The organism is Winkia sp. C0117E2, from assembly GCF_056590455.1.
Window position 1 is genome coordinate 1 of sequence record NZ_JBWPWD010000009.1, and the last position, 50515, is coordinate 50515.

The following is a 50515-nucleotide window of genomic DNA, read 5'->3' on the forward strand; positions in this document are numbered from 1 at the left end:
TATTCTTCTGGTTTAGCCTCCAGGCCTGCTTTTGTTAGTGGGTTTGGGGGCTAGATCTTTATCCCCATTTAACAACACCCGACGGGGCGACTGACGGCCGGGGAGCGAGACTTCACACCATGGAATATTCTTGCGCCAGCTAGTTTCTACTATGCTAGTACCAAATAGCTTTGACGATTTTTAAGGAACACTGTGAACGATCGCTTCTCAAGGGACTGGCACGGCCGCGAACGCTCGCCGAAGTGGCGAGACTCCAATAGAGCTGAGCGCTCAGATCGACCGACCCGCCGGGGCCGGGATAACAACTACTCCCGGGAAGATGGACGCAGGGATTTTTCTAAGTCTCGTTCAGATCGCAGCCGGCGGTATGAGTCCGGTTCCGGATGGTCCGGAGGTGGCCGTAGACGGTCCGGCGGTGACGGAAGAGGCAAGCGCGGCTGGAACTCTGACAACTCCAGAGGAAAAGGAAAATTCTCCGATCGTCGCTCATCGGGCAAACGGTTTAATGACCGGGCCCGCTCTGATCGTCGGGAAGACCGTGGTCCCCGTGACTTCCGCAAGCAGAACAAGTGGGACTCACGGCGAAATGAGCCTGCTATTCCAATGAATGTTAAGGCTGAATCGCTAGATCCCATTGCCCGCAAGGCGCTAAATGGGTTGAACGCAGATAACGCTGAGACTGTAGCGCGCCATTTGGTTATGGCCGGTTCTTTGATCGATATTGATCCCGAAGCGGCATACGCCCACGCGCAGGCAGCAGTGGCCAGAGCCGGTCGAATTGGGCCGGTGCGAGAAGCGGCCGCGCTTGCAGCCTATGCTTGCGAGAAATTCCCTGAAGCCCTCCGCGAGGTTCGCGCGGTGCGCCGACTGACAGGCGAAGATAGCCTGCGCGCAATTGAAGCGGACTGCGAGAGAGGCATTGGCAAGCCGGAGAAGGCTCTGGAGATAATCGGCGACACCTCAACGGCCGGTATGTCGGTTGGGGAACAGGCTGAGTTGGCGTTGGTTGCTTCTGGGGCTCGGGCCGATTTGGGCGAGCCGGAGGCCGGACTTCTTGTTATTGAGGACTTTCTCGATACCCGTAAGGTAGAAGACGACGAGGTACTCTCTCGCCTCCTGCATGTTAAGGTAGACCGTCTGCGTGAACTGGGGCGCGAGGAAGAGGCCGATCAGGTAGAAGCTGAGATTCCGGCGGTTCCTGAGCCTCTGACTATCGTTGATTTTGACGAGGTCGTTGAAGCAGACATGGAATACGTGCCCTCCGATCTTCAAGGGTGCCGGAAGCCACTGTCACAGAACTTTGAGCTCGCCCTCGTGGACCTGGACGGCGTCGCGTACATGGGATCTAGTCCAATTAAGTATGCCGACACCGGACTCATGAGTGCTAAGGAAGGCGGCATGGAGCTCGTCTTCGTAACTAACAACGCCTCACGCACCCGGCAGGAGGTAAAAGACAAGCTAGCCGGTTACGGAATAGAGGTAGATGAAGACAAGATCATGACCTCCGCGATGGACGGCGTAGCTATTTTGAAGGAAATCCTGCCTCCAGGCGCAAAAGTCCTGTCCATCGGTGGCAATGGATTGCGCAAAGCTGTTACTGAAGGTGGCTTCGAACTTGTCGAAAGTGCCGACGATCGTCCAGCTGCTGTGATTCAGGGCTACGATCCGTCCGTAGGTTGGGCGGAACTCTCCGAGGGCGCTTACGCCATCAATCAGGGTGCCGCTTTCGTGGCCACAAACATGGACGCGACGCTACCTACTGAACGAGGCTTTAGCCTTGGAAATGGCTCCCTGGTGCACGCAGTTGAACATGCAACAGGAGTTTCCGCGAAGGCGGGAGGCAAGCCCTTCCCGGGGATTTATCGACACGCTGTCGAACTGGCCGAAGGCTCCAAGGCAATGTGCATTGGCGACCGACTGGATACCGACATTGCGGGAGCTCGTGCCGCTGGTTATCCAGTACTTCACCTCCTTACTGGTGTTGCAAGCGCAAAAGATGTTGCACTGGCTAAGAAGGAAGAACGCCCCACCTATCTAGGTCTTGACATGCGTTCTTTACTTGAGCCTGTTCCTGGTCCAGTAAAGACCGCTAACGGGGATTGGACTTGCGGATCGTCAAGGGCATTCCGGGTAGAACGCGGCACAATTCAGGTTGATGAAGTTCCCCTTGAGGCAGATTCAGTCACGCTGAAACTCGACGACTACCGGGCCTTGGTAGCAGCGGTTTGGGAAGCACGTGACAACCGCGATCGCGTCACGGTTCCCCAGATTGAGGTAACTCGCAATCCTGAGGTCGAGAACGCGGCAGACCAGGAAGCCACTCCTGAGCAAGAAGCGGACGATACCGAAGTAAATGAGTGATGAAGAAAAAGGTTTGCCAGGGCTAACCGATGCTCTGGCAAACCTTGCCGAACTTCCCTTAGAGGAGCAGGTGAATCTTCTAAAGGAAATACAAACGAAGCTGAGCGAAGCTCTGACGACGGTAGGACACTAATGGGCAGACTGAGGCGTATCGATTCTGAGCTAGTGCGCAGGAAATATGCGCCCTCACGAACTAAAGCTGCCCAGATGATTCAGGATGGACTGGTCAAGCTAGATGGTCAGGTCGTGGTCAAACCTGCTCGCCAGGTCGATCCGGCCCAAGCTATAGAGGTTACCGAGTCCGCCCAAGATGGGTATGCCTCCCGCGGAGCATACAAGCTAAGCGGGGCTTTAGATATCTTGGGCGCAAATGCTCCCTCGATAACTAACGTAAGGGCCCTCGATGCGGGAGCATCTACAGGTGGGTTCACCGACGTACTCCTAAGGCGCGGTGCCGCCTCGGTAGTGGCAGTAGATGTGGGCTATGGGCAGATGGCATGGCGACTGCGCACCGATCCTAGAGTAGAGCTGCTTGAACGCACGAACGTACGTACTCTGGAGCCGGAACAGGTAGGGGAGCCGCCATCTTTGGTCGTGGGCGATTTGTCTTTCATCTCCTTGACGCTCGTGATTCCCGCGCTAGCAAAGGTCTCCGCTGCAGACGCCCATTTCCTGCTTATGGTCAAGCCGCAATTTGAGATTGGAAAGGACCGGCTTGGCCACGGGGGAGTCGTCAGGGATCCAGCTCACCGGATTGAAACGGTTCTAAAAGTGGCCAGCTGCGCTGTAGAGAACGGACTGATAGTGCACTCCTGCGCTGCTTCTCCGCTTCCGGGACCGTCCGGAAACGTTGAGTATTTCCTTCACATGTCCAAGACAGGAACCCAGTGCTCGGAGGAGCAACTGACTAAGATGGTTGAAGATGCCGTCGCAGCCGGGCCTCAGGGAGCACATAAATGAGGAAGGTATATGCGCAGCTACACTCAGATCGGGCCTCGGCCAAAGAGGCCTATCTTGAGTTGCGGGCTGGGCTTGAAGACCGAGGTGTAGCACTAGTAGACCACATAGATGATGAGGTAGAGCTCGTCATGGCAGTGGGAGGCGACGGTACCGTCCTTTCGGCGGCCCCATTGGCGAGGGACGCAGGATTGCCTCTATTCGGCATAAATTTAGGGCACATGGGATTTCTTACGGAGGCCGAAAAGGAAGATTTGAAGGTGGTCATCGACCACATTGTGCGTGCAGACTTCCAAGTTGAGGACCGCATGTGCATGAAGATCACCATCCGTCCTCCGCACGCGTGCCCAACCGAGGACTGGGCCTTGAACGAAGCTGCCATATTGCACACAGATGCCGCCCACCCGGCACACTTCGGCCTTGGCATAGACGGACAGGGTGTATCAACTTACGGGGCAGACGGAATTATCCTGGCCACGCCCACGGGCTCTACCGCTTACTCATTCAGTGCAGGCGGACCAGTGGTGTGGCCAGATGTGCAAGCTCTTGTTGTTACCCCGCTTGCTGCGCACGGTCTTTTTACGCGACCTCTGGTTGTATCGCCTACTTCGCTGATCGAGGTCGCAGTTTCTATGGAACAGCGTAGCCACTTGGAGCTGTGGTGTGATGGGCAGCGTTGCTCGCTGCTTGAACCAGGGACCGTCTTAACGATGACTCGATCGGAAAAACCAGTTCGTTTTGCCCGAATTAACAAGGCCCCCTTCTCATCTCGGTTGGTGGCAAAGTTCGATCTTCCGGTACATGGGTGGCGAGATAACTAGTGCTTGAAGAACTAAACATAGAAAACCTTGGGGTTATAGAGAGCGCCCAGCTTTCAGTGGCGAATAACCTGACCGTCTTGACCGGCGAAACTGGTGCTGGCAAGACAATGGTTCTTACCTCCTTGGGACTACTCACCGGCAGCAAGCCGGATCTGGGGAAAGTCCGGGCTGGCAGTGAGCGGGCTCATGTAGAGGGCATATTCACCCTTGCCGAGAATTCAAAAGCGGCGAACATAATCACTGATGCTGGTGGGCTCATCGAGGATTCCACAGTCGTACTGGCTCGCTCCGTCCCAGCGAAGGGACGCTCTCGGGCCTTCGCTGGAGGGCGAAGTGTTCCTGCCGCAATTCTCTCTGAAGCTGGAGAGCAACTTGTAGCAATTCACGGGCAGGCCGACCAGCTGCGGCTACGATCTGCATCTGCGCAGCGAGAGCGTGTAGATCAGGTGGGAGGACGCCCTCTGCAGGCGGTTCTTCGCAGATATCGACAGAAGTATGCGGCATACAAGAATGCCGTTGCAACCCTCGAAGAATGGCGGAAAAACTCTCGCGCTCGTGCAGTAGAAATAGAAATATTGCGTTCGGGAATTCAGCAGATAGATGAGCTTGCTTTGAGCGAGGGCGAGGACGACGAGCTACGCCAGCAAATAGAACGCCTAACTAACGTAGAAGATTTGCGTGAGGCTACTGCTAGGGCACTCAACCACATTTCGAGGGAAGGCGGGATTGCTGACAGCTTGGGCATAGTAATCGAGTCTTTGAATAAGGCAGCTAATTATGATGCCCAGTTGGAAAATAGCGCAGCTGCTGCAAGCTCGATAGAGGCAGAGGTCCAAGACCTCGCGGGTACCTTGGCAAGTTATCTTGAAGACTTGCAAGCCGACCCCGCAGCCTTAGAACATAAGCATGAGCGCTTGGCGAAGATCATCGAGGTTGGGCGAGGACGTGCAGAGTCCGCAACCGCTCTGCTGCGCTGGCGCGAAGAGGCAGGACAGAGGCTTGCCGAGATTGACGGGGGCACCGATCGCGAAGAAGAGCTTGCCGAGCAGGTGGCTGTCTTACGGGAAGAGACTTTGGAGCTAGGCCGACAACTCTCGAAATTGCGCCGCCAAGCCGCCAAGCAGTTGGGCGAATCGACCAGTAAAGAGCTGACGGAACTAGCAATGCCGAACGCAAGAATCCTGGCAGAGATAGATTCATTGGACGAGCCCGCTGAGTTCGGCATGGATAAGGTTTCCCTGAAGCTGCAGTCGCATCCGTCACTGCCACCGGTAGGGCTAGGTGAAGGCGCGTCGGGCGGAGAGCTGTCTAGAATCATGCTCGCCCTCGAATTGAGCAGTCTAGGTGATCACGATGACGCCCCGGTAATGATATTTGACGAGATAGATGCAGGCATCGGAGGGCAAGCAGCGACATCTGTAGGGTTGCGCTTGGCGCGCTTGGCTCAATCGCGACAAGTAATAGTGGTTACCCACCTGGCTCAAGTTGCAGCATATGGCGACAGACATATTGTGGTCGAAAAGCAGGGTGGGAAGGCAACTGTTAGGCAGGTAGAGGGCGAAGATCGCGTTTTGGAACTTGCGCGAATGCTCTCTGGGCACACCGACTCGAAATCAGCTAGAGTGCACGCCGCTGAGCTCCTTGGCGCCTCGCACGTGTAATACTAAGGTTCGTGGCTACGTTGTTCAGAAGGTCTAAAAAACGTGGGCTGTCCCAAGATGAGGGGCCGGCTCAGGTAGATAAACGCACAAAAAATCTGACGCGGCGACTCGAAGAAGGCGCTATTGCGGTAATTAACCATGCCGATATCGATAGGGTGGCCGCCGAGGCTCTTGTGAATGCCCGGCCTGTGGCGGTGTTGAACGCAGCTAAGTCGACTACCGGGCGTTATCCCAATATGGGGCCTGGAATCATCCTTGAGGCAGGGATAACACTAATTGACGATCTCGGTACAGACGTCATGCAGGTCCGGGAGGGGACCGTCCTAACGCTGAAGGATAACGAGGTCTACTCTGGTGGGAAGCTGGTCGCTGCGGGCGTGAAGCAGACTGCCGAGACAAATAAGAATGCCATGGAAGAAGCACGCTCAGGACTGTCCGTGCAGATCGAAGCATTCGCTGCCAACACTATGGAATATCTGCGTCGTGAACGGGAGCTCCTCCTCGACGGGGTAGGTGTGCCAGAGGTCAGGACTAAGCTGGACGGCCGGCAGGTGCTTATCGTGGTGCGCGGTTACAACTACAAAGAAGACTTGCGTTCGCTGAAACCTTATATTCGCGAGTACAAGCCCGTCCTTGTTGGTGTGGACGGAGGTGCCGACGCGATCCGTGAAGAGGGCTACAAGCCAGATATGATCATCGGAGACATGGACTCCGTCAGTGATGAGGCATTGCGCTGTGGTGCCGAGATCGTGGTGCATGCTTACAAGGATGGGCGCGCGCCAGGCACTGAACGTCTAGATCGCCAAGGAATCGATTACATTACCTTCCCTGCCACGGGCACGTCTGAAGACGTAGCGATGCTGCTTGCTGATGACAAGGGAGCCGAACTTATTGTTGCTTTAGGCACCCATGCCACCCTGGTTGAATTCTTGGATAAGGGGCGCGCCGGTATGGCGTCGACGTTCCTTACCAGGCTGCGGGTGGGTTCTAAGTTGGTTGATGCAAAGGGTGTTTCCAAGTTGTATCAGCCGAAAGTCTCGAATAGGCAGGCTATCCTCTTCGCCCTGGTGGGCATAGCATCTGTACTAATTGCTCTAGCTGTAACTCCCGCGGGCCAGACCTTCTACGGGGTAATTGGGCTATACCTATCTCGGCTATGGGCAACTATTACCGGGGCAAATGGCTTCGGACCTATCTATCCGTTCACATAAGAGGTTGAATCTTGATTGATTTTCGCTACCACCTAGTCTCACTGATGGCGGTTCTGATCGCCTTGACCTTAGGCGTGGTCTTGGGGGCAGGTCCACTGCAGGGGCCCCTTTCTTCCGCGCTTACTGGGCAGGTAAACCGCCTCACAGAACAGCAGGCAACACTAAACCAGCAGCTATCTGAGGCTCACACTGCGGTTCGGAACTCCGACGCTTACGTGAACGGCTTAGCTGCAGCGGTGCTGCCCGGATCGTTGAAGGATCAGAAGGTTGGCCTAATCGTTCTTCCCGGCACTGAGGCCGACGACGTTAAGGCAGTTTCTGACAAGCTGGCGCAGTCCGGTGCCAGTGTTGTCGGGCAGCTCTCTCTAGAAGCTGATTGGTTCACCCAGGCCAGGGAGTCCTACAGGAAGTCTTTGGTCTCTTCTATTTCCTCCTATCTGGAGGCTGCTCCTGGTGGGAGCGCAACCACAGGAACGATCATGGGAGCAGGGGCGGTACAGCTACTTACCACTCCGGGCGACAAATCCAGTGCGTTGGCCGAAATTCTGACCTCGAAGTCGGCCCCCTTGGTAACGGTTACTAAGGCCGCTTCGGAGCCGGCGAAATCTGTAGTCGTAATTGGTCCGCGTAGTGACAAGGATGGTTCGAAGGAGCAGAAGAAGGAATCTCAGGGCTACAGTGATGACGCTGTTACGGGGCTTGCACAGTCTGTAGCCAAGGCGCCAGAGGGCGGAGTCCTTACAGGCAGTGCTGAGGCGGAGGAATCATTGATTGCGAAGGTGCGCGCAGGAGGCGTATCCGTTGCGACTGTGGATTCGATCGGCCAGATCAGTGCTGCTGTGTCTACCCCGCTTGCTCTAGCGGCCGCCAAGGCTGGACACCCCGGAGCCTTCGGGTTCCAAACCGGTGCGGATAAGCCTATTCCTGACGTGAAAGCCAAGTGATGAAGCAGAGGCTTCTTGGCTTGGCGCTAGGTGGTGCGGCAGCCTATCTGACACAAAAGTTGCTCCCGGAGTCAGAGTCGTGGATCAGGCAGAATTTTGTCGGTAAGCCCGTCTCACTTAGAGGAGGCGTTGCCAGCGCCATCACGGCTACTGCGTGTTCCGCAGTGACTATCCTTGCCAGTCCTCGTATCGGTCTTGCCGCTACAGCGTTGAGCGCTGTCTCCGCGGGCGCCGGCTATTTCGACGATATGGATCAGGGACGCCACGACGGGGATCATACTGCCAAAGGGCTTGGGGGACACCTCGGAGCCCTGCGTGAAGGGCACGTTAGCAGCGGGCTAATAAAGCTGGGATCTATTGGGGCGGCGTCAGCAGTCGCCGCAACTGTCCTGCCTCATCGCAGGGGGATGCTGGGATGCGCTGACTGGGTTGCAGGTACAGTTCTGCTTGCTGGCGGAACAAACATGATAAACCTGCTGGATCTGCGTCCCGTTCGTGCTCGTAAGGCAGTTCTAGCCACCTCTATCCCCACACTGCTTGCTCGGGGTGACGCGAGCATCATCGGGGCAGCAGCGACTGCTGCAGCTGCCGGAGGGTTTAGCGACGACGGACGAGGTAAGACGATGCTAGGGGACACCGGTGCAAATTCGCTTGGTGCGTTAGCTTCGTTTGGAGTTGGGCTCGCAATGCCGCTTACTGGCCGGTACGCTGCGGCTGCTTTGCTGGTGGCGGCGACTCTCGCTTCGGAGAAAATTAGTTTTTCGGAAGTAATTGCAAACAGTACAATTCTGAGCCGTATCGACGCATGGGGTCGCCCCGATGGGGTTTAGGCGCTCCCTGCCCCAGCTACTTGGGGCTGTGGGCCTCATTTCGGGGCTCACCCTGGTAGCGCGTGTTTTTGGTTTTATCCGTTGGTTCGCCCAGTTTGCCTGGGTAGGACAGGGAGAAACCGCAAACGCATATGCCTCAGCTAATCAGATCCCCAATATCATTTATGAAGTAGCTGCTGGTGGGGCGCTGGCGGGGATAACGATCCCACTGCTAGCAGCGCCGCTCGCAAAGGCAATGAAGGCAGACATAGATCGAATCGCGTCCTCCTTGCTAACCGCCTGTCTGGTCCTACTGATTCCTATCGGCGCATTGATAGCTTTAGGGGCGCCTGCTATCGCGACGTTGTTGCCCGCCCCCGTTGGTAGTAACGCGCATGCCCAGCAGCTGCTGTTGACTCTGTTCCTCAGGGTGTTTGCCGTCCAAATACCGTTGTACGGCATATCGGTCGTATTAACCGGGGTGCTGCAGGCCCACAAGAAATTTTTCTGGCCGGCTTTCGCTCCCCTGCTGTCCTCATTGGTGGTAATAGCCACATACGCCCTGTACGGGGCCAACCAAGGAGCAGCGGATAGCGCGAGCCAGGTAGGGGCAGAAGCCATAAATATTCTTGCCTGGGGGACAACCGCTGGGGTGGCGGCCTTATCGCTGCCTCTATTTATTCCGGTAGCCAAACTCGGAGTGCGGTTGCGCCCACGACTCGCACTCTCCCATGCAGAGGTACATAGGGCGATCGCGCTCGGTTCTGCGGGAGTTGGCGCGCTACTGGCCCAGCAGTTCGCAGCACTCAGCGTGTTATCTCTTGCCAGGGCATACGGAGACGTCGGCACTGTTGCCATCTACCAGTACACGCAAGCAGTTTATATGCTGCCTTATGCCGTTCTTGCGGTTCCGGTGGCGACTGCGGTTTTTCCTGATTTAGCGCGGGCAGCTGCCCGCCCTCACAGGGAGGGCTTCGCAAGTGCGACTAGGAAATCGACATCTACGGTGTGTGCAATAGCAGTTGTCGGCACAGGACTGCTCGTCGCAGGTGCGAAACCGGTGGCGAGGATATTCGAAATTCTAAAGCCTGTGCCTGGAATGTCGCCCTCGCTAGTAGCCCTGGCTCCCGGAATCGTAGGGTTCGCGCTGATTTTCCATCTGAGTAGGGTGTTCTACGCAATTGACAGAGGCAAAATTGCTGTTTCAGCCAGCGCTGCAGGCTGGGTTATAGCTGCCCTAGGCTCGTGGGGATTTTGTGCGCTCTTGGCTCCCGATGGGGCAGATGGTCCTATGACCCTATTGGCGCTGTCCTTGGGGTCTTCGGTGGGCATGAGCGTAGCTGGGGGTGGGCTCCTGTATGGGCTTAGGCAAATCGGGCTAGCTAGCGAGGCAAAACAATCTTTACTTGTCCTAGGAAAATGTGGCGTCGTTGTGGCAGGCGGCTCATGGCTTGCTTGGCTACTGCAGGTGCCGATACTGCGGGTACTTCCAGGTATATCCGGTACGCTGGTTGCGGGCATTGTTGGCCTTGCGGTTATAGCGGTAGCTGCGGTGCCAGCTGTCAGAGTCGTAAAAAGAGGGATGCGCAATGAGGATCTTGCAGCTAATGGCCAGAGCCGGCGGCGGGGTACCGGCGCACGTAAGACAGATTGTTGACCTGCTGACTGATGCAGGCCACAGTGTGCTAGTTGCTGGGCCGGCTGACACTGTTTGTCGATTCCCGGATCGAGCCGAGGTTGAGATCGGCTCTTCTCCCTCTAAATATGACCTGAGGGCAATCCGGAAAATATCCCAGCTAGCAGCTGAATTTGACGTGGTGCACGCCCATGGGTTGCGAGCTGGAGCTCTGGCGTGTCTGGCGGATACCGGCGCCGCGAAAGTGGTTGTAACTCTGCACAACAAGCCGGTTGGGCCAAGGGCCGTCAGCCTTGTAGGAAGTGTTCTGTTACGAATTATTGCTGCCAAAGCAGACACGGTCTTAGGGGTTAGCCCAGATCTTGTCGAGTGGGCTACCTCTGCGCATGCTCAGCGGAGCGAACTTGCTTTAGTGCCTGCGCCATCAAGAGGGATTGGGAAAGCACAGCGGTTCTTGGATGCCACGGGTCTTGGCAACACTCCGATTATTTTGCAGGTGGCTCGCCTTAGCGTGCAGAAGGGGTTGGACTTGTTCCTTGCGGCTTTGCATCGGGTAGATGTGCCGTACCAGGCTGTGATCATTGGCGACGGCCCCGAATACAGTCGGCTTGCAAAGCTTGCCGAAGGTGCAGATGTCCATTTCCTCGGACGGCGGGACGACATCGCCGACGCGCTGGCAGCTGCGAGTGTTTTCGTCTCTACCGCGGTCTGGGAAGGACAACCGGTAGCCATCCAAGAAGCCCTGATTTCGGGCGTGCCCGTAGTGGCAACCGACGTGGGGGGAACCAGTGTGGTGACGGGCAAAGACGGCGCGTTGTTGGTTCCTAGAGATCCTGATCAGATTGCCGATGCGATAACCTCTCTGCTTCAAGATGCTGCCAAGCGAGCGAGCGCTGCCAAACGGGCACGCGCCGCTGCTTCCAGACTGCCCAGTCCTGCCCAAGTTCTCGATTCCCTACTCAGAATTTATAGTCTTAATAGATCTGCCCCAAGACGCGCAGAAAGGTAGAACAGATGCTCAGCGACGCTGCAGAACAAAAGCGGGTACTCGAGTCCTCGCGCCCCTGGCAGGGAGCTGTCTTCGGCATTCGCACCGATTCAGTCGACTTTGGGGATGTGATCGCGAAACGAGACTATCTAGATCACCCGGGAGCTGTTTGCATCGTCGCACTTAGGAATGAGTCAGATCCAGAAATCTGTTTGATAAAACAGTACCGCCACCCGATCCGGGCGACACTTTGGGAAATTCCTGCCGGGCTTACCGACGTGGAGGGGGAGACCTTGCTAGAGGCGGCGAAACGCGAGCTGGCAGAGGAAGTCGGTTTGGCGGCATCGCAATGGGACACCCTTGTGGATCTGTTTTCCTCGCCTGGATGTTCCAATGAGCGGCTTAGAGTGTTTCTTGCTAGAGGCATTAGTTCCTGTCCGGCTCCTGAGGGGTTTGTCAAGGAGGCTGAGGAAGCGGAGCTAGAGCTTCGGTGGGTAAAACTTACCGAGGTGCTCCAGGAGATTTTCAGTGGATCTATTCACAATCCTTCAACTGTGACTGGAGTGCTTGCTGCCTCCGCTGCTGTCGAAGGCGGGTTTCAAAATCTCCGCAGCCCAGATGATAGATGGTGCCTATCAAGAGATTCGCTGCAAGAGTAAATATTAAACGGAAGTGTTGCGAAAATACGATAGGATGGCAGCAAGGAAGTCGGAGGCGATCTTAAGGGGGTGCAGGTAATGACGGACTCACTCAAAGAAGAACCTACCCGACAGGCAGTGCTTGACCTCATAGTCGAGAAGGGGCCCGTTACCGCTACTGTTCTGGCGAAGGTGCTAGACCTGACCACGGCTGCCGTGAGGCGTCACATTGGGGCATTGGAAGATGCTGGGTTAATTGTCGAGTATGACGGATCAAAGCCCGGAAAGCGTGGCAGGGGGAGGCCGGCGCGTTATTACGTTGCCACTCGCAGTGGTCATGACACTCTTCCTGAGGATTACTCCGAACTCGCTTCTAGAGCGCTGAGCTTTATTGAACAGACTTCAGGCGAACAGGCGGTAGCGGACTTTGCTGCTGCCCGGTCGCGTGACATTGAGCGAAAATATGCTCCCGCAGTTCGAGCCGCTCCAGACGACCCCCGGTCTAAGGCTATGGCTTTGGCGGACGCCCTCACTGAGGACGGCTACGCTGCCACAGTGCGCGAGGTCGGTAGTGGAGGGTATGCTGTTCAGCTGTGCCAGGGGCACTGCCCGGTACAGGATGTTGCAGGGCACTTCCCGCAACTTTGCGAGGCCGAAACGCAGGCTTTTGCGCGGTTGTTAGGAGTCCACGTGCAGCGTCTGGCAACCTTGGCTGGTGGGGAGCACGTGTGTACCACGTCGGTCCCCGTCGCTATGCCAAGAATGCGGCCAGGTTTGTCGCAGCAAAGGCATAAGTGAGGGTGCAGGAAATAGGGAAGGAAACTATGACAACGTCACCTCCAGTAGGCTCGTCGGCTGCTAAAGAGGCAGCGGACGAGGCGATCATTAACTCTATTGGGGCTTATGAATACGGCTGGCATGATTCCGACGCCGCCGGATCAGTAGCGAAGCGAGGGCTGAATGCCGACGTGGTTCGCTACATCTCGAAGGCGAAGAACGAGCCAGAGTGGATGTTGAAACGACGTTTGAAGGCATATAAGACTTTCGAACGGAAGCCAATTCCCACTTGGGGTCCGGACCTTTCGAACTTGGACATGGACCAGATCAAGTATTTCGTCCGTTCAACTGAAAAGGTCGCCGAGTCTTGGGAGGACCTGCCCGAGGACATTCGAAACACTTATGACAAGCTTGGGATTCCGGAGGCTGAAAAGCAGCGGTTGGTTTCCGGTGTCGCGGCCCAATACGAGTCTGAGGTGGTCTACCACCAAATTCGCGAGGACTTGGAGCGTCAAGGTGTCATCTTCCTGGACACGGATACTGGGTTGCGCGAACACCCCGAGCTGTTCAAGGAGTATTTCGGCAAGGCAATTCCAGCGGGCGATAACAAGTTTGCAGCCCTGAACACGGCGGTGTGGTCTGGTGGATCCTTCATCTACGTCCCGAAGGGCGTACATGTAGAGATTCCCCTGCAGGCCTATTTCCGTATTAACACCGAGAATATGGGCCAGTTCGAGCGCACCTTGATCATTGCCGATGAGGACTCCTACGTGCACTACGTAGAAGGCTGCACGGCGCCGATCTACAAATCTGATTCTCTGCACTCCGCAATTGTGGAAATTTTCGTGCGGAAGAACGCGCGCGTTCGTTACACGACCATTCAGAACTGGTCCAATAACGTGTACAACTTGGTCACTCAGCGAGCCGTGTGCGAAGAGGGCGCGACCATGGAATGGATCGATGGCAACATCGGTTCGAAGGTCAACATGAAGTACCCATCAGTGTATTTGACGGGTGAGCATGCTAGGGGCGAGGCACTGTCTATCGCATTTGCTGGTGAGGGCCAGCACCAAGATACTGGCGCAAAGATGCTGCACCTAGCTCCACACACTTCCTCGTCTATCGTGTCCAAGTCGATTTCGAGGAACGGTGGGCGATCGTCCTACCGCGGTCTAGTCCAGGTAGACGAGAAGGCTCATGGTTCCAAGTCGTCGGTGGTATGCGATGCGTTGCTTGTTGACCAAATCTCGCGCTCTGACACCTATCCTTATGTTGACGTTCGTAACGACGAAGTCGAGATGGGGCACGAGGCGACTGTCTCTAAGGTGAGCGCTGATCAGCTCTTCTATTTGATGAGTCGTGGACTCACTGAAACTGAAGCGATGTCGCTGATTGTGCGCGGGTTTGTTGAACCTATTGCGCGTGAACTGCCTATGGAGTACGCGCTAGAACTTAATCGTCTAATTGAACTTCAGATGGAAGGGTCGGTGGGTTAACCGAAATGAAGACCGATCATTCTAAAGCAGTGTTGGCTTCAGAAGGAATTAGCCAGCAGCAGTCTAAGGTCGCTTCGTCTAGGGCGGACCGCGAATCTTCATTCGAGGTAGCAGATTTTCCTGTGCCAACTGGGCGGGAAGAGGACTGGCGTTTCACTCCGCTAGACCTGGTTTCGGAATTGTTTGATGAGAATATCAGCGGCCCGGCACCAAAGGTCTCGATCTCCGAGGGTGATGAAGGACAGATAAAGCTCACGCACGTAGATGCGGACAAGCATCAGCCACTCGTGGGTAAGCCAGGGGATCGAACTGCAGTCGTAGCGTGGAACGCCTCCAGGGAAGTATCGACCCTTGAGGTCGCGGAAGGTTCCGAGGCCTCTACACCTATCGTGGCTGAAGTCGAGGGCGATTCGCTGAGCCCAGCTGCATCGCACTTGGTAATCAAGGCAGGGAAGAACTCCAGCTCGACTATGGTGCTTCGGCATTCTGGTTCAGCCTGCGTAACACAGACTGTTGAAGTTGACGTCGCTGATGGCGCGAATCTGACCTTGGTCTCGGTGCAGGAATGGGACGAGAAGTCTACTCATGCTTCGAACCACCGCATCAGGATTGGCCGTGACGCTTCCTTGAAACACGTTGTCATTACCTTGGGTGGTAAGACGGTGCGTATCTGCTCCGATGTCGAGTACGCGGCTCCGGGTGGCGAGGTCAATATGTTGGGTGTTTATTACACGGATGCTCACCAGCATCATGAACACCGCCTATTCGTTGATCACGGACCAAAGAATTGCTACTCGCGGGTTGCCTACAAGGGCGCTCTGCAGGGTAAAGGTGCGCACTCGGTGTGGATCGGCGACGTGCTTATCGGTGCTGAGGCGTTTGGTACGGACTCTTACGAGCTAAACCGCAACTTGGTCCTGTCCAAGGGGGCTATGGCCGACTCTGTTCCTAATCTCGAGATCGAAAATGGCGAGATCGAGGGTGCTGGGCATGCTTCGACAACTGGTCGTTTTGATGATGAGCATCTTTTCTACCTGATGAGTCGCGGCATTGACGAGGATACTGCTCGCAGGCTTGTAGTCCGAGGGTTCTTCGCGGAACTGATCAAACAGATCGGAGTACCTTCGATTGAAGAACACCTGATGGAGAAGATTGAAGAAGAACTAAATCAGGGGGAGGCACTGTAGTGGCTTTGCAATTCGCATGCAAAGTTTCCGATCTGGATGCCGGTGAAGCTACCTGCGTGACCTTGCCAGATGGTGACGGGAAGGCTATCAAAGTTGCTGTCGTTCGCGATAGCGACGGTATCTTTCACGCCATTGGTGATACCTGCTCCCACGGCGACGTACCTTTGTCCGAGGGTGACGTCGAGGATGGCACCATCGAGTGCTGGGGGCATGGCGCACAGTTTGATCTGGAAACTGGGCAGCCGACTTTGCCTGCCACTGAGCCTGTACCCGTGTACGAACTAACTCTTGACGGCGACGATGTTCTTGTCGACGTCGATGCCAGCAAGTAAAGGAAGAAAAATGTCGACTCTTGAAATCAAAGGCCTGAAGGTTTCTGTCGAGACCAACGAGGGTCCGAAGCAAATTCTCCACGGGGTGGATTTGACGATCAATTCCGGTGAGGTGCACGCCATCATGGGCCCGAATGGGTCTGGCAAGTCCACCTTGGCTTACTCGATCGCTGGCCATCCCGGATACACGATCAATGATGGCGAAGTGTTGCTCGACGGTCACAACATTCTGGAAGGCACTGCTGATGATCGTGCTCGCGCTGGGCTCTTCTTGGCAATGCAGTATCCGGTCGAGGTTCCCGGTGTATCGGTGTCCAACTTCTTGCGGACTGCGCGCACAGCAGTTGATGGGAAGCCGCCGGCACTGCGTACCTGGACCAAGGAACTGGAGCAGGCAATGGAGGACCTTCGTATTGATCCGGAATTCGCCAACCGTGACTTGAACGCAGGTTTCTCGGGCGGCGAGAAGAAGCGCCATGAGATCTTGCAGATGCGCATTCTTCGTCCCAAGTTTGCTGTACTTGACGAGACTGACTCCGGCCTCGACGTGGATGCGCTGCGTATCGTGTCTGAGGGCGTAAACCACGTCCATGACGAAGTCGGCAGCGGTATTTTGTTGATCACTCACTACACCAGAATTCTGCGTTACATCAAACCGCAGTTTGTACACGTGTTTGTGAATGGCCACGTCGTAGAGCAGGGCGGACCTGAGCTTGCAGACCGTCTAGAAGAAGAAGGCTACGATCGGTTCACCGGTAAATAATGACTACTTCGGAAAAAAGGGTGGATTTTACTGCCGAAGAGCTGGCTGGCCTGCGTAAAGATTTCCCGATCACTGCCCGTATCGGGCGGGGCGGCCAGCCCTTGGCATACCTTGACTCTTCTGCAACTGCACAAAAACCTATCTGGGTGATGGACGCTGTTTCAGAGTTTTACTCCCGCCACAATGGGGCAGTAAATCGCGGCACTCATCTACTCGCAGACGAGTCGACAACTGCTTACGAAAAGGGACGAGACGCAGTAGCGAAGTTTATCGACGCGTCTTCGTCTGAGGAGGTCGTGTGGACGCGCAACGCCACAGAGGGCGTGAACCTTCTGGCCTACTCTATGCTGAATGCTTCGCTTGGGGCTGGAGGAGCGGAGGCCGAACAGTTCAAGATTGGTCCCGCAGACCGAATCGTGGTGACTCGGGCAGAGCATCACGCGAACCTCGTTCCGTGGCAGCAGCTGGCGGAACGTACTGGCGCAGAATTTGCTTGGTTGGATCTAACCAGCGACGGATGCATCGATCTGGACACGCTGAACGTCATCACTCCAAATACGAAAGTGGTTGCGTTTACGCATGTTTCTAACGTAACGGGTGCTATCAGCCCCGTTGAGGCGATTGTGGCGGCAGCTAGGAAAGTTGGCGCGCTGGTTGTGCTGGACACTACGCAGTCTGCCGCACACATGCCAATTTCCGTGCGTGAATTAGGAGCCGATTTCGCTGTACTGTCGGGGCATAAGCTCTGTGGTCCTACCGGTATTGGCGTTCTGTGGGGCCGCAAGGAGCTACTGGATGCACTGCCTCCATTCATGACCGGCGGGTCCATGATTACTGATGTGCAGATGGAGAAGACCTCTTTCCATGCTGCTCCAGCTCGTTTTGAGGCTGGCACGCAGGCGGTTGGACAGATCGTTGGTTTCAAGGCTGCACTTGACTACCTATCCGAGGTGTCAATGGAGCGTGTTGCCGCTCATGAGGCGGCGATTACCCGCCAGCTTCTGGAAGGGATCAAGCAGATAGATGGGGTGCATGTGCTGGGGCCTAAAGAGGCGGATAACCGCGTTGCGGTTGTTTCGTTCGTCGTGGATGGTGTTCATCCGCATGACGTGGGCCAAATTCTGGACTCGCACTCGATCGCGATTAGGGTTGGCCATCACTGTGCTATCCCGTTGCACAAGCATTTTGGTGTTCGAGCCTCTGCAAGGGCATCGGCCTCTCTGATAACCTCCGCTGAGGAAATTGACCGATTCCTGGACGCGCTTGGACAAGTCCGCAAATTCTTTGGAGTGTGAATGTCAGATCTGGAACAGATGTACCAGCAGGTGATTCTGGACCATGCCCGCCTGCGTTACGGCAGTGGCGGTTCAGATGGGGATGGCGTTTCTCATCAGGTCAACCCCACATGCGGTGATGAGGTCACTCTGGGGTTGTCCCTATCAGACGAGAACAAGATTGCTGAACTGTCCTGGGATGGGAGCGGTTGCTCAATTTCTCAAGCTTCCCTGTCGATTATGTCCTCGATGGTGGAAGGCCAATCAGTGGATTATGCAAGGGAGCTATACGAGGCATTCCTGCGAATGATGCACGGTCAAGGAACTTCTCCCAGCGAGGAGGATCTTGACTTGCTAGAAGATCTGGCTGCTTTTGAGGGCACAGCGAAATTCCCCGCTCGCATCAAATGCGCTTTACTGGGATGGATGGCTCTTATCGACTCCATTTCGAAAGCCCAGGCAGGTGGCAAAGGCGAAGCGAGTGGAAGTGCCCCGCACGCTGGATGTGAACCACAAAGGAGCTCAAATGACTAACCCTATGGCTAACCCTGATCCGGTGCCAGAACGCTTTACAGAGCCTGGACCAGCCTCTCTAGCCGATGCCCATCAGGCTAGTCACGATCATGCACCGCAACAGAGTTTTCGTGAGGTGACCAACGAAGTAGCTGAGGGCGCTACTATTACGGAAGAGGACGTCCTAGAGGCAATGCGAGACGTGATCGATCCGGAGCTTGGGATCAACGTCGTTGACCTTGGTCTTGTTTACGGGGTCCATATTGACGAAAATAATGCAGTTGTAATGGATATGACGCTGACCTCTGCGGCTTGCCCGCTCACTGATGTGATTCAGGACCAGGCTGCTACGGTGCTAGCTTCGATGGTGTCCGCTGTTGCAATCAATTGGGTGTGGATGCCGCCATGGGGACCGGACTGCATCACTGAGGAGGGGCGCGAGCAGTTGCGCGCTCTTGGATTCAACGTTTAGATCCTGTACTTAAAAGTAAATGGTGCCGCTCTTGCGGCACCATTTACTTTTAATTTCCGTAAAAACGGCCTAGGGTCTCTGTCTTGAAGTCCTCGTAGTATCCCTCTTCAATTGACTTCCTAATATTTGCCACCAGTTGAACAGTGAAGTGTTCGTTGTGAATAGTGGCCAGGGTAGCCGAGAGCATCTCCTTGGCCTTGAATAGATGATGCAGATAGGCGCGGGAGTAGTGAGTGCATGTATAACAGGTGCAATTGTCATCCAGAGGACGGAAATCCCGCTTGAATTCGGCTCGGGTGATGTTGACTCTGCCAGTAGGCATGTAGATCGCTGCATTCCTAGCCACCCGGGAGGGGTTCACACAGTCGAAGGTATCCGCACCGTTTTCTATTGCAGTGAAGAAATCATCAGGTTCAGAAATGCCCAGAAGGTGGCGGGCTTTGTCTTCTGGAAGTTCTTCACATACCCAGCCGACAATGGTGCCGAGGTTTTCCTTCTCGAGCGCGCCCCCAATACCAAAACCATCAAATGTGGTCCCGTCGATTTCCATCGAACCTAGATCGCGAGCTGCCTTGCGGCGGAGGTCCTCGTACTGGGCACCTTGCAGAACCCCAAATAGTTGCTGATGGGGCTTGTCAGCTCTCTCTTCGGTGAGCTTGGCATGGGCACTTAGACAGCGCTCCGCCCACCTGCGAGTCCTCTCTAGGGACGTGACCTGATAGTCGTATGGGTGTACCAGCGAGGTGAGCTCGTCGAAAGCAAACATAATGTCTGCTCCCAACTGATGCTGTATACGCATAGACACTTCTGGATTGAAGCGATGCTTGGAACCGTCTAGATGGGAACGAAAAACTACCCCGTCCTCGTCTACCTTCGCCCTATTTTTTAGCTGCGGTTGCGACACCGGGGCAGTAGTTTTCCCTGAAAACTCTTGCGACAGTACCTTCTTGTAGCCAGCTCCCAGACTAAGAACTTGGAAGCCGCCAGAATCTGTATAGGTGGGGCCGTCCCAGTTCATGAATTTGGACAGCCCCCCGGCCTCATCGACTATCTCAGGGCCGGGCTGGAGGTATAGGTGGTATGCGTTAGCAAGTAGGGCATTGGCACCTAGCGACCTCATTGATTCCGGAAGCACCGCTTTTACAGTGGCTTTAGTTCCTACTGGAATAAAGGCAGGCGTGGGAATATCACCGTGGGGAGTATGAATAATCCCCGTGCGTCCTAATTTCCCATCGAGCCGTGCACCGATATCGAAACTTGTCACTTATTTAGCCTCCAGGTACTCTGTCTCAGCCTTTTTCAGTAGGTGAATGACTGTGTACGTAACTGGTAGCAGTACAACTTCGAGTAAGCATTTATAAACGTACCCAGTCAGTACATAGTTTAGGAACTGGGCACCGGTAATGATCCCATAAAACGCTATTGTGCAGAAGATAGTTGTGTCAGCCAGCTCACCGACGAGTGTTGACGAGATCAGGCGCACCCACAAGTGGTTTTCGCCGAAGCGGTTTTTGATTGCTACCAGGACTTTTGAATTGAGTAGTTGCCCCACCAAGTATCCGCAGACTGAGGCAGCGACGATTCGCGGTACAAAGCCGAGCACGGCTTCAAAAGCTGCCTGGTTTTCGTATCCGGGGCCAACTGGAGCAACTTGGACTAGATAGAAGATTGCTGAGGCCAGGATGGACATAGCGAATCCCACGATGATCGTTCGTTTCGCTGCCCGGTAGCCGTATATTTCAGAGAGCACGTCTGCCAGGATGTAAGTGAATGGGAATAGAATTGCGCCCCCGTCGAAGATCAGTGAAAATCCTGCAATGGGGGTGTCGACCGAGATCAATTTGGTTGCCGCGATATTCGAGAGCAGCAGAAAAGATACGAAAAAAATCGCGATCAGATCGTAGAAGCGGGAGGAATTTCTGGGTTGGTATCGCACTGAGGCCATGTAGGCGATTTTATTACCTTTCTGATAGTGCTCGCAGCGAAAACCACAGCTGTGCACGTGCAGCCGGGTCATCAAGATTGATAGCTAACGCACGTCCGGCAGCTCCAAGTTTTGCCCGCACAGTGTTGCGATGCATTCCGGTTTCCTTTGCCACCTGCGCGATGTTGCCATTTGTGGAGATGAAGGCGTCTAGTAGCGAGAGCATCTCATCATTTCCATTCGCCGCCGCAAGGAAGTCCTTGGCCCACAGTCGCGCATCTTTGGCGCCCACCAATGCCATCATGGCGTTACCTGAGATCTCATCCCAGGTAACCTGCTTGCGGGTGGGAGAAGTTTTCTTTAGGGCAAGCTCAGCGGTTTGCGCGGAATCGTCGGCCTCTTTTTGGCGACGCACAGCCCCGATGCCAGCTTGTAGGTCAAAATCTGCCAATTTCGACAGCAAAAGTGGCATACCGTCGGAGGGGACCAATATTTGCAGTCGATTCTTGGTCAGTTTGAGTGGAACGGAAAAGTGTGAATCTATTTGTTTGTGTGCCCGGGCTAACTCAGATCGATCTCCTTTTGCCGCAACAAATGCCAATTTAGGGGCGAGTCGATTGGCGCGTGGGTATGCGAGCGAATAGATTTCACGGGCAGTATGCCTGTCACCTGATAGGAAGAGTTCTAAACATCGTGCTGACAATGCTAGGCGACTCTCTGCCAACCTTTCGGTAATGGTCAGTGAAGTCTGAAGTAGTAGCGCACTCGTGGAAATAGCGTTTCGCATCCAACTGAGCAGAGGGCGTTGGGTTTGCAATACCAGATATGCATCGTGGCCTTTGAAACTTGCTGTGGGAAGAACGATGGTATCGCCGGTTGGGCTTTGCTCAGTAATAGCTGCGGCCTGACAGTTTTGCACCGTCTCCAATAATATACGTTTGCTCGGTGAGGGATTGCCTGCTGCGCTTATGACCTCTTCGGCAGTGACAAGTGCCGTGTTGGCGCGCGTTATTCGTGCTAATCGGTCGATGATCGTCGCAAGGGGATTTTGTGATGACGCGGCTTGGATCAAGCTTTGCTGAGCTTTCCCAAGAAGTCGAGCAGAAGCAACTGCTTCGGCCTCTAGGAGGTCTGCGACCAAGCGTGAGATCCGCACAAAGTTAGTCGCTTCTGGCACCTCGATAAGATTTAGTCCGTGCTCGCGAGCGGCGGTTAAAAGTTCCCTGGGGACTTGCCTCTGCCAGGGACCAACACCGAAGGCGAGGGCGGATACGTGTGCTTTGTTTAGTCGCTCTACATACTCCTCCCATTGGTGCTCAGTTTTTGGGGATCCGCAGGAAGTAGTGAGCACTAGTTCTCCGCCCTCTAAAAAAGGGGTGGGATTGAGGTGTTCTGTTACTGCTACCCACCTTATTGAGGCGTGAGGGTGCGGACACCAGAGCGATACCAGTTTGATACTTGGGTGGTGGATAACGTCTGAAATGCTCGCCATGTATCAATTGTGCACAAAAGTATTTAAAAATATGTGCACTTTGACAGTAGCGGGAATGTGAGTGGGACCATAGTCTCATGTCTGACAGCATTACTAAATGTTGGAGGACGAAGATGTCGAAACTACCATTCCCACAGGTACGTAACATTGTTACTGACCTGCCGGGACCTAAATCGGAAGCATTTGCAAAACGGAAGCAAGATGCTGTCTCGGCCTGTGTTGCTACGCAAAATCCTATTTATGCGCAGTATGCAGGGGGAGGCGTCATTGTTGACCTAGATGGAAACAGCTTTATCGACATGGGGTCAGGCATCGCGGTTACTACCGTCGGTGCTAGCAACGAACGAGTCGCTAAAGCAATTAAGGAACAGGCTGACAAGTTCACGCACACCTGTTTTATGACTACTCCATATGAGGGGTATGTCGAGGTATGCGAGTTCTTGAATCAGGCGACTCCGGGTGATTTCCCTAAACGGTCGGTACTGCTCAACTCTGGCTCAGAGGCGGTCGAAAACGCCGTCAAGGTCGCTAGGCGTTTCACTGGCAAGCCCGCTGTTGCCGCCTTCGAACACGCCTACCACGGACGCACGAATTTGACTATGGCAATGACGGCGAAGGTAGATCCTTATAAGTCAGGCTATGGCCCATTTGCCCCGGAAATCTATCGCATGCCAATGTCTAATCCCTATCGTGACGGGCTAGATGGTGATCAGGCAGCCAAACGCACTATCAATTGGCTCGAGAAAATGATTGGGGCTAAGAGCTTAGCTTGCATAGTGATAGAGCCGTTGCAAGGGGAGGGCGGATTTATCGTTCCAGCTCCCGGCTTCTTGCAGAATCTGGCTAAGTGGGCAAAGGAAAATGACGTTGTCTTTGTAGCTGACGAAGTGCAGTGTGGATACGGCAGAACTGGCAAGATGTTCGACTCAGAATGGGAAGGCATTGAACCGGACGTCATCTGCACTGCGAAGGGAATTGCCGGGGGCATGCCGCTGTCAGCAATTACCGGTCGCGAGGAGATAATGAATGCGGGCGTTCCGGGTGGCCTCGGCGGTACCTACGGAGGAAACCCGGTATCTTGTGCGGCAGCGCTCGCAGTAGCTGAATCGATAAAGAACGATGGGCTGCTCGAGGTTGCTCAGAAATTCGAGCAAATTATTTCTAAACGCATGGGCGATTTGGCTGCTAGGGACAATCGCATAGGCGATGTGCGTGGACGCGGCGCAATGATGGCAATCGAGCTCGTCGATGAAGCTGGAGCTCCGGACGCCGCCCTCGCAAAAGAGATCCAGAAGCGTGCATACCAGGCAGGAGTAATCCTGCTTTCTTGTGGTACCGAAGGCAACGTCATTCGAATGTTGCCTCCGCTTTCAATGCCCGAAGAGCTACTTGAAGAGGCTTTGGGCGTTATCGAAGAAATTCTAAAGGAGATATAACATGACTCAGAAGGCACAGGGGCCTTATGAGGATGCGAAGAATCAGCTTAAGAAGGCTCAGGAGATCCTTGGGTTTTCAGATGCTGACTACGACCTCTTGGCCATTCCGCGGCGTGAGATGAGCGTTGCGATCCCCGTAAAACGCGACGATGGTACTCGGGAAGTACTTCACGGCTACCGAGTGCAGCACAATTTGTCTCGCGGTCCTGCCAAAGGCGGCATTCGATTCGCAAAGCAAGTTGACATCGACGAAGTCCGGGCACTGGCAATGTGGATGAGCTGGAAGTGCGCACTGCTGTCACTTCCGTATGGCGGCGCTAAAGGTGGCGTCCGAATCGATCCTAGCCAATACTCTCAGGCGGAATTGGAACGGGTTACTCGTCGGTTCACCGCGGAAATTTTGCCGATCATAGGTCCAGAAAAAGATGTTCCTGCGCCAGACGTAGGAACCAACGAACAGACAATGGCGTGGCTGATGGATACCTATTCACAGTCTGTCGGATACACGGTTCCCGGCGCGTGCACCGGTAAGCCGGTAGAGCTGGGAGGCTCGCTCGGCAGAGCAGAATCCACCTCCTTGGGCGTGTTCCTCATGGTCAAAGCTGCCCTGCAGAAGTTGGGCGTGAATATTGAGGGCGCTACTGCAACGGTGCAGGGATTTGGCAAGGTAGGTCGCGGCGCCGCGAAATTTATGGAGCAAGCCGGCATTAAGGTAGTTGCCATTTCTGACGTATATGGCGCTATTCGCAATGACGAAGGAATCGATGTCAAGGCGCTGGGCGAACATGTTGACGCGACCGGAAAGGTGGTTGACTTCCCGGGAGCATCGGCAATGGATCCCGAAGACGTCTTGATGCTGGATGTAGACGTGGTGGTTCCCGCAGCAATTGAAGGTGTGATTCGCGAAGATAACGCGAAGAACATCAAGGCTCCGATTATCGTCGAAGCTGCAAACGGTCCCACAACTTCTGATGCAGATGAGATCCTGAATAAGGAAGGCAAACTCATCGTTCCAGATATTCTTGCTAACTCCGGTGGCGTACTAGTTTCGTACTACGAATGGGTGCAGTCCAGGGATAACTTCTTCTGGGACATCGAGCGAGTGCAGAACGAACAATCTCGGCGCATGTTGGCTGCCTGGGAAGAGGTCGATGAGTATGCGACTGAAAAGGATGTGACTCTGCGAGTAGCTGCCACGGCGTTGGCTGTGGATCGTGTCTTGCATGCTCACAAACTACGCGGGCTATACCCGTGATCGAGAGGTTATAGAGATGTCTGTAGAGATACCAAGTTCGTTGCAGGCGTTTGTCCGGGGTCTTAATCCTGAAGAAGGTGTATGGATTGCCGGCAAAGCCAGGGCGGCGAGCGATGGCAAGACCTTCCCTGTCTATGATCCGGCTACCACTGAGGTCATAGCGTCGGTTTCCTCCGGCACTAGGCAGGACGCTTCTGCGGCGGTGGATGCAGCAGAAGCTGCTTTCGAGGGATGGGCAGATACCTCTCCGCGTGAGCGAGCCGAGATTCTTCGCAAGGCCTTCACACTCATGCTCGAGCAGGCTGAACCGTTGGCTGGGCTAATGGCCTGGGAGAACGGCAAAGCTATGTCCGATGCGAAGGGCGAAGTAACCTATGCGGCGGAATTTTTCAGGTGGTATTCCGAGGAAGCCGTCCGGTCAGATGGGGACTATGCGGTTCCGCCGGCTGGCGGAACCCGTCTTATGGTGACGCATAAACCGATCGGAATAGCTGCACTGATCACCCCGTGGAACTTCCCGGCAGCCATGGCGACCAGGAAGATCGCACCAGCTCTTGCAGCAGGTTGCACAGTGGTGTTAAAGATGGCCTCTGAAACACCACTTACCGCGTTGGCGGTCATGCGGATATTGAAGGAAGCCGGGGTGCCAGATGGTGTTGTCAACATGGTGCCATCGCAAAGCTCGGCTGACATATCCGAGACCTGGTTGGCTGATCCTAGAGTCCGTATTATCTCGTTTACAGGCTCCACAGCAGTAGGATCCTTGCTTATGCAGCAGGCTGCGAAGCGAATCGTCAATTCGTCTATGGAACTTGGTGGCAATGCATCCTTCATCGTAGGCGCTAATGCAGATGTTGACGCCGCGGTGGAGGGCACGATGGTCGCCAAATTCCGTAATGGGGGACAGGCTTGTACGGCAGCAAACCGGCTGTACGTTAATGCCTCCGTAGCCCAGGAATTCAAGGAAAAACTGTGCGCGAAGGTGAAAGATCTGAAGGTTGGGTCTGCGTTTACCGAGGGTGTCGAAATCGGCCCGTTGGTGAATCGCAAGGCGTTAGATGGGTTGCATCAGCTTTTACGCGATGCTGAATCTGAAGGTGCTGAAGTGCTTGCTTCGGCTGAGCTTCCAGATCTCGAGGGATATTTCCTACCTCCTCAGGTAATTGAGGTAAAGGATAATTCCTCCTCGTTATTCCAAAACGAGATTTTCGGTCCTATTGCGCCAATATTGGTGTGGTCGGATGAAGAACAGATGCTGAAGGATGTAAATTCTACCGAGATGGGGCTGGCCTCCTATATATACGGAGACTTGCAATGGGCATTGAGGACTGCCGAGAAGATTGACGCTGGCATGGTTGGCGTCAATCGAGGGCTAGTTTCCGATCCTGCGGCTCCGTTTGGTGGAGTAAAGCAATCTGGAATAGGGCGCGAGGGCGGCCGTGAGGGAGTCCGCGAATTCCAAGAGACGCAGTACTTTAGCGTAGCTTGGTAGCCCTGGATTAGGCAGTTGTGGTCCAACTATATGAGGGCCACAACTGCCTAACTATTTGCGATCATGGTTGGAGGTTCCTCCTGGCCTGTCACAGGGGCCACCGATTTGTGTAAGGGCGATTTCCCTGCAAAGAAATCGGGGTATCTGAACCGACAGATGAGCATTAGAACAACCCCGAGGCCTAGAAGAAACAGCATAAGGATGAAGACTAATCCTATGCCGCCTATCTCGGAACCGGATCCGAAATTTGGGTCGAACGAATCATAGGTAGTGATTGCTAATAGGCCAAATAGCATGACTGCGCCTAGGCCCGGAAATAGGAATGTCATCAGGAAGCTTCCAAGGGACGTGAACCACCGTTTCCTGAAATAGACCACGCAAGCTAGGGCAGTGAGGCCATAGTAAAAGCAAATCATCGCACCTAAAGTTGCTACCGTGTCCCACAGTACTTTCTCCGAGAGGAACCTCATTACAGTGTAGAAAGTGCCAGCTGCAACGGCTGCAACAACTGTGGAAAATCCGGGCGTGAAGTATTTTGGATGAATTGATGCAAGCTTTTCGGGAGCTGCACCGTAATATGCCATAGAGAGCATTGTTCTAGCCGGAGATACCGCGGTGGACTGTAGGGAAGCCATTGTAGAGACTAGGACCGCTAGCGAGATTAGGATGGCACCGGAGCCTAAGACGGGGGTAGCGAGGGCGAAGAAAGCATTGTTAGCAATTTTTGGGTTTCCCAGTCCGAGAGCGTCTGCTGGGTCTACGCCTGCGTAAGACATGGCCCCCAAGGACACGAACATGTAAATTACGACCACTATTGTCACGGTAAGAGTTGCAGCTCTACCAGGAGTGGAAGCGGAACCTTTGGTTTCCTCGGACATGGTTAGGGTTACGTCCCATCCCCAGTAGATGAATAAGGCTACCGACACGCCTGCGGCTAGCTGGGCCATTGAACCGAGCTCAAATGGGTTAAACCAGGAGAGCTGAATCTGGTTGAAATGATAGGCCTGGCCCGAGTAGGCAAGATAGAACATGACAGCACCAAACCCGATGAAGATGAGAAGTTCAAAGCCAACGAGGACGTATTGAACTACTTGAGCTGTCTGCATGTCGCGATAGGAGATCCAGGTTGCCACTGCCATGAAAACGAGGCAGGTAAGGATGTTTATCCCGATATTTTGTGAAAGCTGGGCGATTTCAGGTCTACCAGTAATTTGGGAAACGGCTAAATAGAAGAAATCCACTGCTATACCGGCAAGATTCGACAGTACGACCGTAGTAGCAATGATAAGTCCCCACCCGTTCATCCATCCCAGATAGGGGCCGAAAGCTCGCACTCCCCAAGTGAATGATGTGCCTGCGTCTGGAATAGCTGAGTTAAGCTCCCTGTAGCCGAAGGCGGTCAGCAACATCGGGACGAATCCAATCAGTAGGATCGCGGGTAGCTGATGTCCGACTGCCGCGGCAGTCGGGCCGATTGCGCCGGTCAGAGTATATGGGGGAGCGATACAGGAAAGGCCGATAACGATAGCGCCGACAAGGCCAACGGAATCTGCCGATAGTCCTTTCGCGGACGGTGTCTTTGCCTCATTCGCCATGGGTATCACCTAGAACAGAGATTGGATCTGCCCCATCGCGGGGGACAACTACCAATGGCACGGGGATGGCGCGCATTATCTTAGATGCGACCGAGGACATGAAAAGCTTACGAGGCTGTGCCAGTTGTGAAGAACCTAAGACTGCTAGTCCAGATTCACGCCAATCTGTATTAGTAGCGGCCTCTTCGATGGAATTTCCTTCGGTCAGTTCGAGCTCTATCGGGTAATCAGCTCCTAGGAGGATTTCTGCCTGTTCTCGGACATCTTGAATGTGCTGCTCTGCCTTTTCTTGTACGCGGCTGTGCGAGGGCACATCTGGAAGGTCTTGAGTAGCTACCCAGGAGACTATTCGGAGGGGAACTTCACTCCTCTTGGCTACTGAACAGGCGTAAGCCAACAGATCTTTGTTGCCTGGGCGGTTGTCTGCGCCCACGGTTACACGTGTCAGTGCCTTTATCTTTAGATCACGCATTCCGCGGGGAGCTAATGCTAGAGGAACAGGGCAGGTGGCCATGAGAGCTTGACCGACTGATCCCAAAGAGAGCCGCCCGAGCATACTTCGTTTCGACCCGGATATCACTAGCATGGTTGGTTTTAGTTCTACTACGGCATCGAGGAGCCCTTCCTCGGCGCTGTCGGCGTATCGTATATGGGTTCTGATTGTTAGGTTTGATCCCTCGATAGCTTCTTCCATCCATGCCTGCGCCTGTTCCTCGACCATCATATCGTAGGAAGCATCAGGCATGACCACGCTTGCCCGCTCGCGCAAAATGATCATCACAATATCGACTTTTGCATCAAAAGATCGAGCAAATATGCAGCCAAGTTTCAGGGCATCTTTTCCTCTTGGCTCGCTGGTATATCCAACTAGTACGGACATGCGTCTTAGCTCCTTCCGCCTGGTGCTGGCCTGGATAGGCAGCGAAACTGGTGGGGTTCACGCTACCCCATAACCCCACAGTGGGCCACCGAGGGGAGGGGGCGGAACAAGGGTAACTTAGAATGTTTGTTATGAAATAGTGCACAAATCTTCTAAATTGTGTAAAGTATGTACCACACAACTAGTGTAGGCCGTAAGTCCCATAAGTGTGGCAGGTTTTAGAAACCTTCAGTGTTTACGAACGCTTTATAAGGGTTTATTGGCTATGGCAGCCAAAACGGAGGAGTAAATGACTGTACAGCTCGATGAAAATAAAATTCAAAAACTCATTGAGGAACAGGAAAAGATTCTCAATGACAACACTCAAAAGTCCAAGCAGATGTTCGAGTCTGCGGACCATCTATCAAACGGGGTAGCATCTGCGTACCAGGCGCGTGATCCGTGGCCAATCTATATTGATCGTGGTTCTGGCGCGAAAATCTGGGACGTAGATGGAAATGAGTACTATGATTTCCATAACGGCTACGGCTCGATGGTGCAGGGGCATGGTCACCCGGCTATCGGAAAGGCACTAGCTGAACGGTGGCCAAAAGGCTCTCACTTTGGTGCAGCTACGGAAGACGACATCGTGGTCTCTAATATTCTGGCCGAACGTTTTGGGCTCGAGAAATGGCGTTTTACTAACTCGGGATCCGAGGCAACCATGGATGCAATTCGGATTGCCAGGGCTTATACCGGCCGAGACACGATAATGAAAATATTCGGCTCATACCATGGTCATCATGACGCGGTAATGGTATCGATCGGGGTGGCTTGGGACGATATTGGTCCGCGCGATCACTATAAGCAACTGCCGTATGGTGGCGGCATCCCGGAGTCGACCGTAGAGCTGACTATTCCAGTGCCGTTCAATGATGCGGAAGCTATGGAGGCGCGCATTATTGAACTCGACAAGGAAGGGCGCAAACCCGCGTGTGTAATCATGGAAGCGGCCATGATGAACCTCGGTGTGGTGCTTCCTGAGCCGGGGTATCTAGAGGCAGTACGTGAAATTACCAAGAAACATGGGGTAGTGCTGATCTTTGACGAAGTTAAGACCGGGCTGTGCGTAGCCGCTGGCGGGGCAACTGAACGCTTTGGCGTAACTCCAGACATGGTTACGTTAGCGAAGGCCCTAGGCGGCGGCCTACCAGCAGGTGGTATCGGCGGCACCGCTGAGGTTATGAGTGTTGTTGAGGATCACACCGTAAACCAGGTGGGCACCTACTCTGGAAACCCGCTGTCGATGGCTGCTGCGCGCGCGTCGCTCGAGCAGGTACTAACGCCGGATGCATACAAACACCTCGACCACCTAAATGATCGAATTCTGAAGGGCTGTAGCGAAGTCATAGCTAAATACGACATTGCGGCCTACACCGTCGGAATTGGTTCTAAAGGATGCGTGACATTCTCTGATGCGAAGATCGTCGACTATGAGTCCTATGCTGAGCACCAGTCTGGTGGAATCACTGATCTGGCATGGCTGTGGAATATGAACCACGGTATTTTCATGACTCCGGGTCGTGAGGAAGAGTGGACGCTGTCAGTTGTGCATGATGATGCCGCGATTGACGCGTATGTAAACGCTCTCGACTCGCTACTGGCCGAGGTTACAAAGTAGAACCTCATTATTAAATAGGTGTGGCCGGCTTATCGCCGGCCACACCTATTTAATTTAATTTGTTGAGCTTACAGAGAGTCGGCGCTAAAGGTATCGCAGGCCTTCATGGATCCCTGCTCAATGCCGGTCTTAAACCACCTGGTGCGTTGTTCGGAGGAACCGTGGGTCCAGGAATCTGGATTAACTCCACCTTGGCTTTGCTCCTGTAAATGATCGTCTCCGATAGCTGCTGCTACGCCAAGTGCGTCAGCAATTTGAGTATCGCTGGGTTTCTTCAGGAAAGCTTCTCCGCTATTTTTGTCAACAGTTTGGGAGGCATGGTTAACCCATATCCCCGCGTAGCAGTCAGCCTGCAGCTCCATGCGTACTGCGGCGGAGCCGTCCCCCTGCTGGCGGGTGTCATGAGCATTGAACTGTCCGGTTAGGTTCTGAATATGGTGGCCGAACTCATGGGCAACGATATATTCCTGTGCCAGCGGCCCGTTCTTTGCGCCGAATTGGCTTAGCTGGTTGAAGAAACTTAGATCAAGATACACAGTGCTGTCGCCGGGGCAGTAGAACGGTCCCACATTCGCTGAAGCAGCACCGCATTGAGTGTTGACAGAATCCTGGAATATCTGGAAGCCAGGCTTCTTATAATCCGCGTCGGCTTGCTCGGGCAACTGTTCTGCCCACATCGCGTCTAGAGACTGTGCAGTTGCAACCATTCGGCACTCGTCTTTTTCATTTGCTGCCTTACCAGTGGTGCAGTGCGACAAGTCAATTCCTGGCTGCGCGGATTGGCTTTGCTGTTGTTGCTGGCCGCCGCCGGTCAAGCCACCAATTAGATCTACCCCTGTGAGTTGGGAGATGACCACTAGGGCGATTACGACAAAAAGGGAGCCGCCGCCACCAATAGCTAGTCCGCGTCCGCCCCTTCCGCCTTTGGAGGTACTGACTCGCCCGGGATCTAACTGGATATTGTCATTGAAGCTCATATACAAATGGTAAATTACCTCACCGGTTTTGGCTTCTTTTTAGCCTCTGCAGCGCGGCTGTTTTAGGATGGGGCAGTGATTACTGCGCAGGATTTGTCGATCTCTATCGGTGATAGGCAGCTGGTTAGCGGTGCCAACTTTTCCATTCGGAAAGGCGACCGCATTGGTCTTGTGGGGCGGAACGGTGCCGGCAAGACCACGACTATGACCCTTCTAGCAGGTTTGGCTGAGCAAGAAGGCACCATTGCCTACTCCGGTCAGGTATCTAACTCCGGTACCGTCGGTTACTTGTCTCAGGATCCCAAGGTGGGTGACCCCGAGCAAAGTGGCATGGAACGGGTCCTGCAGGCACGTGATTTGGCGCGAATGCTGCACAAAATTGCGGTTGCGGAAAAACAGATGGCTGAACTGACTGGGGAACGCCAGCAGAAGGCCATGAATCGCTATGTGCGTTTAGACCACGAGTTCACTATCTCAGGTGGTTATGCGGCAAGAGCGGAAGCTGCGCAGATTGCCGCCAATTTAGGACTTAGCGAAGAGGTTATGAAGCAGCCTCTTCACACGCTTTCTGGCGGTCAGCGACGCCGGGTTGAGCTCGCTAGGGTGCTGTTTTCAAAAGCTGACATTTTGCTCTTGGACGAGCCGACCAACCACCTTGATCATGATTCTATTATTTGGCTTCGCGACTATCTGCGATCCTATGCGGGCGGGTTCATGGTAATAACCCACTCAGTCCAATTGCTGAAGGACACCGTGAATCAGGTGTTTTACATGGACGCAGCTAGGGGAGTCATAGATATATACCAGACTGATTGGGATACCTACTTGCGCCAGCGCAGTGATGACGAAAAACGTCGCGCTCGAATGAGGGCAAATGCGATGAAGAAGGCGGAAGCACTGCGCGCCCAAGGCGAAAAGATGCGCTACAAGGCGACTAAGGCTGTCGCGGCACAGCAGATGCTCAGGCGTGCTGATGAACTGTTGGCTTCTGTCGGTGCTGTTGGGCAAGAGGAAAAAGTGGCCAGGTTACGGTTCCCTGAACCCGCTTCCTGCGGCAAAGTACCACTGCGTGGCGAAGACCTTACCAAGACCTATGGCTCGCTGGAGGTATTCATGGGGGTGAACCTTGCGATTGATCGCGGCTCGCGAGTTGTAGTTCTTGGCTTCAACGGTGCCGGTAAGACAACCCTTTTGCGCCTCCTTGCGCACCTTGAGGAACCTGACATGGGTGAGGTAGTGGACGGGCACGGACTGAAACTTGGCTATTATGCCCAGGAGCACGAGACCTTGGACATGGAAGCGACTGTGCTCGAAAATATGACTCATGCCGCCCCGGACCTGGATGACACCCATGTTCGCAATGTGCTGGGACAATTTCTTTTTAGCGGAGACGACGTATATAAGCCGACCAAAGTTCTCTCTGGCGGCGAGAAGACCCGGCTTGCCCTGGCAACTCTGGTGGTATCTGCAGCGAATGTTCTGCTCTTGGATGAGCCCACTAATAACCTGGATCCAGCCTCTCGCGAAGAAATCCTGAATGCCCTTGGAAACTATGAAGGGGCAGTCGTCCTGGTAACGCACGATGCGGGCGCTGTTCGGGCTCTGGAACCAGATAGAGTGATTCTGCTTCCCGATGGCGACGAGGATTTGTGGGACGAATCCTATATGGATCTAGTAGAACTTAAGTAGCTATTCTTCTGTTTTTAGATACTCTTCAACTGTGATTGCGCGGACTGGGAAGTCCCGGAGTTTTACATACTCAACAAGGAAATCACGATGTCCTTCGCAGGCTAACCAGACTTTCTCGCGTCCGTAGTGCAATTTCGGATTTCTCCAGCACACGGCGTATGCTGCAGGCTCAGTGCACTGTCTGGCTGAACATTTCATTTCCTATGAACCCCCAAACCGATCCAAGGTTTCGCCACGGCATTACTGTGTCAGCTACTCTAGCAAGCGCGGGCTTTGGACAAAACGCTACGCCGAAATTGGCAGCGGAAAGCATAGGAATATCATTTGCACCATCTCCGATAGCAACTACCGGGGTAGTACTAGAAGCTTTCCAGCTAGCAATTGCCCACACCTTCTGGTTTGGGCCGACTACCTCAGAGGCAAGCTTACCGGTAAGCACTCCACCGCTAACTTCTAGCCTGTTGGCGAGCACGTAATCCACTCCCAGCCCGCTTGCTATTGGATCAACAACCTCGACAAAGCCGCCAGAGACGACAGCGAACTTCCCTCCAGCCTGGTGAGTTCGGTTTATGAGTGAGTTAGTTCCTGTGCTGACCCTCATTCGAGCGCGGACTCTTGCGAAGGCCTCCTCGTCAAGCCCCTCTAGCGTAGCTACCCGTCGATGCAAGGACTCGGCAAAATCCATGCGGCCGTTCATGGCTTCGGCAGTGATCGCGGCTACCTCTTGCAGCGTGCCCGCTTCGAAGGCAAGCTCTTCAATGACCTCTTGTTCAAACAAGGTGCCGTCGGCATCGGATACTACAAGAGGTTGCCGGTTCAGACCCGCAGGTACTTCAGCCCAAGATGCAGTAGCCGTGCATGGGCAAGGCTCCATCGATTGACGTTCCCAGGAAGCAACCGCGAAGTCTGCCTCCGTTGCTATTGCGCGGGGAGTTGGAACCTCCGCGAGTGCGATGCCTAGCGATGCTGAATCTGGGCAGACGAGCCGGACGAACCTCGTCACTGGGGGATTACCAAACCCTTCGGAGCGACGGCGATGCCAGATTCAGTCACTGAAAGACCGCGAGCGCGATCGTGCTCGTGATCGAATCCAATTTTGGCGCCGGGCTCAACCACGACGTTCTTGTCTAGGATGGCTCGCTGGACCTGGGCATGTCTACCTATCCGGCAGTTGTGCATCACCACGGAGTCGTCGACACGGGAGTAGGAGTGCACATACACGCCCGGAGAGAGTACGGATCCTTCGACGTGCCCGCCAGAGATGGTGACTCCCGGAGAAACCAGTGAATCCACAGCTAGACCGCGACGTCCCTCGTCGTCAAAGACGAACTTTGCAGGCGGAGTCGATCCCTCAATCTGCGTGTAAGTAGGCCACTCCTGGTTGTAAAGGTTGAAGATCGGGTGGACAGATATCAGATCCATATTGGCGTCATAATAAGCGTCCAAGGTACCGACGTCACGCCAGTAATCGCGATCTCGATCGGTAGATCCGGGGACGTTATTGTCGATGAAGTCGTAGAAGCCTGCTTCGCCTCGATCAACGAAGTATGGAACCGCGTCTCCGCCCATGTCGTGCTCGGATTTCTTATCTAGAGAATCCTGTTCGAGGAAGTTGACGAAGGCATCCGTGGTGACAACATAGTTACCCATTGAAGCAAGTACCTTGCTGGGATCATCCGGAAGCCCCGGAGTGGAAGAAGGCTTCTCTACAAACGCAGAGATCTTGTCGCCGTCTGTTTCTAGGATACCGAATTGATCTGCAAGTTCGATCGGCTGGCGAATACCCGCTACTGTGAGCGCAGCCCCGGTTTCGATATGCTTCTGGACCATCTGGGAGAAGTCCATACGATAAATATTGTCGGCGCCGACTATCACTAGGTAATCCGGCTTTTCGTCTCGGACGATGTTGAGAGTTTGATATACGGCATCGGCCGAGCCTAGGTACCAGTGGGCACCTTTGCGCTGCTGGGCGGGCACAGGTGTTACGTAAGAGCCTAACAGGGTTGACATTCGCCAGGTCTTGGAGATGTGGCGGTCCAGAGAGTGGGATTTGTATTGGGTGAGCACCACTACCTTGGTGTAGGAGGAATTCACCATGTTGGAAAGGGCGAAGTCAATCAGCCGAAAATGTCCTCCGAAAGGGACCGCTGGCTTGGCGCGGTCAGCAGTAAGAGGCATAAGGCGTTTTCCTTCGCCGCCGGCAAGGACGAAAGCTAATACGCGTGGTGTGGACATGCTTCAACTTTAGCGGGCAAGTAACACCCCGCGCACGGGTTTGGAATTCGATAAAGTAATGGTGTTCACAATTGAGATGATCGGATTAGGAGCCTCCCATGCGCGTTGATCTGCTTAGCCGCGAATACCCCCCTCACGTCTACGGTGGTGCTGGCGTGCATGTCGAAGAATTAGCCAAGGTGTTGAGGCGGAGCATAGATCTTAGAGTGCATGCCTTTGATGGGCCTCGTCAGCAAGACAGGGTATACGGCTACGACTATCCTGCCGAACTAAAGGAGGCCAACGGGGCTTTGCGGGCACTCGGAGTTGACCTGCAAATGGTGCCGAATACGCAAGGGACTGATTTGGTGCACTCGCATACTTGGTACGCGAATATGGCTGGCCACTGGTCAGCACTGATGTGGGACGTACCGCACGTGGTATCTGCTCATTCTTTGGAACCGCTGAGGCCGTGGAAAGAAGAGCAACTCGGGGGCGGATATCACCTCAGCTCATGGGCCGAGAAAACTGCCTACGAGGGCGCTGATCAGATCGTTGCGGTCTCAAATGGTATGCGCCAAGACATCTTGCGCTCTTACCCAAGTATTGATGAACAAAAAGTGCGGGTAATCCATAACGGTATCGACCTCGAAGTCTGGAAACGCCCACAAGATAATGCTCAGGTAGGGGAAGTACTGAAAAAATTCGGCATCGATCCCGATCGGAAGACCATAGTTTTTGTCGGCAGAATTACCAGGCAGAAGGGGCTTCCTCATCTACTGAAAGCCTTGCAAAACGTTGATAAAGATGCGCAAATTGTGCTGTGTGCAGGAGCGCCTGATACTGAACAGATCGCTAACGAGGTAGACACGCTAGTAGAAAAACTTAGCGAGACGCGAAGCGGCGTAATCCTGATTTCGCAAATGCTGCCCCGCAAGGAAATCATTGCAATTCTTTCTGCCGCGACTGTGTTCGTTACTCCTTCGATCTATGAACCACTCGGCATTGTGAACCTGGAGGCAATGGCTTTGGGACTTCCTGTCGTAGGAACGAAAACTGGTGGTATCCCGGATGTCATAGTGGAAGGAGAGACGGGTTTCCTTGTTCCAATCGAGCAAAAAGATGACGGTACTGGAACGCCACTCGAACCTGCCGAATTCGAAGGAGCCATGGCGGAACGCATCAATGCGGTACTTGCAGATCCGGATCGGGCGCGACGAATGGGGCAGGCAGGATTGGAAAGGTGTAAAGAACATTTCACCTGGGAGTCCATTGGCAAGAAAACCGTTGCGATGTACGAAGATTTGGTGCGCTAGCGCACGCCGGAACGGAACCGTATAGGGTAAAAATATGGCAGCAGTTATAGAGCTTAATGACGTACGGGTGCGCCGAGGCACCACCGTAATCCTAGATAAGGTCAATTGGAGTGTTAACGAGGGCGAGCACTGGGTAATCCTTGGCCCTAACGGAGCCGGAAAGACTACGCTGGTGTCATTGCTGAGCGGAGGCATAGAGGCCGATGCGGGAACAGTCCGCGTGCTGGATGAAGAACTGGCACAGACAGATCTGGCGGAACTGCGTTCCCGAGTGGGCACCATTGGGGACGTAGCTGATCAACTAGTTCCCTCGGGCACCCACGCTATAGACGCAATACTCAGTTCTGTGTACGGCGCTCCCTCCAGCCAGGAACAGACGTTCGAGGACATAGATCGTCAGAGAGCACAAGATCTGCTGCATCTTTTTGGCATTTCACACCTGAAAGATCGTGAGGTAGACAGCCTCTCGGATGGCGAGCGGCAGCGAGTCATGATTGCGCGAGCACTGATGCCCGATCCTGAAGCATTGGTGCTAGACGAACCAGCGCGCGGCCTCGATTTGGGAGCACGTGAGGACTTGCTGGGAGCTCTCACAGAGATATCCACTGATAAGCACGCTCCAGCAATGATCATGGTCACCCATCATGTGGAGCAGATACCCCGCGGTTTCACCCACGCCCTCCTGCTAAAGGAAGGACAGGTCGTCAAGAGCGGGCCAATTTCCCAGATCCTTACTTCTGAGAATGTTTCCAACCTGTTTGAATATCCACTTTCCGTGGGAGGTAGTGAGGGCCGTTGGTGGGCCCATAAGGCGGATAAGAAATGATTGGTTGGGTCTGGCTAGGGGCCGCTCTGATGGCCGTGATAGTGGAACTGCTAAGCGGTGATTTCTTCTTCCTGATGCTAGGGATTGGTGCAGCAGCAAGCTGCATCTGCGCGTTCTTTTGGCCAAATCTGTGGTGGTTGCACATCCTTTTGTTTGCAGCAGTCTCCTCGGTTCTTGTGCTTACAGTTAGACCACTTATCAAGAAGAAACTGGAAGCATCGACCCCTCGGGTTGCATTCAATGTCTCGCGCTATGAAGGCCGCGAGGGAGTTACAACCTCGCCTGTAAGCCCAGCTGGCGGCACTATAATGCTAGACGGGGAGCGATGGTCAGCTACCTCAGATCACGATATTCCACGGGGCATTGGAATCCGCGTTATAGAAGTAAGGGGAGCTACCGCAGTAGTGGCCCCAGTAAGTAGATGAGGAGACAAGAATGTCAGCTTTTTCCTTAGCGCCGGCGGGAATGATCGGAATAGTGATATTCCTGCTCATAACCTTTGCCGTAGTGATTGCAATATCTAAGTCCATTATTGTGGTGCGGCAAGCCACGGCCGTAGTGGTGGAACGACTGGGCAGATACCAGACGACACTGACCCCGGGGCTGCATGTGCTGATTCCTTTCATTGATTCAAAGCGGGCAGTTGTATCTTTGTCGGAACAGGTGGTCGCTTTTGCGCCCCAGCCAGTTATCACGGCAGACAACGTATCGGTAACTATCGACTCTGTTATTTACTACCAAATAAACAGCCCTGAGCAGGCCACATACGAAATTGCGAACTACCTGGTCGCGATCGAGCAGCTAACAGCGACCACTCTGCGTAACGTTATTGGCACTATGGATCTAGAAGACACTTTGACTTCGCGCGATTCGATAAACACGCAGTTGCGCGGGGTGTTGGATTCCGCCACAACAGCGTGGGGTATTCGCATCAACAGAGTAGAAATTAAAGCGATCGATCCGCCCCCATCTATCCAAGAGGCAATGGAAAAGCAGATGCGTGCCGAGCGGGATAAGAGAGCTGCTATTCTTACCGCTGAAGGGCAGCGCGAATCTCAGGTGACTGAAGCGGAAGGGCAGCGCAAGTCTGCGGTTCTTATTGCACGAGGTGACGCAGAAGCAGCCGTGACTCGTGCAGAGGGCGAAGCAGAGGCTATTGCGAAGGTATTCCGTGCCATTCACGAAGGTAATCCCGACGAGAAACTTCTGTCCTACCGCTATCTGCAAATGCTGCCGGAACTTGCTAAGGGTGACGGCAACAAGACTTGGATAGTGCCTGCCGAAATGACTGCTGCATTGGAAGCGATCTCGAAGGGATTTGGTAGCGCCAAATGAGGCCCGTAGAAGAAGAAGTTCTGACAAAAATAGCTGAGTCCGATACCCGCTTTGTGCGCCTATGGTTTACAGATGTACTTGGTGTTCTGAAGTCGGTTGCTATTGACCCGGTGGAACTTGAGAGAGCGTTCGCCGAAGGCATTGGTTTTGATGGATCGGCTATTCAGGGTCTTAGCAGGGTCTACGAGTCAGACATGATTCTGCGGCCGGACGCTTCTACGTTCCAATTGCTGCCGTGGTGTACTGACAGTGACCCCGTGGGAAGAATGTTCTGCGATCTAACTAATCCCGACGGGTCTGCTGCTCAGACAGATCCGAGGGCGGTGCTGGAGCGGGCATTAGATCATGCGGCAAAACTAGGTTTCTCGTTTAGAATCCACCCCGAGATCGAGTTCTATCTGTTGAAGCCAACCCGGGACGCAGACGGACGAATTGTGCCGGTAGACGAGGCGGGCTATTTCGACCATGTCGCTCGTGGAGGCGACAACGATTTTAGGCGCCGAGCAATTGAAATGCTCGAAGCTATGGGCATCAGCGTCGAGATGAGTCACCACGAGGGAGGGCCGGGACAGAACGAGATCGATCTCCGGTCGGTAGACGCGCTTACAGCAGCCGACAATATTATGACCTTCCGGACCTTGGTCAAAGAGGTTGCTCTTCGGGAAGATATGCAGGCAACCTTTATGCCGAAACCGATAGCTGGCGTACCTGGTTCTGGCATGCACGCCCATATGTCTTTATTTGAGGGCGAGCGCAATGCGTTCCACGATCCGTCGGGGCAGTACCAGCTGTCTCGGACTGCTCGCTCATTTATTGCAGGCATCTTGACTCACGCACAAGAAATGTCTGCAGTAACTAACCAACATGTAAATTCTTACAAACGGTTGTGGGGAGGCGGAGAAGCGCCCTCGTTCGTTTGCTGGGGACATAACAACAGGTCGGCATTGGTACGAGTTCCAAACTACAAACCCAATAAGCCGGAATCCGCGCGGATCGAATATCGAGCGCTAGATCCGGCAGTGAACCCATATCTGGGATTTGCAGTTCTACTGGAAGCCGGGCTTGCTGGTATCGAGAACGGGTATGAATTGGCCCCCGAAGCGGAGGATAATGTCTGGGCTCTAACGGACCAGGAACGGCGGGTGTTGGGAATTCCCTCCTTGCCGTCCTCACTATCCAGCGCTGTAAAGGCAATGAAGAAATCTGACCTGGTAGCCGCCACTCTCGGAGAAGAGGTGTTCGAATTTGTCATCGCGAATAAGGAGCGCGAGTGGCAAGAATATAGGGCACAGGTTACAGAATTTGAGCTCCGCCAGTTCTTCCTATGAGGATCGCACCGGATATCTCGCTGAAACTTCGCAAGGCTGGTGTGCGCGATGTGCAGAGGGCGAAGAAGTGGTTAGAAGAACTCGAAGAGTGGGCTGACCCGACCCCATTTTTGGCCGACGCTGCAGATCCGGACATGGCGTTGCTTGGGCTACTTCGTTTGTGCGAGGAGGCCCCGTCGCGGGCACAGAACGCCATGGCCCACTGTGGCAAGCAATTGTTTTCAATACTCGGACTTTCGCAGGCACTTAGTGATCACCTTGCCACTCATCCCGATGACCTGGAAGTTTTTGAATCAGCTGCGTCGCAGACATTTTCTGACATCTTTTCCGGTAGCTATGACCCTGGCGCTGAAGCGGCAGCAGCGGCGGCATGGGCAAGTAACTACAGGCAGCTATTTGCGAGCGTGGATAGCACAGACGAAATCCGGAGGGCGTATCGCAGAGCACTCAGCCAGATTGCGTCTGCCGATCTATCGTCTGATCGAGCACTGGATATTGTTTCCTATGTAAGTCGGTGTATCTCAGCCCTGGTCGACTTGACCTTGCAAGCTGGACTTCGGGTTGCCCAGAATAAGGTTGACCCACAAGAGAACATTCGTCTCGCAGTAATCGTTCTGGGAAAAACGGGAGCTGGAGAGGTCAACTATATTTCGGACGTCGACGTCATGTTTGTTGCTGAGGCGAACTCGGACATTCCAGAGAGCGACGTAATCGAGGTGGCCGGAAAGATAATCACCGCCCTCACAGCTATCTGCAGTGGACCCGGCGAGGAGCTGCCACTATGGCCTCTTGACTTGGGACTTCGGCCAGAGGGTGCAGACGGAGCTGTTGCAAGAACTCTTGACTCCTACAAAACCTACTACTCGAAATGGGCACAGTCGTGGGAATTTCAGGCTTTGCTCAAAGCTCGATATGCGGCAGGGGACAAGGAGCTAGCTGAAAAATTCTCTGCTCTTGTGGGCCCTCTAGTATGGGAAGCATCAGCTCGGGAGGGTTTTGTCGAGGACGCAAGAAATATGCGACTGCGAGTGGAAGCAAATGTGCCCTCGGAGCAGAAAGGACGTCAACTGAAGCTCGGGCCGGGTGGGCTACGAGATGTAGAGATGACAATCCAGCTAATGCAGCTTGTCCACGGCCGCTACGACGAGTCTGTGCGCGTACCACATACCCTGGAGGCTATTCAGGCGCTAGCCGCGCAGGGGTACATTGCCCGCGAAGGAGCCGCGAAATTAGCCAGGTGTTACCGTTTCCTAAGATGTGTCGAACACCGAACGCAGTTATTCCGACTTCGCAGGACCGCGCTGATTCCGTCCTCTGAAAAGGAGCTCAGGAGGATAGGAAGGTCTATAGATGCGCAGAAATACCCGAATGCCCGCTCCCTACAGATCGAGCTGACACACGTTCGCCACGATGTTCGAACTCTGCACCAAGAACTGTTTTACGGCCCCCTATTGCCGGCAACGGCTTCCCTTTCCGCTGATGAGGCTGCTCTTTCCCCAGAAGCGGCTAGTGCGCGACTGAAAGCAATTGGTTATAAGGACCCGGCGGGAAGTTTGCGTCACATTGAAGCGTTGACTGCTGGAGTCAGCAGGAGAGCAGCATTGCAGAGACATCTGCTACCGGTGATGATCGGATGGATCGCGGACGGGGCAAATCCTGACGCGGGATTGCTTAGATTCCGCCGACTTAGCGAGATCATTGGTACGTCGCATTGGTACTTGGCAATGCTGCGAGATTCTAGAGTCGCCGCAGGTTACCTAGCGAAACTACTGCCAACGAGCACGTACTGTGCGGATGGGTTCGAACATTTCCCGGCTGCTGTGGCATGGCTTGATCACCCTATTGAACTGGAAGCGCGCGAGAAAGAGCGCCTTTCTGGCGAGATGATGGCCATTGTTTCTAGGCATGACGATGCAGGGGAGGCAGCACAATTAGTGCGTGAGATTCGTTCTCGCGAACTATTGCGGGCAGCTCTGGCGGACTGTTTGAGCGGCGTGGATCCCGAACGTGCTCGAAAATATATTACGCCTGTAAATGATGCAGCCCTGGCTGCTGCCCTGAAACTGGCGCATCGCAGTGCTGGAACCTCTCCGAAAGCGCGGATGGGGATTATCGCGCTGGGGCGTCTAGGAGGCGAAGAGCCTGGATACGCTTCGGATGCCGATCTTATGGTTGTCTACTCGCCGGTAGGCGAGGGGGCACAGGAAGAGGCCGAGCATACAGTTGCTACGCTGAAGTCCTTGCTTTCGGATGTGGGCCCGCAAAGGCCGTTCAAAGTAGATCTGGGGTTACGCCCAGAGGGCAAAGATGGTCCGACTGCTAGGAGTCTAGAATCGACTCGCTCCTATTATGAACGATGGGCCTCCCCATGGGAGCGGCAGGCTCTACTCCGCGCACGACCAGTAGCGGGTGATCCTGAAGTGCTGGATGAGGCCATGGAGATAATTGACCGTTTCCGGTACGGCCATTCCTTCGACAATGACGAATTGAAGAGTATTAGGATGTTGAAGGCTCGAATGGAGGCAGAACGTTTGCCCCGGGGGATGGACCCGCGCTCGCACGTGAAACTGGGGCCCGGGGGACTATCGGATGCAGAGTGGACCATTCAACTGCTCCAGTTGATGCATGCGCATGAGGACGTTGCGTTGCGTACCACCAATACGCTCGACGCGCTGGGACAGGCCGAACGCCTAAGCCTGGTTACGCCCGCCCAGGCGCGAGCGCTGGAAGCCGCATGGAATGCCGCGACTCGCATTAGAGCTGCCAATACGCTCGCTTCTGGTCGTGACGGGGGCGCTAAACTGGATTTGTTGCCACGAACTAATGACGAGATAGCTGCCGTATCGTTGATACTGGGATACCAGAGAAGCGAGCGTAGCCTAGTTGACGATTATCGTCGTAAGGCACGACATTGCAGAGACGTAATGGAAGAAATATTTTACGGGTAGGAAATGAAACTAGTACTGATTCGCCATGGACAAACGTCGTCGAACCTAGCGGGAGCGCTGGATACAGCTTATCCGGGCGCAGACTTGAATGCGGATGGCATGAACCAAGCTGCCAGTCTTGCCGCGGGCTGGGAGGATCGGGGGCTGCCGAAGCTCGATGCGCTGTACAGTTCCTTTATTCAGCGAGCCCAGCAGACTGCAGCTCCACTGGCGAAGAAGTTCGACCTTGACTTGCAGGTCCGAGAAGGACTCCGAGAGGTTCGTGCTGGTGAACTCGAGATGAACACTGATGCCGAATCAGTTACCGAGTACCTGTCTACGTTGATCAGGTGGGTCAGGGGAGACCTGTCTTACCGAATGCCGGGAGCAGAGACCGGACAAGAAATTCTTGATCGTTTCGACAAGGTTGTAAAAGAGGCCCACGCAAAGGTAGGTGAGGGCACCGCCGGTATCGTCTGTCATGGCGCTGTTATGCGGTTATACGCAGCCTCTCGAACGAATCAGATTACCGAGCAGCTAATATCGCAATTTCCCGTCCCGAATACCCAAACGACTTTATTAGAGGGCGAACCCGGGTCTTTTACGGCTTTGACGTGGGCCGGCAAACCGATAGAGGAATGGCCAGTGCGCGATGATGCAGGCGAGCCACTGTCCTCTCAGCAGGCCATGCGTGCAATGGAAGGTAAAGCGTAAAGAATTTGGGGGAAGGCAGCTGCCTTCCCCCAAATTCTTAAAGCACTTTGTCGAAGAATTCGCGAGTTCTAGGTTGGCTTGGGTGCTCGATTACTTCTTCGGGAGTGCCGTACTCGACGATCTGTCCCTTATCTAGGAAGACAACCTTATCCGCGACCTCACGGGCAAAAGCTATTTCGTGAGTAACCACAACCATCGTCATACCTTCGGCGGCCAAATCCTTCATTACCCCCAGTACTTCGCCAACTAGCTCAGGGTCGAGGGCTGACGTTGGCTCGTCAAACAGCATGAGCTCTGGTTCCATAGCTAGTGCCCTTGCAATAGCAACGCGCTGCTGCTGACCGCCAGATAGTTCTGATGGGTAGTGATCTGCCCGGTCAAGCAGACCGACGCGATCAAGGTGTTGCAGAGCGAGTTTGCGCGCCTGTTCTTTTGGGACACCTTTTACCTGGACTGGTGCTTCCATCACGTTTTGCAACGCGGTCATGTGGGGGAAAAGGTTAAATCGCTGGAATACCATCCCAACTCTAGATCGCTGTTTTGCGACCTCGCCATCAGAACGTCGCTTGAGCAGAGTTCCTTCGGGGGTAATTGAACCATGGCGGTGAGCGCGCCATTTATTCAGGATCCCTTTAGGGGCCTTTTCCTCGGTCATTCCGAGGAGTTCGCCATTTAGGTAGATACGTCCTGCGGAAATAAACTCCAATTCGTTGATACAGCGCAAAAGGGTTGATTTGCCAGATCCAGAGGGACCAAGGAGAACACATACCTCGCCGTGCTTGATCTCTAGGTCAATACCCTGAAGGACATGCAGGTCACCAAAAAATTTGTGGGCGCCTTCGATTTTGACCATACTTGTTGCTTCGCTCATGGGGTCACATCCATAAATGCAGTGTTGGAGTTCTCGGAAATTGCAGTCTTTTTACTACCAGTAGAGGAGCGCTGTTCGAAACCGCGGCCAAAGTAGCGTTCGATGTAGTACTGGCCAACCATAAGAATTGAAGTGATCAGCAGGTACCAGAACACCGCTACAAGTAGTAGGGGAATCGGAGTGAATGTCCTGTTTCCGAGTTCCTGTACCGCGAACTGGAGTTCCAAAGTAAAGGGAACAGCGGCTACCAGAGAGGTAGTCTTGAGCATCGAAATGGTCTCGTTGCCGGTTGGAGGAATGATCACGCGCATAGCCTGAGGCAGAATGATTCTGCGCATTATTTTCGCCGGTTTCATACCCAGTGCAGTAGCTGCCTCGGTCTGGCCACGGTCCACCGAATTTAGACCCGAGCGAATGATCTCCGCTAGATACGCGCCCTCGTTCAGCCCCAATCCGAGCAGGGCACACAGTCCTGGAGTAAGGATCTTATCGGTGGAGTAAGAAAACAGCTCGGGCCCAAAAGGTACTTTGAGAGATATTGTCTGGTACAAAGTGGGAAGAAGCCCCCAGAAGATGAGCTGGGTATAGATTGGAGTGCCGCGGAAAAACCAGATGTAAAACCACGCTACAGACTTTGTTACGGGATTCTGGCTCTGGCGCATAATCGCCATGGTAGTAGCCAAAATGATGCCTATTATCATAGCTCCTACCGTCAGTAGCAGGGTGAATACAATACCCCGCATTACTGATGGATGGAACAAATACTGGCCAACAACATCCCAGCGGTAGTTGGGATTGGTCACCAGCGAGTTGATTATCGCGAGTGCAATTAGCGCTACTACCACTGCGCCAATCAATCGGCCCGGTTTGAACACGGGCTGAGGATTATTCCTATGTAGCTCTTCCATACCTATTTTCTAACTTGCGGATTATTTTCTGCATTCTTTTTGGGCAGATTCAATGGTGTCACCAACGTGGGTGAAGTCGCCATTGGTCCCTCGTATTGAATATCCCACAGTGATTGAATCGGCGAAAGTTGCATCGTGTTGCCTGCCTGCAACTTCGGAGATTTTTGGGGTTTGTGGGGAGTGAAAACTCTGTTTCCTACTTTGCCGTCTGCAGCGCACTTGTGAGGCGAGGACTGGGCATATTTAGTATTTTGGCCCGCTACCTTCACGACCTCGGACATCGTGCTCACCAAACCGATTGCGGCGTTGTAAAGAAAGCCATGCGAAGCTAGCTTTTTGGGCGCTAGAGCAGCGATGGGAGCGCCCATCTTGCTCTCGAGTTCCGCTAGCTTGCGCATGGCTTCTTCGTTTTTCTGTTAGTCAGATACGGCAGGGTTGATCTCGGCCTTAGATAGGCCTGCCTTATCTGCACCGTAATGTGCAAGAATCTTCTTTAGCTCGCCGGAGTCCATGAGTGACTGCATAGCCGCCTGCACTGCCTTGGTCAATGCCTCATCTTTCTTATTGATAATAATTCCCTGGGGAGAGGCCTTGAGTACATCGCCGATCTGCTCGATAGAGCCGTTGGACTTCTTCACGGTATATCCGATTACGGTTGAGTCGGCGAAGGTTGCATCGTACTGCTTGCCTGCGACTTTAGGAGCGATCTCGGTTTGTAGATCGTGCGGCTTTACTTTGATTTTCTCCTTGCCTTCCGCAGCGCATTTGTCAGATAGGGTCTCGACGTAGTCGTACTGGAAGGTGCCTTTTTGCACGCCGATGGTTTTGCCGCAGGGGTTAGAAGGATCAAATTTGTTGGGATTTCCCTTTGCGGTGCCAAAGGCGGATCCGACCTGGACGTAGGAGATCATGTTGACCTCTTTTTCGCGCTGCGGGGTGATCGAGAATGAGCTCAACGAAAGATCGAATTTTGAGCCGATCTGCGGAATAATCGAGTCGAAGGCGGCATGCTTAGTGTTTCCGCCCTTTAGCCCCATGACTTTGGCCATCGCATTTACCAAGTCGATGTCATAACCAGTAGGTGTTTGACCATCGATCTTTAGATATTCCGCAGGAGCATAGTCCGCGGAGGCGACGGAGCGCAGTAGATCCCGTTTAGATATTTCTTGCGGAACGAGGGCGGCGACTTTGTCGTCTTTTTGAATCTTAGATACGTCGTAGCCCTTCTCACCCGGATCGGAGGAATCCGATCCGGGGGTAGCGTTGTCTGCACCAGAGCACGCAGACAAGGAAAGGGCGGTTGCTGCGGCAATACAGAAGATTTTCTTCATCGGGGTGGCTCCTTATAAATATTAACTGTTAGGAATATTATGCATACTTCTGCATTGGTATGCAAAACGGCTCCCACCAGGTGGGAGCCGTTTCACAAAAAAGTGCTCTATTTGCCTCGTAGAGCCCTGCGGTTGAATTTCACCTTTGAGGGATCTATTCCTCGGGGCATGTTCATCGACTTTGCTTGTAGTGAGCGAAGTCGGTTGGTTACGACCGGAACTTCTTCCTTGCGTAGCGTCTTCTTTAGCTTATTGATAGTGCGCAGAAGTTGATCCAAAGGAACTTGTCCCTTTGCATGTCCAACTTGGATCTGGTGTACCTCTACCTTGGGAGCAACTCGGGAAACCTTCTTTGCCTCGTCAGCTAGCATGCGCTCTACCTGGGCCGGAGCTCCCTCAGAGACAAGAACGATTCCTGGACGACCAACTAGTCGGTAAACGAGATCCTGATTGCGGTTCATAGCAACGGGCTGTTCTTCGATGTCCCAGCCACGCCGGATCTGCCTCATGATGGCCCCTGCAGCGCCTGCATGTCCATCAAGTTGCTTGTACATTGCGCGGTTCATGAGTCGCGACAGAGTTGCGGTAGTAGCCAGAAGGCCAAGCGAGATGCCAAAAAGAATGCCCAAGACTAGATGAGAGGTTAGCCATCCCACGAGGACTGCTACAAGCAGGGGGATAACAAATGCGCCCGCGAGGGCCCATCCTACCCAAGGGTAGGAGCGTTTGGTCAGGGTAAATGCATCTTTAATGTTGGCGAAAAAAGACCGTTTCGGCGCGGCAGTATCGTCCTTAGCCATCAATTCCTACTTTCTGCTTGTATCTAGCCTGAATTCTACGTGTTAGAACCTCTAAAACAAAAAGTTATCCACAGATTTGTGTACCCCCTACAACGAGGGGGATTGGCGTGGTTCGGTAGAAGCATGAGGATTCGCGGTTATGAAGTGCTTGAGGTCATAGGTTTTGCCAGTCTTGGTCCCGTGTGGAAGGTGCGGGATAAGGCGGGCAAGATATGGGCTGCAAAGTTTGTGAAGTATCCTGACCCGGACCGTTATAGCTCAATTTCCCAGGTTGATGGGCCGCACCTAGGCACATTGCATGATCTGGTTCCTGTCGATAACCGGTGGGTTCTAATAATGGAACTCGTCGAAGGGAGTCCGCTCAATTCAGAAATCGAGCTCCTGCGTCCTCGTAGGATTGCAGCCGACATACTGGAGGCACTAGCTGCGCTGCATCGGCGTGGCGTAACGCACGGAGACGTTTCTCCCGCGAACATACTTGTTTCAGAGGGCGGGCGGGCAACGTTGATTGATCCTGACCTTTCGAATGAAAGAAAAGGAACGCCTTCGTATGTGCCTTCAGAGCCAGATACTCCCGCGCGCGACATCTACGGGTGGGGCAGAATATGTCAGGAACTGGGTGTTCCGTCACTCAGCGCGGATGCACTAGATCCGCAGGAGCGTCCGGCGGCCGAAAGTCTGCTACAGGACTTCTCAGCAGAACCTCCTGCACGTGCACTCACTCCCGAACCGGTGGCGGCACTACGCTCGGTTGGGTTACTTGACGCTGTCACTATCGAACCTGATAAACATGCTAAAAAACCCAGGTGGTCAGTCATATCTATGGGGGTTGTGATCGCCTGTGCTGGCATCGGGATAGTACTTGGGTCATTCCTTAGCGGAAAGAGCGAATCATCGGCGTTATCAGGGGAGCCAAAACAGGTCGCAAGTAGTGCTGCTAAACAGCTGGAATCTGTGCCACCCACTGTGCAGGGGCACAAGAGCCCCCGGACAGAAGAAAAACGAGCAGCAGACTTGGCTCCAGGTGCGTCCGTGCTCTCAAAACTGCTGAAACAGAGGGCCGCAGCCCTTGAAAAAATGGATAAAGAAGCTCTCGCTAGCGTCAGTTTTCCAAATTCACCCTCACAACAGGCAGACATGAACTTGTATAGGCAGATGCAGCAGAATGGAATAACTGCAAAAGGATTGAAGATCAAAGTTACGGGTGAACACGAAGCTAACGGCAAGGTAGTTGCCACTATCACCCAGAGCAGTCATCAGCAGTGTAATCAGACCTGTCAACGAGTGAATAGTGTCGAGTACAAAGCAACGTTCAAAATTAGGAACGGCAAAATAGTGTCGGTTACTAGGGAATAAAAAGTGGGCCGGTCGAATCCGACCGGCCCACCGTAAGAGAACTGCTACAGTCCTACTTCTTCAGCAAAGTCGCCCTCTTCTAGGCGCTGCTTTACTGCCATGAGGTAGCGAGCTGCGTCGCCACCGTCGATGAGGCGGTGATCATAGCTGATAGCCAAATAGACCATGGAACGAATTGATATGTTCTCGTTTCCATCGGCATCCTTTACTACAACCGGGCGACGGACAATAGTGCCGACTCCCAAGATTGCGACCTCGGGCTGGTTGATAACCGGGGTGTCGAACAGGGCCCCACCAGAACCGGTATTGGTAATGGTGAAGGTCGATCCCGACAGTTCATCCGGCTTGACCTTGCCATCGCGGGTGCGGGAGGCCAGATCATTGATCGAATGGGCGATCTGAGCAATATCCTTCTCGCCACAATCCTTGATTACCGGTACAAATAAGCCCTTCGGCGTATCTACCGCGATGCCAACGTGCTCGTGATCGAAGTAGGTTACTTCCTTGCCATCGATGCGAGCATTCAACTTGGGATGAGCCTGCAAGGCTTCAGTTGCCGCCTTGACGAAGAAGGGGAGGAAGGTGAGCTTGGTACCCTGCTGCTCCTGGAACGAGGCCTTAGCCTTCTTGCGAAGGTTGGCAATGCGGGTTACATCGACCTCGACAACAGTAGTCAGTTGTGCGGATACCTGCAGCGATTCCACCATCCTCTTGGCGATGGTGCGCCGTAGACCAGACATCTTTTGGGTGCTGCCACGAAGTCCCTTCTGCCACTCGGGAGTGGTTGCGCGGAATGCCTTCTTGGCGGCCGGTGCATCTGCTGAAGCAGGAGTGGCCTTCGGATGAGCTGCAGCTTCCAGCACATCCTGTTTGCGAATCCTGCCTCCAATGCCGGTGCCGGTGACGGTCGCTAGATCCACACCCTTTTCCTTGGCGAGCTTACGCACGATCGGGGTTACGTAGCCTCCCTTTGCAGCTGAGCCAGTTGCGGCAGGCTTACCGGCAGGTTTGGGAGCCTCTGGTGCCTTGGGGGCTGCGGGAGCCTTAGGAACAGCAGGTGCCTTCGGAGCTGCAGGTGCCTTCGGAGGAGCTGGCGGAGTAGGTGCCTTGGGGGCTGCGGGAGCCTTAGGAGCAGCAGGTGCCTTCGGAGCTTCCTTCTTTTCTTCCTCCGGCGCAGCCTTCGCTGGCTTGGAACCTGCGTCTGCAGAAGCGCCGATGCGGGCAATGACTGTGTCTACGTCTACGGTCTCGTCTTCAGGGACGACGATCTCGACTAGGTAGCCGGATACCGGAGCAGGAACCTCGGAGTCGACCTTGTCGGTAGATACTTCGACCAGCGGTTCGTCGGC

Annotated in this window: 46 protein-coding genes; 32 read left to right on the plus strand and 14 right to left on the minus strand. The window is 54.0% G+C overall.

The window, feature by feature from the left end; translation table 11 throughout:
- Positions 1-192: 192 nt before the first annotated feature.
- The 19 genes from AC1EKG_RS10160 to AC1EKG_RS10250 all read left to right on the plus strand — a co-directional run bounded on the left by AC1EKG_RS10160 (position 193) and on the right by AC1EKG_RS10250 (position 18840).
- Complete coding sequence (locus AC1EKG_RS10160; protein WP_231288173.1) at positions 193-2361, plus strand: HAD-IIA family hydrolase; 2169 nt, start codon at positions 193-195, stop codon at positions 2359-2361.
- Positions 2354-2494: a hypothetical protein gene (locus tag AC1EKG_RS10165; RefSeq protein WP_155855892.1), complete on the plus strand. Its 141-nt coding sequence runs from the start codon at positions 2354-2356 to the stop codon at positions 2492-2494. The genes AC1EKG_RS10160 and AC1EKG_RS10165 overlap by 8 nt, the downstream gene beginning before the upstream one ends.
- Positions 2494-3321: a TlyA family RNA methyltransferase gene (locus AC1EKG_RS10170; protein WP_004805512.1), complete on the plus strand. Its 828-nt coding sequence runs from the start codon at positions 2494-2496 to the stop codon at positions 3319-3321. Before AC1EKG_RS10165 ends, AC1EKG_RS10170 begins: the two co-directional genes overlap by 1 nt.
- Positions 3318-4139 carry an NAD kinase gene (locus tag AC1EKG_RS10175; protein ID WP_004805510.1) on the plus strand — a complete coding sequence of 274 codons (822 nt, stop codon included), beginning with the start codon at positions 3318-3320 and terminating at the stop codon, positions 4137-4139. The genes AC1EKG_RS10170 and AC1EKG_RS10175 overlap by 4 nt, the downstream gene beginning before the upstream one ends.
- Entirely contained in the window at positions 4139-5800 is a 1662-nt protein-coding gene (recN, locus tag AC1EKG_RS10180) for a DNA repair protein RecN (RefSeq protein WP_004805508.1), read from the plus strand. Before AC1EKG_RS10175 ends, recN begins: the two co-directional genes overlap by 1 nt.
- Before the next feature lie 11 nt (positions 5801-5811).
- Entirely contained in the window at positions 5812-7011 is a 1200-nt protein-coding gene (steA, locus tag AC1EKG_RS10185; protein ID WP_004805506.1) for a putative cytokinetic ring protein SteA, read from the plus strand.
- An 11-nt stretch (positions 7012-7022) separates the two neighbouring features.
- On the plus strand, positions 7023-7955 hold the full coding sequence (locus AC1EKG_RS10190) for a copper transporter (protein ID WP_004805504.1): 933 nt from the start codon (positions 7023-7025) through the stop codon (positions 7953-7955).
- Positions 7952-8785 (plus strand): hypothetical protein, encoded by an 834-nt coding sequence (locus AC1EKG_RS10195; protein WP_141740557.1) that lies wholly within the window; start codon positions 7952-7954, stop codon positions 8783-8785. The genes AC1EKG_RS10190 and AC1EKG_RS10195 overlap by 4 nt, the downstream gene beginning before the upstream one ends.
- A complete protein-coding gene (gene murJ, locus AC1EKG_RS10200) occupies positions 8775-10421 on the plus strand; it encodes a murein biosynthesis integral membrane protein MurJ (RefSeq protein WP_004805500.1) in 1647 nt (548 codons plus the stop codon). Before AC1EKG_RS10195 ends, murJ begins: the two co-directional genes overlap by 11 nt.
- Complete coding sequence (locus AC1EKG_RS10205; protein WP_040314690.1) at positions 10354-11409, plus strand: glycosyltransferase family 4 protein; 1056 nt, start codon at positions 10354-10356, stop codon at positions 11407-11409. Before murJ ends, AC1EKG_RS10205 begins: the two co-directional genes overlap by 68 nt.
- Before the next feature lie 5 nt (positions 11410-11414).
- A complete protein-coding gene (locus tag AC1EKG_RS10210) occupies positions 11415-12047 on the plus strand; it encodes an NUDIX domain-containing protein (protein ID WP_004805496.1) in 633 nt (210 codons plus the stop codon).
- 78 nt (positions 12048-12125) lie between these two features.
- Positions 12126-12824, plus strand: coding sequence for a helix-turn-helix transcriptional regulator (locus tag AC1EKG_RS10215; RefSeq protein WP_004805494.1), 699 nt, complete (start codon positions 12126-12128; stop codon positions 12822-12824).
- 26 nt (positions 12825-12850) lie between these two features.
- Entirely contained in the window at positions 12851-14299 is a 1449-nt protein-coding gene (gene sufB / locus AC1EKG_RS10220; protein WP_040314840.1) for a Fe-S cluster assembly protein SufB, read from the plus strand.
- A 5-nt stretch (positions 14300-14304) separates the two neighbouring features.
- A complete protein-coding gene (gene sufD / locus AC1EKG_RS10225; RefSeq protein WP_004805490.1) occupies positions 14305-15486 on the plus strand; it encodes a Fe-S cluster assembly protein SufD in 1182 nt (393 codons plus the stop codon).
- Positions 15486-15818, plus strand: a complete 333-nt coding sequence (locus tag AC1EKG_RS10230) for a non-heme iron oxygenase ferredoxin subunit (protein ID WP_004805488.1) — start codon at positions 15486-15488, stop codon at positions 15816-15818. Before sufD ends, AC1EKG_RS10230 begins: the two co-directional genes overlap by 1 nt.
- A 10-nt stretch (positions 15819-15828) precedes the next feature.
- Complete coding sequence (sufC, locus tag AC1EKG_RS10235; protein WP_004805486.1) at positions 15829-16581, plus strand: Fe-S cluster assembly ATPase SufC; 753 nt, start codon at positions 15829-15831, stop codon at positions 16579-16581.
- A complete protein-coding gene (locus AC1EKG_RS10240; protein WP_004805484.1) occupies positions 16581-17876 on the plus strand; it encodes an aminotransferase class V-fold PLP-dependent enzyme in 1296 nt (431 codons plus the stop codon). The genes sufC and AC1EKG_RS10240 overlap by 1 nt, the downstream gene beginning before the upstream one ends.
- Positions 17877-18389, plus strand: coding sequence for a Fe-S cluster assembly sulfur transfer protein SufU (gene sufU / locus AC1EKG_RS10245; RefSeq protein ID WP_004805482.1), 513 nt, complete (start codon positions 17877-17879; stop codon positions 18387-18389).
- Positions 18382-18840 (plus strand): metal-sulfur cluster assembly factor, encoded by a 459-nt coding sequence (locus tag AC1EKG_RS10250; protein ID WP_004805480.1) that lies wholly within the window; start codon positions 18382-18384, stop codon positions 18838-18840. The genes sufU and AC1EKG_RS10250 overlap by 8 nt, the downstream gene beginning before the upstream one ends.
- A 49-nt stretch (positions 18841-18889) precedes the next feature.
- On the opposite strand, the gene tgt is transcribed toward AC1EKG_RS10250, so the two are convergent.
- The 3 genes from tgt to AC1EKG_RS10265 are packed head-to-tail and all read right to left on the minus strand — an operon-like array spanning position 18890 to position 22256.
- Complete coding sequence (tgt, locus tag AC1EKG_RS10255; RefSeq protein ID WP_004805478.1) at positions 18890-20104, minus strand: tRNA guanosine(34) transglycosylase Tgt; 1215 nt, start codon at positions 20102-20104, stop codon at positions 18890-18892.
- Complete coding sequence (locus AC1EKG_RS10260; protein ID WP_004805476.1) at positions 20105-20785, minus strand: queuosine precursor transporter; 681 nt, start codon at positions 20783-20785, stop codon at positions 20105-20107.
- A gap of 13 nt (positions 20786-20798) precedes the next feature.
- A complete protein-coding gene (locus AC1EKG_RS10265) occupies positions 20799-22256 on the minus strand; it encodes a PucR family transcriptional regulator (protein ID WP_081499151.1) in 1458 nt (485 codons plus the stop codon).
- Positions 22257-22369: 113 nt separating this feature from the next.
- Here AC1EKG_RS10265 and gabT point away from each other — a divergent pair, with 113 nt between their 5' ends.
- From gabT to AC1EKG_RS10280, 3 genes are read left to right on the plus strand one after another with little or no spacing between them, the layout of a single operon-like run.
- On the plus strand, positions 22370-23692 hold the full coding sequence (gene gabT / locus AC1EKG_RS10270; protein ID WP_004805474.1) for a 4-aminobutyrate--2-oxoglutarate transaminase: 1323 nt from the start codon (positions 22370-22372) through the stop codon (positions 23690-23692).
- 1 nt (position 23693) lies between these two features.
- Positions 23694-24947, plus strand: a complete 1254-nt coding sequence (locus AC1EKG_RS10275; protein WP_048706598.1) for a Glu/Leu/Phe/Val family dehydrogenase — start codon at positions 23694-23696, stop codon at positions 24945-24947.
- 16 nt (positions 24948-24963) lie between these two features.
- Entirely contained in the window at positions 24964-26439 is a 1476-nt protein-coding gene (locus tag AC1EKG_RS10280) for an NAD-dependent succinate-semialdehyde dehydrogenase (protein ID WP_004805472.1), read from the plus strand.
- A gap of 47 nt (positions 26440-26486) precedes the next feature.
- Here the strand turns inward: AC1EKG_RS10280 and AC1EKG_RS10285 are convergent, their stop codons facing one another.
- Both AC1EKG_RS10285 and AC1EKG_RS10290 read right to left on the minus strand, forming a co-directional pair.
- Complete coding sequence (locus AC1EKG_RS10285) at positions 26487-28034, minus strand: APC family permease (RefSeq protein ID WP_004805471.1); 1548 nt, start codon at positions 28032-28034, stop codon at positions 26487-26489.
- Complete coding sequence (locus tag AC1EKG_RS10290; RefSeq protein ID WP_004805470.1) at positions 28024-28914, minus strand: universal stress protein; 891 nt, start codon at positions 28912-28914, stop codon at positions 28024-28026. Before AC1EKG_RS10290 ends, AC1EKG_RS10285 begins: the two co-directional genes overlap by 11 nt.
- A gap of 289 nt (positions 28915-29203) precedes the next feature.
- Between AC1EKG_RS10290 and AC1EKG_RS10295 the strand changes: the two genes are divergently transcribed.
- Complete coding sequence (locus AC1EKG_RS10295) at positions 29204-30574, plus strand: aspartate aminotransferase family protein (RefSeq protein WP_004805468.1); 1371 nt, start codon at positions 29204-29206, stop codon at positions 30572-30574.
- Positions 30575-30642: 68 nt separating this feature from the next.
- On the opposite strand, the gene ypfJ is transcribed toward AC1EKG_RS10295, so the two are convergent.
- Complete coding sequence (gene ypfJ / locus AC1EKG_RS10300) at positions 30643-31551, minus strand: KPN_02809 family neutral zinc metallopeptidase (RefSeq protein WP_048706583.1); 909 nt, start codon at positions 31549-31551, stop codon at positions 30643-30645.
- A 75-nt stretch (positions 31552-31626) separates the two neighbouring features.
- On the opposite strand from ypfJ, the gene AC1EKG_RS10305 reads away from it, so the two are divergent.
- Positions 31627-33240: an ABC-F family ATP-binding cassette domain-containing protein gene (locus AC1EKG_RS10305; RefSeq protein WP_004805465.1), complete on the plus strand. Its 1614-nt coding sequence runs from the start codon at positions 31627-31629 to the stop codon at positions 33238-33240.
- 169 nt (positions 33241-33409) lie between these two features.
- Here AC1EKG_RS10305 and serB read toward each other — a convergent pair whose 3' ends face one another.
- Positions 33410-34114, minus strand: coding sequence for a phosphoserine phosphatase SerB (gene serB / locus AC1EKG_RS10310; RefSeq protein ID WP_004805463.1), 705 nt, complete (start codon positions 34112-34114; stop codon positions 33410-33412).
- A 125-nt stretch (positions 34115-34239) separates the two neighbouring features.
- Positions 34240-35475 carry a glucose-1-phosphate adenylyltransferase gene (gene glgC, locus AC1EKG_RS10315; protein ID WP_040314688.1) on the minus strand — a complete coding sequence of 412 codons (1236 nt, stop codon included), beginning with the start codon at positions 35473-35475 and terminating at the stop codon, positions 34240-34242.
- 98 nt (positions 35476-35573) lie between these two features.
- On the opposite strand from glgC, the gene glgA reads away from it, so the two are divergent.
- The 7 genes from glgA to AC1EKG_RS10350 are packed head-to-tail and all read left to right on the plus strand — an operon-like array spanning position 35574 to position 43900.
- The gene (glgA, locus tag AC1EKG_RS10320; protein ID WP_004805458.1) at positions 35574-36770 is read left to right on the plus strand and encodes a glycogen synthase; all 1197 of its coding nucleotides are present in this window, start codon (positions 35574-35576) and stop codon (positions 36768-36770) included.
- Between the two features lie 34 nt (positions 36771-36804).
- A complete protein-coding gene (locus AC1EKG_RS10325) occupies positions 36805-37596 on the plus strand; it encodes an ABC transporter ATP-binding protein (RefSeq protein WP_481067852.1) in 792 nt (263 codons plus the stop codon).
- Positions 37593-38021 (plus strand): NfeD family protein, encoded by a 429-nt coding sequence (locus tag AC1EKG_RS10330; protein ID WP_004805453.1) that lies wholly within the window; start codon positions 37593-37595, stop codon positions 38019-38021. Before AC1EKG_RS10325 ends, AC1EKG_RS10330 begins: the two co-directional genes overlap by 4 nt.
- A gap of 10 nt (positions 38022-38031) precedes the next feature.
- Positions 38032-38931: an SPFH domain-containing protein gene (locus AC1EKG_RS10335; RefSeq protein ID WP_004805451.1), complete on the plus strand. Its 900-nt coding sequence runs from the start codon at positions 38032-38034 to the stop codon at positions 38929-38931.
- Positions 38928-40259 (plus strand): glutamine synthetase family protein, encoded by a 1332-nt coding sequence (locus AC1EKG_RS10340; RefSeq protein WP_004805449.1) that lies wholly within the window; start codon positions 38928-38930, stop codon positions 40257-40259. Before AC1EKG_RS10335 ends, AC1EKG_RS10340 begins: the two co-directional genes overlap by 4 nt.
- Positions 40256-43207, plus strand: a complete 2952-nt coding sequence (locus AC1EKG_RS10345) for a bifunctional [glutamine synthetase] adenylyltransferase/[glutamine synthetase]-adenylyl-L-tyrosine phosphorylase (RefSeq protein WP_004805447.1) — start codon at positions 40256-40258, stop codon at positions 43205-43207. Before AC1EKG_RS10340 ends, AC1EKG_RS10345 begins: the two co-directional genes overlap by 4 nt.
- Before the next feature lie 3 nt (positions 43208-43210).
- Complete coding sequence (locus AC1EKG_RS10350; protein ID WP_004805446.1) at positions 43211-43900, plus strand: histidine phosphatase family protein; 690 nt, start codon at positions 43211-43213, stop codon at positions 43898-43900.
- A gap of 37 nt (positions 43901-43937) precedes the next feature.
- Here the strand turns inward: AC1EKG_RS10350 and AC1EKG_RS10355 are convergent, their stop codons facing one another.
- The 5 genes from AC1EKG_RS10355 to AC1EKG_RS10375 form a co-directional block, all read right to left on the minus strand.
- Positions 43938-44771, minus strand: a complete 834-nt coding sequence (locus AC1EKG_RS10355) for an amino acid ABC transporter ATP-binding protein (RefSeq protein WP_004805442.1) — start codon at positions 44769-44771, stop codon at positions 43938-43940.
- Entirely contained in the window at positions 44768-45679 is a 912-nt protein-coding gene (locus tag AC1EKG_RS10360) for an amino acid ABC transporter permease (RefSeq protein WP_004805440.1), read from the minus strand. The genes AC1EKG_RS10355 and AC1EKG_RS10360 overlap by 4 nt, the downstream gene beginning before the upstream one ends.
- Positions 45680-45681: 2 nt before the next feature.
- Positions 45682-46077 carry a hypothetical protein gene (locus AC1EKG_RS10365; protein ID WP_004805438.1) on the minus strand — a complete coding sequence of 132 codons (396 nt, stop codon included), beginning with the start codon at positions 46075-46077 and terminating at the stop codon, positions 45682-45684.
- An 18-nt stretch (positions 46078-46095) separates the two neighbouring features.
- The gene (locus AC1EKG_RS10370) at positions 46096-47010 is read right to left on the minus strand and encodes a transporter substrate-binding domain-containing protein (RefSeq protein ID WP_004805436.1); all 915 of its coding nucleotides are present in this window, start codon (positions 47008-47010) and stop codon (positions 46096-46098) included.
- Between the two features lie 107 nt (positions 47011-47117).
- The gene (locus tag AC1EKG_RS10375; protein WP_004805434.1) at positions 47118-47810 is read right to left on the minus strand and encodes a DUF4191 domain-containing protein; all 693 of its coding nucleotides are present in this window, start codon (positions 47808-47810) and stop codon (positions 47118-47120) included.
- Between the two features lie 123 nt (positions 47811-47933).
- On the opposite strand from AC1EKG_RS10375, the gene AC1EKG_RS10380 reads away from it, so the two are divergent.
- A complete protein-coding gene (locus tag AC1EKG_RS10380; RefSeq protein ID WP_004805433.1) occupies positions 47934-49166 on the plus strand; it encodes a protein kinase domain-containing protein in 1233 nt (410 codons plus the stop codon).
- 44 nt (positions 49167-49210) lie between these two features.
- Here the strand turns inward: AC1EKG_RS10380 and sucB are convergent.
- On the minus strand, positions 49211-50515 hold a 1305-nt coding region (sucB, locus tag AC1EKG_RS10385), incomplete at its 5' end, for a 2-oxoglutarate dehydrogenase, E2 component, dihydrolipoamide succinyltransferase (RefSeq protein ID WP_285463754.1).

What these genes read in the sequence shown, in the direction of transcription:
- AC1EKG_RS10165 (WP_155855892.1), top strand. Translation starts at nt 2,354, where the DNA reads ATGAGTGATGAAGAAAAAGGTTTGCCAGGGCTAACCGATGCTCTGGCA.
- AC1EKG_RS10170 (WP_004805512.1), top strand. Translation starts at nt 2,494, where the DNA reads ATGGGCAGACTGAGGCGTATCGATTCTGAGCTAGTGCGCAGGAAATAT.
- AC1EKG_RS10175 (WP_004805510.1), top strand. Translation starts at nt 3,318, where the DNA reads ATGAGGAAGGTATATGCGCAGCTACACTCAGATCGGGCCTCGGCCAAA.
- murJ (WP_004805500.1), top strand. Translation starts at nt 8,775, where the DNA reads ATGGGGTTTAGGCGCTCCCTGCCCCAGCTACTTGGGGCTGTGGGCCTC.
- AC1EKG_RS10205 (WP_040314690.1), top strand. Translation starts at nt 10,354, where the DNA reads ATGAGGATCTTGCAGCTAATGGCCAGAGCCGGCGGCGGGGTACCGGCG.
- AC1EKG_RS10210 (WP_004805496.1), top strand. Translation starts at nt 11,415, where the DNA reads ATGCTCAGCGACGCTGCAGAACAAAAGCGGGTACTCGAGTCCTCGCGC.
- AC1EKG_RS10215 (WP_004805494.1), top strand. Translation starts at nt 12,126, where the DNA reads ATGACGGACTCACTCAAAGAAGAACCTACCCGACAGGCAGTGCTTGAC.
- sufB (WP_040314840.1), top strand. Translation starts at nt 12,851, where the DNA reads ATGACAACGTCACCTCCAGTAGGCTCGTCGGCTGCTAAAGAGGCAGCG.
- sufD (WP_004805490.1), top strand. Translation starts at nt 14,305, where the DNA reads ATGAAGACCGATCATTCTAAAGCAGTGTTGGCTTCAGAAGGAATTAGC.
- sufC (WP_004805486.1), top strand. Translation starts at nt 15,829, where the DNA reads ATGTCGACTCTTGAAATCAAAGGCCTGAAGGTTTCTGTCGAGACCAAC.
- AC1EKG_RS10240 (WP_004805484.1), top strand. Translation starts at nt 16,581, where the DNA reads ATGACTACTTCGGAAAAAAGGGTGGATTTTACTGCCGAAGAGCTGGCT.
- sufU (WP_004805482.1), top strand. Translation starts at nt 17,877, where the DNA reads ATGTCAGATCTGGAACAGATGTACCAGCAGGTGATTCTGGACCATGCC.
- AC1EKG_RS10250 (WP_004805480.1), top strand. Translation starts at nt 18,382, where the DNA reads ATGACTAACCCTATGGCTAACCCTGATCCGGTGCCAGAACGCTTTACA.
- AC1EKG_RS10260 (WP_004805476.1), bottom strand. Translation starts at nt 20,785, where the DNA reads ATGGCCTCAGTGCGATACCAACCCAGAAATTCCTCCCGCTTCTACGAT.
- AC1EKG_RS10265 (WP_081499151.1), bottom strand. Translation starts at nt 22,256, where the DNA reads ATGGCGAGCATTTCAGACGTTATCCACCACCCAAGTATCAAACTGGTA.
- gabT (WP_004805474.1), top strand. Translation starts at nt 22,370, where the DNA reads ATGTCGAAACTACCATTCCCACAGGTACGTAACATTGTTACTGACCTG.
- AC1EKG_RS10275 (WP_048706598.1), top strand. Translation starts at nt 23,694, where the DNA reads ATGACTCAGAAGGCACAGGGGCCTTATGAGGATGCGAAGAATCAGCTT.
- AC1EKG_RS10280 (WP_004805472.1), top strand. Translation starts at nt 24,964, where the DNA reads ATGTCTGTAGAGATACCAAGTTCGTTGCAGGCGTTTGTCCGGGGTCTT.
- AC1EKG_RS10285 (WP_004805471.1), bottom strand. Translation starts at nt 28,034, where the DNA reads ATGGCGAATGAGGCAAAGACACCGTCCGCGAAAGGACTATCGGCAGAT.
- AC1EKG_RS10290 (WP_004805470.1), bottom strand. Translation starts at nt 28,914, where the DNA reads ATGTCCGTACTAGTTGGATATACCAGCGAGCCAAGAGGAAAAGATGCC.
- AC1EKG_RS10295 (WP_004805468.1), top strand. Translation starts at nt 29,204, where the DNA reads ATGACTGTACAGCTCGATGAAAATAAAATTCAAAAACTCATTGAGGAA.
- ypfJ (WP_048706583.1), bottom strand. Translation starts at nt 31,551, where the DNA reads ATGAGCTTCAATGACAATATCCAGTTAGATCCCGGGCGAGTCAGTACC.
- serB (WP_004805463.1), bottom strand. Translation starts at nt 34,114, where the DNA reads ATGGAGCCTTGCCCATGCACGGCTACTGCATCTTGGGCTGAAGTACCT.
- glgC (WP_040314688.1), bottom strand. Translation starts at nt 35,475, where the DNA reads ATGTCCACACCACGCGTATTAGCTTTCGTCCTTGCCGGCGGCGAAGGA.
- glgA (WP_004805458.1), top strand. Translation starts at nt 35,574, where the DNA reads ATGCGCGTTGATCTGCTTAGCCGCGAATACCCCCCTCACGTCTACGGT.
- AC1EKG_RS10325 (WP_481067852.1), top strand. Translation starts at nt 36,805, where the DNA reads ATGGCAGCAGTTATAGAGCTTAATGACGTACGGGTGCGCCGAGGCACC.
- AC1EKG_RS10330 (WP_004805453.1), top strand. Translation starts at nt 37,593, where the DNA reads ATGATTGGTTGGGTCTGGCTAGGGGCCGCTCTGATGGCCGTGATAGTG.
- AC1EKG_RS10335 (WP_004805451.1), top strand. Translation starts at nt 38,032, where the DNA reads ATGTCAGCTTTTTCCTTAGCGCCGGCGGGAATGATCGGAATAGTGATA.
- AC1EKG_RS10340 (WP_004805449.1), top strand. Translation starts at nt 38,928, where the DNA reads ATGAGGCCCGTAGAAGAAGAAGTTCTGACAAAAATAGCTGAGTCCGAT.
- AC1EKG_RS10345 (WP_004805447.1), top strand. Translation starts at nt 40,256, where the DNA reads ATGAGGATCGCACCGGATATCTCGCTGAAACTTCGCAAGGCTGGTGTG.
- AC1EKG_RS10350 (WP_004805446.1), top strand. Translation starts at nt 43,211, where the DNA reads ATGAAACTAGTACTGATTCGCCATGGACAAACGTCGTCGAACCTAGCG.
- AC1EKG_RS10355 (WP_004805442.1), bottom strand. Translation starts at nt 44,771, where the DNA reads ATGAGCGAAGCAACAAGTATGGTCAAAATCGAAGGCGCCCACAAATTT.
- AC1EKG_RS10360 (WP_004805440.1), bottom strand. Translation starts at nt 45,679, where the DNA reads ATGGAAGAGCTACATAGGAATAATCCTCAGCCCGTGTTCAAACCGGGC.
- AC1EKG_RS10365 (WP_004805438.1), bottom strand. Translation starts at nt 46,077, where the DNA reads ATGCGCAAGCTAGCGGAACTCGAGAGCAAGATGGGCGCTCCCATCGCT.
- AC1EKG_RS10370 (WP_004805436.1), bottom strand. Translation starts at nt 47,010, where the DNA reads ATGAAGAAAATCTTCTGTATTGCCGCAGCAACCGCCCTTTCCTTGTCT.
- AC1EKG_RS10375 (WP_004805434.1), bottom strand. Translation starts at nt 47,810, where the DNA reads ATGGCTAAGGACGATACTGCCGCGCCGAAACGGTCTTTTTTCGCCAAC.
- AC1EKG_RS10380 (WP_004805433.1), top strand. Translation starts at nt 47,934, where the DNA reads ATGAGGATTCGCGGTTATGAAGTGCTTGAGGTCATAGGTTTTGCCAGT.